58 protein-coding genes and 10 pseudogenes (2 of these 68 only partly in view) are annotated in these 55987 nt (G+C 51.4%); 33 read left to right on the forward strand and 35 right to left on the reverse strand.

From position 1 onward, the window contains the following. Both pcoS and ACQUTI_RS22240 read left to right on the forward strand, forming a co-directional pair. A protein-coding gene (gene pcoS, locus ACQUTI_RS22235) for a copper resistance membrane spanning protein PcoS (RefSeq protein WP_002436614.1) crosses the window boundary here: on the forward strand, window positions 1-307 show its 3' portion. It extends 1094 nt beyond the left edge of the window; only the last 307 of its 1401 coding nucleotides appear in the window; its start codon lies beyond the left edge, outside the window; the stop codon is at window positions 305-307. 215 nt (window positions 308-522) lie between these two features. Then, on the forward strand, window positions 523-957 hold the full coding sequence (locus tag ACQUTI_RS22240) for a hypothetical protein (RefSeq protein ID WP_004118347.1): 435 nt from the start codon (window positions 523-525) through the stop codon (window positions 955-957). Window positions 958-1136: 179 nt separating this feature from the next. Here the strand turns inward: ACQUTI_RS22240 and ACQUTI_RS22245 are convergent. From ACQUTI_RS22245 to ACQUTI_RS22255, 3 genes and pseudogenes are all read right to left on the reverse strand, one after another. Next, window positions 1137-1299: pseudogene (locus ACQUTI_RS22245) on the reverse strand (type II toxin-antitoxin system RelE/ParE family toxin). A 36-nt stretch (window positions 1300-1335) separates the two neighbouring features. Next, window positions 1336-1455, reverse strand: coding sequence for a type II toxin-antitoxin system RelE/ParE family toxin (locus ACQUTI_RS22250; RefSeq protein WP_325913338.1), 120 nt, complete (start codon window positions 1453-1455; stop codon window positions 1336-1338). Continuing rightward, complete coding sequence (locus tag ACQUTI_RS22255; protein ID WP_004118349.1) at window positions 1421-1600, reverse strand: type II toxin-antitoxin system ParD family antitoxin; 180 nt, start codon at window positions 1598-1600, stop codon at window positions 1421-1423. The genes ACQUTI_RS22250 and ACQUTI_RS22255 overlap by 35 nt, the downstream gene beginning before the upstream one ends. 313 nt (window positions 1601-1913) lie before the next feature. On the opposite strand from ACQUTI_RS22255, the gene ACQUTI_RS22260 reads away from it, so the two are divergent. The 11 genes and pseudogenes from ACQUTI_RS22260 to ACQUTI_RS22310 all read left to right on the forward strand — a co-directional run bounded on the left by ACQUTI_RS22260 (window position 1914) and on the right by ACQUTI_RS22310 (window position 7460). Further along, the gene (locus ACQUTI_RS22260; protein WP_009310051.1) at window positions 1914-2177 is read left to right on the forward strand and encodes a hypothetical protein; all 264 of its coding nucleotides are present in this window, start codon (window positions 1914-1916) and stop codon (window positions 2175-2177) included. After that, entirely contained in the window at window positions 2174-2740 is a 567-nt protein-coding gene (locus ACQUTI_RS22265; protein ID WP_009310052.1) for a hypothetical protein, read from the forward strand. The genes ACQUTI_RS22260 and ACQUTI_RS22265 overlap by 4 nt, the downstream gene beginning before the upstream one ends. A gap of 30 nt (window positions 2741-2770) precedes the next feature. Beyond that, a complete protein-coding gene (locus ACQUTI_RS22270; RefSeq protein ID WP_275368972.1) occupies window positions 2771-3265 on the forward strand; it encodes a DNA-binding protein in 495 nt (164 codons plus the stop codon). Between the two features lie 43 nt (window positions 3266-3308). Then, window positions 3309-3677: a hypothetical protein gene (locus ACQUTI_RS22275; protein ID WP_080861682.1), complete on the forward strand. Its 369-nt coding sequence runs from the start codon at window positions 3309-3311 to the stop codon at window positions 3675-3677. A 30-nt stretch (window positions 3678-3707) separates the two neighbouring features. Further along, the gene (locus tag ACQUTI_RS22280; RefSeq protein WP_004098931.1) at window positions 3708-3911 is read left to right on the forward strand and encodes an HHA domain-containing protein; all 204 of its coding nucleotides are present in this window, start codon (window positions 3708-3710) and stop codon (window positions 3909-3911) included. A 48-nt stretch (window positions 3912-3959) separates the two neighbouring features. Next, complete coding sequence (locus ACQUTI_RS22285) at window positions 3960-4217, forward strand: hypothetical protein (protein ID WP_004098928.1); 258 nt, start codon at window positions 3960-3962, stop codon at window positions 4215-4217. A gap of 75 nt (window positions 4218-4292) precedes the next feature. Next, window positions 4293-4547: a hypothetical protein gene (locus ACQUTI_RS22290; RefSeq protein ID WP_004118702.1), complete on the forward strand. Its 255-nt coding sequence runs from the start codon at window positions 4293-4295 to the stop codon at window positions 4545-4547. Window positions 4548-4722: 175 nt separating this feature from the next. Continuing rightward, complete coding sequence (locus ACQUTI_RS22295) at window positions 4723-4989, forward strand: DUF1778 domain-containing protein (RefSeq protein ID WP_004098921.1); 267 nt, start codon at window positions 4723-4725, stop codon at window positions 4987-4989. Next, on the forward strand, window positions 4977-5459 hold the full coding sequence (locus tag ACQUTI_RS22300; protein ID WP_004098919.1) for a GNAT family N-acetyltransferase: 483 nt from the start codon (window positions 4977-4979) through the stop codon (window positions 5457-5459). Before ACQUTI_RS22295 ends, ACQUTI_RS22300 begins: the two co-directional genes overlap by 13 nt. Before the next feature lie 207 nt (window positions 5460-5666). Next, window positions 5667-7013: pseudogene (locus ACQUTI_RS22305) on the forward strand (ISNCY family transposase). A 48-nt stretch (window positions 7014-7061) separates the two neighbouring features. Further along, window positions 7062-7460, forward strand: a complete 399-nt coding sequence (locus tag ACQUTI_RS22310; RefSeq protein WP_049084174.1) for a helix-turn-helix domain-containing protein — start codon at window positions 7062-7064, stop codon at window positions 7458-7460. A 142-nt stretch (window positions 7461-7602) separates the two neighbouring features. On the opposite strand, the gene ACQUTI_RS22315 is transcribed toward ACQUTI_RS22310, so the two are convergent. Beyond that, window positions 7603-9135: an IS3-like element ISKpn38 family transposase gene (locus ACQUTI_RS22315; RefSeq protein ID WP_428923371.1), complete on the reverse strand. Its 1533-nt coding sequence runs from the start codon at window positions 9133-9135 to the stop codon at window positions 7603-7605. A gap of 511 nt (window positions 9136-9646) precedes the next feature. On the opposite strand from ACQUTI_RS22315, the gene hxsD reads away from it, so the two are divergent. From hxsD to ACQUTI_RS22355, 8 genes and pseudogenes are all read left to right on the forward strand, one after another. Continuing rightward, the gene (hxsD, locus tag ACQUTI_RS22320) at window positions 9647-9919 is read left to right on the forward strand and encodes a His-Xaa-Ser system protein HxsD (protein ID WP_000333416.1); all 273 of its coding nucleotides are present in this window, start codon (window positions 9647-9649) and stop codon (window positions 9917-9919) included. Then, window positions 9919-11307, forward strand: coding sequence for a His-Xaa-Ser system radical SAM maturase HxsB (gene hxsB, locus ACQUTI_RS22325; protein ID WP_428923372.1), 1389 nt, complete (start codon window positions 9919-9921; stop codon window positions 11305-11307). The genes hxsD and hxsB overlap by 1 nt, the downstream gene beginning before the upstream one ends. Continuing rightward, entirely contained in the window at window positions 11300-12412 is a 1113-nt protein-coding gene (gene hxsC, locus ACQUTI_RS22330) for a His-Xaa-Ser system radical SAM maturase HxsC (RefSeq protein ID WP_000005560.1), read from the forward strand. The genes hxsB and hxsC overlap by 8 nt, the downstream gene beginning before the upstream one ends. Then, window positions 12409-13044, forward strand: coding sequence for a His-Xaa-Ser repeat protein HxsA (gene hxsA / locus ACQUTI_RS22335; protein ID WP_004118217.1), 636 nt, complete (start codon window positions 12409-12411; stop codon window positions 13042-13044). Before hxsC ends, hxsA begins: the two co-directional genes overlap by 4 nt. Window positions 13045-13600: 556 nt before the next feature. Beyond that, complete coding sequence (tnpA, locus tag ACQUTI_RS22340) at window positions 13601-13978, forward strand: IS66-like element accessory protein TnpA (protein WP_004114613.1); 378 nt, start codon at window positions 13601-13603, stop codon at window positions 13976-13978. Window positions 13979-13988: 10 nt separating this feature from the next. Next, a complete protein-coding gene (gene tnpB, locus ACQUTI_RS22345) occupies window positions 13989-14333 on the forward strand; it encodes an IS66 family insertion sequence element accessory protein TnpB (protein ID WP_225545459.1) in 345 nt (114 codons plus the stop codon). A 49-nt stretch (window positions 14334-14382) separates the two neighbouring features. Beyond that, window positions 14383-15921: an IS66 family transposase gene (gene tnpC, locus ACQUTI_RS22350; RefSeq protein ID WP_225545453.1), complete on the forward strand. Its 1539-nt coding sequence runs from the start codon at window positions 14383-14385 to the stop codon at window positions 15919-15921. 37 nt (window positions 15922-15958) lie between these two features. After that, a pseudogene (locus ACQUTI_RS22355) lies at window positions 15959-16336 on the forward strand (IS66 family transposase); the annotation flags it as partial. 1822 nt (window positions 16337-18158) lie between these two features. Here ACQUTI_RS22355 and ACQUTI_RS22360 read toward each other — a convergent pair. The 8 genes and pseudogenes from ACQUTI_RS22360 to ACQUTI_RS22395 form a co-directional block, all read right to left on the reverse strand. After that, complete coding sequence (locus ACQUTI_RS22360; RefSeq protein ID WP_224994986.1) at window positions 18159-19892, reverse strand: ABC transporter ATP-binding protein; 1734 nt, start codon at window positions 19890-19892, stop codon at window positions 18159-18161. Between the two features lie 7 nt (window positions 19893-19899). Further along, on the reverse strand, window positions 19900-20847 hold the full coding sequence (locus ACQUTI_RS22365) for an acetamidase/formamidase family protein (protein ID WP_004118225.1): 948 nt from the start codon (window positions 20845-20847) through the stop codon (window positions 19900-19902). 44 nt (window positions 20848-20891) lie between these two features. Further along, window positions 20892-22496 (reverse strand): ABC transporter substrate-binding protein, encoded by a 1605-nt coding sequence (locus ACQUTI_RS22370; protein ID WP_004152278.1) that lies wholly within the window; start codon window positions 22494-22496, stop codon window positions 20892-20894. Window positions 22497-22508: 12 nt separating this feature from the next. Then, complete coding sequence (locus ACQUTI_RS22375) at window positions 22509-23429, reverse strand: ABC transporter permease (RefSeq protein WP_225545452.1); 921 nt, start codon at window positions 23427-23429, stop codon at window positions 22509-22511. Beyond that, window positions 23429-24277, reverse strand: a complete 849-nt coding sequence (locus tag ACQUTI_RS22380) for an ABC transporter permease (RefSeq protein ID WP_004118228.1) — start codon at window positions 24275-24277, stop codon at window positions 23429-23431. Before ACQUTI_RS22380 ends, ACQUTI_RS22375 begins: the two co-directional genes overlap by 1 nt. Further along, on the reverse strand, window positions 24274-24867 hold the full coding sequence (locus ACQUTI_RS22385) for an ANTAR domain-containing response regulator (RefSeq protein ID WP_004118229.1): 594 nt from the start codon (window positions 24865-24867) through the stop codon (window positions 24274-24276). Before ACQUTI_RS22385 ends, ACQUTI_RS22380 begins: the two co-directional genes overlap by 4 nt. Beyond that, on the reverse strand, window positions 24864-25991 hold the full coding sequence (locus tag ACQUTI_RS22390; RefSeq protein WP_004118840.1) for a transporter substrate-binding protein: 1128 nt from the start codon (window positions 25989-25991) through the stop codon (window positions 24864-24866). Before ACQUTI_RS22390 ends, ACQUTI_RS22385 begins: the two co-directional genes overlap by 4 nt. A gap of 284 nt (window positions 25992-26275) precedes the next feature. Further along, window positions 26276-26377 (reverse strand): annotated as a pseudogene (locus tag ACQUTI_RS22395) (integrase); the annotation flags it as partial. Here ACQUTI_RS22395 and ACQUTI_RS22400 point away from each other — a divergent pair. The 7 genes from ACQUTI_RS22400 to ACQUTI_RS22430 all read left to right on the forward strand — a co-directional run bounded on the left by ACQUTI_RS22400 (window position 26372) and on the right by ACQUTI_RS22430 (window position 34802). After that, complete coding sequence (locus ACQUTI_RS22400; protein WP_161989521.1) at window positions 26372-26584, forward strand: hypothetical protein; 213 nt, start codon at window positions 26372-26374, stop codon at window positions 26582-26584. The pseudogene ACQUTI_RS22395 and the gene ACQUTI_RS22400 overlap by 6 nt on opposite strands. A gap of 874 nt (window positions 26585-27458) precedes the next feature. After that, window positions 27459-28145 (forward strand): histidine ABC transporter permease HisQ, encoded by a 687-nt coding sequence (gene hisQ / locus ACQUTI_RS22405; RefSeq protein WP_114261249.1) that lies wholly within the window; start codon window positions 27459-27461, stop codon window positions 28143-28145. Continuing rightward, window positions 28142-28843, forward strand: coding sequence for an ABC transporter permease (locus ACQUTI_RS22410; protein ID WP_275368927.1), 702 nt, complete (start codon window positions 28142-28144; stop codon window positions 28841-28843). The genes hisQ and ACQUTI_RS22410 overlap by 4 nt, the downstream gene beginning before the upstream one ends. Window positions 28844-28858: 15 nt before the next feature. Next, a complete protein-coding gene (gene hisP / locus ACQUTI_RS22415) occupies window positions 28859-29632 on the forward strand; it encodes a histidine ABC transporter ATP-binding protein HisP (RefSeq protein WP_048335646.1) in 774 nt (257 codons plus the stop codon). 142 nt (window positions 29633-29774) lie between these two features. Further along, on the forward strand, window positions 29775-31721 hold the full coding sequence (locus ACQUTI_RS22420; RefSeq protein ID WP_428923373.1) for an autotransporter domain-containing protein: 1947 nt from the start codon (window positions 29775-29777) through the stop codon (window positions 31719-31721). A gap of 1004 nt (window positions 31722-32725) precedes the next feature. Further along, window positions 32726-33511 (forward strand): lysine/arginine/ornithine ABC transporter substrate-binding protein, encoded by a 786-nt coding sequence (locus ACQUTI_RS22425; protein WP_114261252.1) that lies wholly within the window; start codon window positions 32726-32728, stop codon window positions 33509-33511. 46 nt (window positions 33512-33557) lie between these two features. Next, the gene (locus ACQUTI_RS22430; RefSeq protein ID WP_225545450.1) at window positions 33558-34802 is read left to right on the forward strand and encodes an NAD(P)/FAD-dependent oxidoreductase; all 1245 of its coding nucleotides are present in this window, start codon (window positions 33558-33560) and stop codon (window positions 34800-34802) included. On the opposite strand, the gene ACQUTI_RS22435 is transcribed toward ACQUTI_RS22430, so the two are convergent. Continuing rightward, a complete protein-coding gene (locus ACQUTI_RS22435; RefSeq protein ID WP_044784921.1) occupies window positions 34803-35450 on the reverse strand; it encodes a helix-turn-helix transcriptional regulator in 648 nt (215 codons plus the stop codon). 147 nt (window positions 35451-35597) lie between these two features. On the opposite strand from ACQUTI_RS22435, the gene ACQUTI_RS22440 reads away from it, so the two are divergent. Next, window positions 35598-36557, forward strand: coding sequence for an ornithine cyclodeaminase family protein (locus ACQUTI_RS22440; protein WP_077263763.1), 960 nt, complete (start codon window positions 35598-35600; stop codon window positions 36555-36557). Window positions 36558-36592: 35 nt separating this feature from the next. On the opposite strand, the pseudogene ACQUTI_RS22445 reads toward ACQUTI_RS22440, so the two are convergent. Further along, window positions 36593-37240, reverse strand: a pseudogene (locus ACQUTI_RS22445) (Tn3 family transposase); the annotation flags it as partial. On the opposite strand from ACQUTI_RS22445, the pseudogene ACQUTI_RS22450 reads away from it, so the two are divergent. Beyond that, window positions 37238-37540 (forward strand): annotated as a pseudogene (locus ACQUTI_RS22450) (ISNCY family transposase); the annotation flags it as partial. The pseudogenes ACQUTI_RS22445 and ACQUTI_RS22450 overlap by 3 nt on opposite strands. Window positions 37541-37588: 48 nt before the next feature. Further along, on the forward strand, window positions 37589-37984 hold the full coding sequence (locus ACQUTI_RS22455) for a helix-turn-helix domain-containing protein (RefSeq protein ID WP_048268429.1): 396 nt from the start codon (window positions 37589-37591) through the stop codon (window positions 37982-37984). A 361-nt stretch (window positions 37985-38345) separates the two neighbouring features. Here the strand turns inward: ACQUTI_RS22455 and ACQUTI_RS22460 are convergent, their stop codons facing one another. The 7 genes from ACQUTI_RS22460 to ACQUTI_RS22490 form a co-directional block, all read right to left on the reverse strand. Then, a complete protein-coding gene (locus tag ACQUTI_RS22460) occupies window positions 38346-39308 on the reverse strand; it encodes a zinc metalloprotease HtpX (protein WP_080861685.1) in 963 nt (320 codons plus the stop codon). Continuing rightward, window positions 39295-39783 (reverse strand): phosphate-starvation-inducible PsiE family protein, encoded by a 489-nt coding sequence (locus tag ACQUTI_RS22465; RefSeq protein WP_004152114.1) that lies wholly within the window; start codon window positions 39781-39783, stop codon window positions 39295-39297. Before ACQUTI_RS22465 ends, ACQUTI_RS22460 begins: the two co-directional genes overlap by 14 nt. A gap of 498 nt (window positions 39784-40281) precedes the next feature. Then, a complete protein-coding gene (locus tag ACQUTI_RS22470; protein ID WP_035896695.1) occupies window positions 40282-40479 on the reverse strand; it encodes a hypothetical protein in 198 nt (65 codons plus the stop codon). Further along, window positions 40479-43274: a heat shock survival AAA family ATPase ClpK gene (gene clpK / locus ACQUTI_RS22475; protein ID WP_080861688.1), complete on the reverse strand. Its 2796-nt coding sequence runs from the start codon at window positions 43272-43274 to the stop codon at window positions 40479-40481. The genes ACQUTI_RS22470 and clpK overlap by 1 nt, the downstream gene beginning before the upstream one ends. A gap of 105 nt (window positions 43275-43379) precedes the next feature. Beyond that, complete coding sequence (hsp20, locus tag ACQUTI_RS22480; RefSeq protein WP_058837170.1) at window positions 43380-43949, reverse strand: small heat shock protein sHSP20; 570 nt, start codon at window positions 43947-43949, stop codon at window positions 43380-43382. Between the two features lie 32 nt (window positions 43950-43981). Further along, window positions 43982-44263: a helix-turn-helix domain-containing protein gene (locus tag ACQUTI_RS22485; protein ID WP_049015292.1), complete on the reverse strand. Its 282-nt coding sequence runs from the start codon at window positions 44261-44263 to the stop codon at window positions 43982-43984. A 306-nt stretch (window positions 44264-44569) separates the two neighbouring features. Continuing rightward, window positions 44570-44833, reverse strand: coding sequence for a hypothetical protein (locus tag ACQUTI_RS22490; protein ID WP_049015287.1), 264 nt, complete (start codon window positions 44831-44833; stop codon window positions 44570-44572). 14 nt (window positions 44834-44847) lie between these two features. Here ACQUTI_RS22490 and ACQUTI_RS22495 point away from each other — a divergent pair, with 14 nt between their 5' ends. Together ACQUTI_RS22495 and ACQUTI_RS22500 are read left to right on the forward strand one after the other, a co-directional pair. Beyond that, window positions 44848-45111, forward strand: a complete 264-nt coding sequence (locus tag ACQUTI_RS22495) for a transposase (RefSeq protein ID WP_162556057.1) — start codon at window positions 44848-44850, stop codon at window positions 45109-45111. Further along, a pseudogene (locus ACQUTI_RS22500) lies at window positions 45056-45220 on the forward strand (transposase domain-containing protein); the annotation flags it as partial. The gene ACQUTI_RS22495 and the pseudogene ACQUTI_RS22500, both read left to right, overlap by 56 nt. Window positions 45221-45510: 290 nt before the next feature. Here ACQUTI_RS22500 and ACQUTI_RS22505 read toward each other — a convergent pair. From ACQUTI_RS22505 to ACQUTI_RS22570, 14 genes and pseudogenes are all read right to left on the reverse strand, one after another. Beyond that, window positions 45511-45611, reverse strand: a pseudogene (locus ACQUTI_RS22505) (ATP-binding protein); the annotation flags it as partial. After that, window positions 45608-46099, reverse strand: coding sequence for a Tn7-like element transposition protein TnsE (locus ACQUTI_RS22510; RefSeq protein WP_058837171.1), 492 nt, complete (start codon window positions 46097-46099; stop codon window positions 45608-45610). The gene ACQUTI_RS22510 and the pseudogene ACQUTI_RS22505, both read right to left, overlap by 4 nt. Next, complete coding sequence (locus ACQUTI_RS22515; protein ID WP_080861691.1) at window positions 46096-46413, reverse strand: hypothetical protein; 318 nt, start codon at window positions 46411-46413, stop codon at window positions 46096-46098. The genes ACQUTI_RS22510 and ACQUTI_RS22515 overlap by 4 nt, the downstream gene beginning before the upstream one ends. Next, window positions 46365-46714, reverse strand: a pseudogene (locus tag ACQUTI_RS22520) (HNH endonuclease). Before ACQUTI_RS22520 ends, ACQUTI_RS22515 begins: the two are co-directional and overlap by 49 nt. Window positions 46715-46867: 153 nt before the next feature. Then, window positions 46868-47092: a DNA gyrase subunit B gene (locus ACQUTI_RS22525; RefSeq protein WP_223790111.1), complete on the reverse strand. Its 225-nt coding sequence runs from the start codon at window positions 47090-47092 to the stop codon at window positions 46868-46870. Between the two features lie 801 nt (window positions 47093-47893). Continuing rightward, window positions 47894-48256 (reverse strand): hypothetical protein, encoded by a 363-nt coding sequence (locus ACQUTI_RS22530; RefSeq protein ID WP_428923374.1) that lies wholly within the window; start codon window positions 48254-48256, stop codon window positions 47894-47896. A gap of 208 nt (window positions 48257-48464) precedes the next feature. Then, entirely contained in the window at window positions 48465-48815 is a 351-nt protein-coding gene (locus ACQUTI_RS22535) for a hypothetical protein (protein ID WP_085395243.1), read from the reverse strand. Beyond that, a complete protein-coding gene (locus tag ACQUTI_RS22540) occupies window positions 48812-49309 on the reverse strand; it encodes a lysozyme (protein ID WP_023279523.1) in 498 nt (165 codons plus the stop codon). Before ACQUTI_RS22540 ends, ACQUTI_RS22535 begins: the two co-directional genes overlap by 4 nt. Next, window positions 49309-49524, reverse strand: a complete 216-nt coding sequence (locus tag ACQUTI_RS22545) for a class II holin family protein (RefSeq protein ID WP_017880269.1) — start codon at window positions 49522-49524, stop codon at window positions 49309-49311. Before ACQUTI_RS22545 ends, ACQUTI_RS22540 begins: the two co-directional genes overlap by 1 nt. Window positions 49525-50877: 1353 nt before the next feature. Next, window positions 50878-52209 (reverse strand): group II intron reverse transcriptase/maturase, encoded by a 1332-nt coding sequence (gene ltrA / locus ACQUTI_RS22550; RefSeq protein WP_225545498.1) that lies wholly within the window; start codon window positions 52207-52209, stop codon window positions 50878-50880. A gap of 551 nt (window positions 52210-52760) precedes the next feature. After that, window positions 52761-53443, reverse strand: a pseudogene (locus ACQUTI_RS22555) (IS1 family transposase). Window positions 53444-53493: 50 nt separating this feature from the next. Beyond that, window positions 53494-54369, reverse strand: a complete 876-nt coding sequence (locus ACQUTI_RS22560) for a LysR family transcriptional regulator (RefSeq protein ID WP_225545494.1) — start codon at window positions 54367-54369, stop codon at window positions 53494-53496. 112 nt (window positions 54370-54481) lie between these two features. Continuing rightward, complete coding sequence (locus ACQUTI_RS22565) at window positions 54482-55186, reverse strand: gamma-glutamylcyclotransferase (protein WP_225545493.1); 705 nt, start codon at window positions 55184-55186, stop codon at window positions 54482-54484. Window positions 55187-55202: 16 nt separating this feature from the next. Further along, a protein-coding gene (locus ACQUTI_RS22570) for an MFS transporter (RefSeq protein WP_049013159.1) crosses the window boundary here: on the reverse strand, window positions 55203-55987 show its 3' portion. It continues 388 nt past the right edge of the window; the window shows 785 of its 1173 coding nt (coding positions 389-1173); the start codon falls outside the window, past its right edge; its stop codon occupies window positions 55203-55205.

Here is a 55987-nt window from a genome sequence, read left to right on the forward strand (position 1 = left end):
CAGTAACCTGCTTTCCAATGCAATCAAGTATTCTCCCGATAACACCTGTACAGCGATACACCTTGAGCGTGACAGTGACTGTGTGAACGTGATGATTACGAATACGATGTCCGGCCAGGTTCCCGCTAATCTGGAACGTTTGTTTGACCGGTTCTATCGCGCAGACTCATCAAGGTTCTACAACACGGAAGGCGCGGGGCTGGGATTATCAATTACAAGGTCGATCATTCATGCTCACGGCGGCGAGCTGTCAGCAGAACAGCAGGGGCGGGAAATTGTGTTCAGTGTGCGTCTGTTAATGGATTAATACCGTTATTCAGGAGAAACCCGGAAGGTGACAAAAATGTCATCGTTCAGTCACGCGATAAACAGAGGCGGTTTTTTATAATCAGCCATAAATCAGGACAGCGTGATAATTCAATCGCCCGGTTCCTGGCGTGATGATCAACCAGCCCTGAGATCAAATGCTTTCTCTGTTATAAGCATTGATTGTTCGGGTATGAAAACACCGGAGACCCAACCATGAAAAAGATCCTTGTATCCTTTATTGCCATGATGGCTGTCGCTTCATCTGCCTGGGCTGCAGAGACAATGAACATGCATGACCAGGTAAATAATGCCCAGGCGCCTGCCCATCAGATGCAATCATCCGCTGAAAAAAGTGCAGTTCAGGGGGAGAGCATGAAAATGATGGATATGAGCGGTCACGATCAGGCCGCAATGTCCCATGAAATGATGCAAAACGGCAATTCTGCCGCCCATCAGGACATGGCTGAAATGCATAAAAAAATGATGAAAGCCAAACCTGAGAACACCCAAGAAACTGCTAAGCCATTTTCCGAAATGAGCGAGCATGAGAAAGCCGCTGTTGTGCATGAGAAGGCGAATAATGGCCAGTCTTCCGTTATTCATCAGCAACAGGCGGAAAAGCATCGCAGCCAGATCACCCAGAATTAACCCGCAACTCCACTTGTCAGACCCTCATTTGACGCCGAAGTCACTGGCTTACGCTCCCGTCCGGGAGCGTTTTTTTTATAAGCGAAATGAATAATAATGAAAGGGTCCATACACAATGTTTTTTTTGGTCATGTCGACCTCACAATTAACTTATATTGTTTGAGAATCCTGTTCCCCGGTCATCTCCAGGGGGCATGTCGCGCCGTATCCTGAGACTGGCTGAGAATACGAATGACCGTAACCATAGAATGTGATGATACAAAATAGATCGTATGCCGGTTCTACCGGCAGTGTGCAGATATCGTCTCCCAGCTCTGCACAATGCGTGCCGATATCATGCATGGCCAGCACATCAAATACTGCAGCTATACGACCGATCTATGCATCCGCCTGAACAACCCCGATCTGTCTGAAGCTGAAGTCCCAGATGGCCTCCAGATCCTCTTCTGCTTTGGGTGTCAGATCAATCTCTTTCATTTGCCACCCTGGCCCTGACATTCCTCAGGAATGCATTCTTGTTCCATGGTTTCGCCTCGCCGCTGCTGATCCCTTCGGCCAGCAGATCGCGCAGTTCCTGAAGTCTGGATTCAGCCTGCTTTTCATGCAGCTCATCACCCACGTCCACCGTCATCGTACGAGCCATAACCCCTCCATATCTTAATGTAAGATTTATTCTTACATCATTAAATCAGCTTACTACGCTGCTTCCATCTCCGGCATTTTTTCAAAACAGCCCTGCTGCAGTCTGGAGATCCGACTTAGCCAGAAACCGGATCTGCGCGGCGGGAAACGCGCAAAGGATATGATAATTAAACCAAAAACATAAAATCATACTGAATGTGATATTTAGCATTAAACACATAACAATATCTGATATGATATTTGAATTATTAGTAAGAAATCATACATGATATGATTTTTAACCTAACCGGACATGTTCAGACGGAGCGAGCAGGATGGATGAGAAAGAAGTGAATTTTTCACTCAGCTATGAGCAGCTGACCCGGATAGCGGAAGAGCGTATCCGTGAATGCAATCTGGACAGCCAGGGCGCGATTTACATCAGCGAGTCAGCCAAGGCCGGTGCCGTGCTGAGCTATTGGTATGAACTGGCCATAAATGGCTATGCCTCAGTGAATGCCATAAAGAGACAAGAGCTCATAGACGCCGATCACCTGCGCCTCAGACAACTCATCTGGCCGGAGGCGGACAAGCAATGACTCAGGCGCGCCGACCATCGCCGCTGCAGCGGCGGGTGCTGATTGTGCTGGCCGCCCTCGATGCGAAACGGCCGGGCCCGGTGGCGACGCGGGATATCGAGCGGGTGCTGGAGCAGGGCGGGGACGCCCCGGTGTACGGGCCGAACCTGCGCGCCTCCTGCCGGCGCATGGAAGCCGCGGGCTGGCTGCGCACCCTGCGCGCCCCGAACCTGCAGCTGGCCGTCGAGCTGACGGAGGCCGGTCGCGGCATTGCAGAACCGCTCTTCCAGGCAGAACGCGAGGCTGAAACGGCACGACAACGACTGACAGACGTCCGGCGTCTGCCGTTACGCCAGACGGCTGCCGGTGACGCGGTGGAGCTGCAGCTGGATGACGGCCATTACACCATCAGGGAAGCGGCCTACGTGATCCGTCTGGACGGTACCACCTGTCTGCAGCTGACGGATGCCGGCGGCATACGCCGGATAAAAGAGGGCGATCCCCTGCAGGTGGCCAGCTGGTATCAGACCTGTTTTGATGCAGGCCTGCCGGTCACCGTCCAGGTGAATGAGAGCCGGGACTGATCGCCACCACACAAGGAACATGAGCATAAAATGAAAGTCACTGAACCCGGGCTGAATAAGCTGATCGATAACCTGAACACCCTGATTTGCGAGGACAGCCTGCTCACGCGCCAGGAGCGTGAAACGCTGGTACTGGCCGTCGCCGCTATCGGCGCCATGAAAGCGCGCGTCGGCTTGAAAAAAGGCGATGCGCCGACCGTTGCCAGACGGGAAAAAAGGGAGAAAAAAGACCGCCAGCCTGATCCGCGTTTTCCGCGAGCCGGTCATCCCTGGCAGGAAGACGAAAAAACCTTACTGAGTGATGCGCTCGATTCGGTACCGGACGAAGAGATTGGCAAGCATCTGTTCTGGCTTTCCGAGAAACTGGGCAGAACGCCTTTCAGTGTTGCTTTCCAGATCGCGGCAATCAGGGAGCTGCAGGACGGGTGGGAGGAGCAGTTCAAGGAGATTTCGGATAACATACGCTTGTCCGGCCTGAGCATCAGTGATTATCTGAAGCAGAACGGCACGGACCTGAACGCCTGAATGCCATTTTCGTTACAGACAAATTATATAACTGAGGGCAGTGATGAAAACAGCGGTATGGGTGGTGGTGTATTTCGCGATGTGTTTTCTGCTTTTCACAGGATGGATGTTCGCCTTTGCGCAGTATACGCCCTATAACGGGCAGGAACACGCGTTTTCTCTGACGTATCTGCTTAATTTATTTTTTCTTCATGTTGTGATGGTACCTTACTACGAGTTTATTCAGACTGAAACATACAGCAATGCATTAATGAGTATGGCAGATGAATCCGGTCAGATGATACGTTTTCATCACGTAGTGCCTGTTCTCTGGATATATAGTCTGTCCGCACTCTTAACTTTTGCGGTTTACATTACATATGCAAAATGGTTCACTCATAACCGACTGAAAGAAAAGCATCTTCCAGAATGATATTACCGGGACACCTCAGGATATAAATTAATGACGAAACAGGAATGGATTTTACGACTACGCCGCTGTACATCACAGGAAACTCTGGAAAGGATAATAGAAAAAAATAAATATTCCCTGACGGATGACGAACTTGAGCACTTTAATGCCGCAGTGGATCACCGGCTGGCGGAAATGGCAATGGGGAAGTTTTATGATAAAATACCTGCAGGCGTCTGGAAATATGTTAAATAATACAGCCAGCATCAGTCTGTTCGCAGTTATCTCACCTGGAGCGCAATCATGAATATGATATTTGAACTGATTGGATTGTTACTGGTAGTCGGATGCGCATTCTTCACCACTTTTTTCTTAGCCGCAGTAGCAGGCACTATGGTAGTTATTCTTGGATGGGGAATTTCTATTGTCACCCCGAAGGTGGTTACCTGTACTAATGATTGCATCACTACTGTTTTTGATGCCAAACCCTTTGGCTGGCTTCTGATTGTGTTTTCATTAACCATGATGTTCTTTATTATCAGGGGTATGATTAAACGTTAGATTGCCTTTAGTGTGTAGTTAAATCATCATCACAACAGCGTTAATCTGAAACTGATATTGCCGGAGGGGATCATCATGACGGGAAGAGGCATTAACACAGTACGTATCGGTGATGAAGTGAAGCACATCGCCGAGCTCGATGCACTAACACTCATGCATGAATGGTCAAAGCTTAAAAAAGAAAATGCAGACCTGTATGACTATAACCGTCAGGTTAACCGGGGGTGGCGCGGTTTTATTCTTCGCCTGATGGGTATCCATTTGCCTGAAAAAAAACGTGTTTGTCTTTATGGCATTAATGCCAGAAAAGAATCCATCTATCCCGACTGAAGCCGTGCTGGCAGTGATAGTGAGCAGGCCATTGCAGAAGAATAGCTGTAATTTGACGCTAAGTTGCTGATATTTAACATAAAACGCATTATCGACACTTTGAGATGTGTAGCATTTGCTATACGTTCGTGTTGTGTTATTCTTGTATACCAATTGCTATACAGGAGAGGTGTGTATGAAATCAGATGTTCAACTCAACCTAAGAGCTAAAGAGTCTCAGAGAGCACTCATCGATGCCGCTGCAGAGATCCTTCATAAATCGCGAACCGACTTTATCCTAGAGATTGCCTGCAAGGCTGCGGAGAATGTGATCCTTGATCGCCGTGTTTTCAATTTTAACGACGAACAGTATGCAGAGTTCATCGATATGCTCGATGCACCAGTCGAGGATGATTCCGCCATTAATAAACTACTGGCAAGGAAACCTCAGTGGGACGTATAACCGCGCCCGAGCCGTTATCCAGCGCTCATCAGCTGGCTGAGTTCGTCAGTGGAGAGACAGTCCTCGATGAATGGCTAAAACAGAGAGGTTTAAAAAATCAAGCTCTTGGCGCTGCCCGAACGTTCGTTGTTTGCAAGAAGGGTACGAAGAAAGTAGCTGGTTTTTACTCTTTGGCCACCGGTAGCGTTAACCATACGGAAGCTACAGGCAGTCTTCGGCGTAACATGCCAGATCCTATACCTGTGATTATACTCGCTCGCCTGGCGGTAGATGTCTCATTGCACGGAAAAGGGGTTGGTGCCGATTTACTCCACGATGCAGTTCTACGGTGTTATCGCGTAGCTGAGAACATTGGCGTTCGTGCGATAATGGTTCATGCGCTTACTGAAGAAGCCAAAGGTTTCTATGCTCACCATGGATTTAAGGCATCACAAACTCATGAGAGGACTCTGTTTCTAAAGCTTCCATGACTGGTTGCTGGAGTGGGAAAGTAGCAGGCCACTGCCTCAACATATTGATTTTTATTTCGTTTATTATTGAATTTAACATAATCTTTGTTATGCGAACCGGCTTTGTCAGCACAAAGCGTTATTGTCGTCTCAGCACAATTCACACGCGTCGTGTACGCTAAGCCTTCATTTTGCTCAGCACAGGACCGCGATCTTATGTTGGTGACTATGACAGACAAAGAACTTTACCGGCTTGGCATCATTCAGCGAGTATTTGACCGGGCTTTGCTTCAGCGCGACGCTGCAGATATTCTTGAACTCAGTGTTCGTCAGGTGCAGCGTCTTGTGCGCCTGTACCGGACAGATGGCGCAACCGCGTTTGCATCTTCCCGCCGTGGACGTCCTGCAAACAACCGGATCGATGAAGAAACACGCTGTAAAGCCCTGGATTTGATCCGGTGCCACTATTCAGATTTTGGCCCAACGCTCGCAACCGAAAAACTGGCTGAACGCCATCATATTCATCTCTCTGTTGAAACCGTCCGTAACTGGATGACAGCCGACGGTCTCTGGCGTCCTCATTCCCGCCGGCGAACCCGGGTTTACCAGCCACGCTATCGTCGCGACTGTCTCGGCGAACTGGTTCAGATCGATGGCTCTCACCATGACTGGTTCGAAGGCAGAGCCCCAAAATGCTGTCTTCTGGTCTTCATGGATGATGCCACCGGTCGCCTGATGCACCTGCGATTCTGTGATTCAGAAAACGCGTTTGACTACATGATGGCTACCCGGCAATACATTGATAAACATGGTAAACCTGTCGCATTTTACAGCGACAAGCATGCGGTGTTCAGGGTCAGCGGACCGGAAAGCCGACGTACCGGCACAACCCAGTTCGGACGGGCTCTCCGGGAACTGGCGATCGAATTGATTTGTGCCAACAGCAGCCAGGCAAAAGGTCGCGTGGAACGGGTAAATAAAACGCTCCAGGATCGCCTGATTAAAGAGATGCGCCTGCAGAACATCAGCTCGGTTGCTGAAGCCAATCAGTGGATTGAACATTTCATGTCCGATTTTAACCGTCGTTTCTCCCGGCCGGCAAAATACCCTAAAGATCTGCACCGTCCGGTCACACAGAGTCCACTGGAGCTGAATGATATCTTCGCCTAGCAGGAGCTGCGGACCTTATCGAAAGCACTGACTTTTCAGTATGATAAAGTGATGTATATCATTGAACCCACTGAACAAAATTCGCGCATAGCAGGTGAAAAAATTACCGTTTATGATTACCCTGACGGAAGCATTGCTTTCCGGCATCTGCACCGGCCACTGGGCTATAAGATTTTCGATAAACTGGCCTGCGTTGATCAGGGTGCGGTTGTTGACAACAAACGACTGGGTGCCGTTTTGAAACTGGCGCAGCAGAAACAGGACGAGCTGGAGGCTGAAGGAAAGCGAATGCGCAGCAAAAAAATGCCCCGCAGGCGTGCCTAGGAGCGCGTACTGGAAGAGCTAAGGGCGATCAATCCGGTGCTGGCCAGCCCGCAGGATTTTGTCCCCAGCCTGAAGCGCTGAGCCCTTCCCTCACCTGCAGATCTGACACGGCTGAATGATGAGAGAAAAATGGACGACAAAAAACCAGTGCTTCTGACATTACATGAAGCGTTGCGCCTGGATTTGATTGAGGCCTATGTGGCGCGGGAAATTACGCTGGCAGAAGTGGCGGAATCCATGGAGCTCACCCGTCGTCAGTGCTCCCGCCTGATTAAACGCTATCGTGAGCTGGGGCCAGCTGGTCTGGTCAGCCGGCGCCGTGGAAAGCCCGGCAACCATCAGTTAAACACCACCATCAGAGACCAGGCCCTGCAGCTTATTCGCTCACGCGGCCGGGGTATGAATCCGACAGCAATCTGGCGAATACTGACCACAGAATACAGTGTCCGGATTTCAAAAGAGACCGTTCGGAAACTGATGATTACTGAGAAAGCCTGGCATCCGCGACCATCCTTCAGGCCTGACTAAGACTAAAGAAGGAATTTTCCAGACTCTCCCAGACGTCATCTCTGACTTGTTTTGAGCACGACATTTCAACATTGGCTAGACAGGCTTTGTAGAGGCTCAATGCTAATGTCTATTTGGGGGCTGCGGATGTTTTCCTGGACTGTTATGTTGTGATCCCAAGATGCTGCCGGTACTTCACAGGACTCATTGCACCTAATGATAGCTTGATACGTTTCTCATTATACCAGCGTATGTACCTGTCCAGGAAGCAGATAAATTTTTCCAGCGTGATACCCGCCCAGTCTCTGCCATAGAACATTTCGTTTTTGATACGCCCGAAGAAGCCTTCACACGCAGCATTATCCGACGAGCATCCTTTGCGCGACATGGACCTTATAAGTCCGGAGGTGTTGATACGCTCAAGCCAGCCCGGCCACCGGTAATGGCCACCACGATCGCTGTGTATCACCGGTTTATCATGTTCGCTGAGCGTATCGAGTGCGTCATCGAGCATCGTATTCACCAGCGTCGCGTCCGGGCGTGTTCCTATCGACCAGCTTACAACCTGGCCATCAAAGCAGTCGATAACCGGCGACAGATAGACTTTTCCAGCCGGAAGCTGGAACTCCGTAATATCGGTCAGCCACTTCTCATTTGGCCTGCAGGAACTAAAATCCCGGGCGAGTAAATTTTCCGGTGCCGGACCGATTTCGCCACAGTAAGAGTTATATCGTCGTCGCCTGGTGCGCTTAACAACGAGCTGCTCTTCTGCCATCAGTCTGCGGACAACCTTTTCAGAAATAACTCTGTTGTTACTGCGAAGCATCGCGTGAAGGCGCCGGTAGCCGTAACAGCGGTAATTCTCCTCAAAGATATCGGCCATGATCACGCGTATTTCCGCATACTTATCGTACAGACGTTTGCTGGCTTTGTGGTAAAAATAACAGCTGCGGGCAAGTTGCAGAACGCTTAGCAACTCAGCAACGGGGTACTTTTTCTTAAGGGCATCAACTATCAGGGTTTTCTCCCTGTTTTTCAGTTTCAGAAAGCTGACGCCCAGATCTTTTTTTATCAGTTCATTCGCCTTTGTCAGTATGTCAAGTTCGAGCTGCAGCTGATGAACCTGCTTCCTGAGACGCTGGATTTCACCGAGTAAAGCATCCTGATTTTTATCCTGAGGGGCTGCCTTTCGTTTGCGCCTGGATTGATAAGCCTCGTCACTGATAAGGTCTTTCTTCCATTTGTACAGGACCGGGACGCTGACGCCTATGCTTTGTGCAACTTTACGCGCGGTTCCACGTCGGTTACAGAGCTCCCGGACGGCCTGAGACCTCTCTTCCGGGCTGAAGCATTTGCTTGTGCCTGAGCGAATGACCAGGGGACGCGCATTTGGGTAAAACTCTTCAATCCAGCGCTTTAGAATTTCGTTACTGGGGTAGCCGATGGCTCGGCGAGTGTACGACAGGCAACCACCGTGAGTAAGATAATGCTCAACAGCAGCAATTTTCTGTCTACGTGAATAGCGTTCTCTTGGTTTTAATTCCCTGGGTAAATCGCCCTTCTCTTCATAAATCCGAACCCAACGGCCCAGCTGTTTTGTGGAAGGATATCCCAGCTCCATGACGACAACGGAGGCTTTCTTTCCGTACCGGTAATAGAGTTCGACGGCCCGAATCCGGTCCTCGTATGAATGCATAAATTAACTCCTGAAGGTCCAGGAATTTGTCCGCACTTCCCTCCAACGACTAGTCTAAAACTAGTATTAAGACTATCACTAATTTAAGTGATACCAACTGTCTGGAGATTCATAGGGCCAGTCTATGGCGTCCTGAAGACCGGAACCGTTTTTAATGACGAAGACCTGAAACCGGTACTGTCAACCTGACTATACCAGGCTGGCATTAGACACAAGGTAATGCTCACTGCAATAAGTGAGCGCAGTCCGTTATGAGCGAACAGCGGAAGTTCGGAATGCATACTTACTACGATGCATGTTAAGCAATGGGGAGCAGGTCAGACGGGCAGCTATGAACGAGAAGCAGAGGTTCACAATTGGTGATGGCATTACGAACGTTGCGATATATTGATCAACGGCACGCTAGTCACCTGTAACATACCGATAGATATGTTGTATCATTGTTTCTATAGGAAAAATCTGCTTTGAAGAAGTTGCTGGGCGTGATTATTTGCATTGAAAGGTGATGGCAATGTGCGAAAGGACGTTTGAAAAAGAACTTTATTCTGAGTGGGTTATACGCAATAGCCTATACTGGATGACTCCACTTACTCGATGGAAACTCCTTGAGGAGTTGTCCTCTTGGACGATCTCTTTTGAAAACGATAGTCCCGAATGCCTCTATGAATTCGAGAGACTGCTGAATGATTACGCTTTGCGAGAAAAGCTACAGCATAAAACAGGGGCGTTGAGAGATTCTATTGTCCATAAAGTGCTTCGCAGCGTAGATGAAAGGCTTTCGTAATGGAATTGATGCCATTCAATTTTGACAGATTGCCTAATGGACGGGTTTTTATAAGCAACCTCGCAGGCTTTCATCACTTCATTAATGAGCAAGAGCTGCTTGATCTTTCTGATGAGCAAATCAGTGCGGAGCAATCAAACCCACTAGAAAGCAAGCTGTTCATAACCAACGAAAGCTCATCAGCTATTGCTCCCTATGCTTTAAGTTCTGCTTTTGCAAAAAGATTGATGAATGAACTGGCGATCAGGCCAATTTTCATGATTGTGCCCACATTGCGTTGCGACCATACCTGCAAGTATTGTCAGGTCAGTAGAGCTTCAGTGAACGCCTCTGGTTATGATCTAGATCCCGATCTCATCCCTCATATCATTTCGACTATCAAAAAACTATCGATACCACCTTACAAGATAGAGATACAGGGTGGAGAGCCACTCTTGCGGTTCGATTTAATTCAGTCTATCTATGAGCAATGTACTGAAACGTTGGGAAGCTCCGATTTTGAGATGGTGATAGCATCAAGCCTGTCTGTCTTGAATGAGGATATGCTTCAATGGTCGAGAGGCAGGAACATAACGTTCTCTGTTTCGCTTGATGGTGAGGAGGTTGTTCACAACAGTAATCGAATTCTTGGTCATGGGCTTGCTTACAGTAGAACAGTATCAGGAGTAGAGGCTATCAAACGGTCTTTAGGCGCTGGTCGCGTTGCAACGGTTACTACAGTTACTAAAGATCTTATCAGGCATCCTGAATCGATTGTCCAGGCTCACTTGTCTCTTGGCCTCAAGGACATGTTTATCCGACCTGTTAGTCCCTATGGGTTTGCACAAAAAGCATCGTTCAAATTTTCTATGGAGGAATACTTCAGTTTCTATGCCTCGTTGATAGATGAAATCCTTAAGATGAATAATGAAGGGATAAGGGTTGTGGAACATTCGGCCTCCATTCATCTGAAAAGGATCTTCAATCCCGGCTTTAGTGGTTATGCGGATTTAAAGTCGCCAAGCGGGGTCGTGCTTAACAGTATTCTTTTCAATTATGACGGTCGAGTATATGGTAGCGATGAGAGCCGTATGTTGCAGAAGGTGAACCCTGAAACGGAGTTCAGTGCGGGTGAGGTTAAAACGCTATCATTTTCTAAGAGTCCTTACTATAACGCAGTGTTGAGTTCATCGTTCAATTTTGCTCTGCCGGGTTGTGATACATGTGCATATCAACCATTTTGCGGTGCAGATCCATGCCAGAACATAAGTGTACAGGGTGAGCCTGTCGGTGATAGGAGTCGTTCAACGTTTTGTCAGTATCACAAGGGGATGTTCAGGTATCTGATGAACTGCATCTCAGAAGGTGGTCCGAAGGCTGAGATGCTAAAAGGATGGGCATATGTCTGAGGTTATTAGGAACGATATCTTTCATTTTGCTTCAAAAAAGAATGTGCCCACGGGGTTCTATCGGTTATGCAAACAAAAACCAATGAACCCTTTATTCTTTTTACCCAATTTACTGGTAGTTGCTGAAGGCAATAATGATGCCATTCAACCATGCTTTGATTTCTCTGTTATTAGCACTGAATTATATGAGTCAATTGAAGATGGAGATATTGGGATAATCAACAATGGCAATATGATACGCGTAATTCTGTCCCGCAGAGCCAATCATAATACTGTCTTAGTAACGGAACGCTGCAATAACTTGTGTCTGTTTTGTTCGCAGCCACCAAAGAAATCAAATGATGACTGGCTACTTACCCAATCAGCTCTTGCTATAGCTTCATTTGGTTTGGATGGAGTTGTTGGGGTCAGCGGTGGAGAACCTTTGCTGTATGGAGATGATTTCCTTCACTTCATTGATTTTATCATCGAGAATTCACCAGATACTGCTTTGCATGTTTTAACAAACGGACGCAAATTTTCTGATATCAACTTTACTCAGGAAATGGCAAAGCGAAGCAAAAAGATAAAAATCACCTTTGGTATCCCGCTCTACTCATCAAGACCACTTGTGCATGATCATCTGGTAGGGAATGATGGCGCATTTAATGAAACGGTTAAGGGATTAATTAATGCAGGAAACTCAGGGATTAATATCGAACTTAGAGTTATTCCGACACTGGCTAACTATACAGAATTGGATGATATTGTAGAGTTCGTTGGCCGTGTGTTCTCCAACATCAATCAGATTTCCCTTATGGGGCTGGAATCTATCGGTTGGGCACGAAAGAACTGGTCAACAATCTTCATTGAGCACAGCAGTTATAGTGAGAAAATAATCTCCGCCATAGACGCTGCGCACAGGTCAGGTATACCTCTAACAATTTTTAATTATCCTTTGTGTCATCTTCCCGAAAGAGCTTGGGAGCTTGCTGCTCAGTCGATCTCTGATTGGAAAAATTACTATCCTAAAGAATGTGATGAATGCACTCAGAAGTCTTCCTGTACTGGTTATTTCAGTTCCTCAACAGGCCGTTTTCATCAACCACCGAGACCAATTTTATGAAAAAATTTAATTTTGCTGCTCTACTTCCGGGATTTTTGGCGCTCAATAATTCTGTATGGGCAAGTGATTCATCCACCGGAGCAAGTGATTTGCCTGGTATGACCCTTAATGAACATGATTTAGTGATAGCCCCACTTAACACCGAAGTTCCATTCTACATTGCAGGGCATCGCAGTCATAGCTCCCATCGAAGCCATAGTTCTCACCGATCATCATCAGGTGGCGGGTACTATGGTGGCAGCACTCCTTATTATCCAAAAACATACAGCTCACCAAGCTCATCTGAGTCTTCAAGTTCAGGAACAAGTTCCTCATCGTCCTCTTCCTCTGTGCGTTCGCTTCGTTCTAACGACAATAACAACTCTACTACTACGAATTCTGTTGGAACTACAGAAGCTAACCGTGCAAGTAATGGGCTGACTTCTGGTACAGAGAAGCGTAAGCGCTTAATCATGCGGGTTCAATTCGCTTTGCTGGACAAAGGTTATTACAACGGGAATATTGACGGCATAATGGGGCCTTCCACAAGGCAGTCCATAAAAAATTATCGCATTGCGAACGGACTACCAACACCTGCAACTGAAACGCTGGATACTCAATTATTGAACTCGTTAAATATTTTGGCTCGTTAAATCTCAGTGGGGCATAAAATGAAAAGTAATAAATTGCATTAGTCGCGTGCACACTATTGGTCACTAAGAGCAAGCAACGTCCGTGAACCACTCCCCATAAATTAAGATATTGCGATGTTATCAATGTCCGCTTCTGGCACAAAGCAGACGTTAAGACTTACAGCATCGGGAAACTTCTGGATGCCGCGTCAGCGGCATGGAGGCGCCAGATGAGGTTACATGTGTCTGTGGCGTCAAATGGCGCCGAAAGCCCGGCGTAGCCGGTTACCGGGCTATAAATTCTGCCACCCTACCCCCTGCCCTGATTAGCCTTAACCATCTAACAGCAATGAAGAAGTCAAAGTAATCCCTTTTAACCCCGGTGAGCGGGCTTTACGGCGTTTACGACGTAAAGGGCGTGATTTCCGGGGCCTTAGCGGCGGCAGCTTGCTGCTGACGCTTAGGGGGATGTTCTTCAGTTATTTGTAAGCGTACAGCGTGAACCGTCTGGTCATAATCTGAAGCATCCGACAAAGTGGTGTCCACCAAATAAGTAGTGGGAACCAAAGTGTCAGATATGCAGAAAAATATGACTCCCGGCAGGCGTAAAGGCTGCCCTAATTATTCTCCTGAGTTTAAACAGCAACTCGTTGCTGCCTCCTGCGAACCCGGGATATCCATCTCAAAACTGGCGCTTGAAAATGGCATTAATGCCAATCTGCTCTTTAAATGGCGCCAGCAGTGGCGCGAGGGAAAGCTGCTATTACCTTCCTCTGAGAGTCCTCAGTTACTTCCTGTGACTCTCGATGCCACCGCCGTACAACCAGAACCGCCCGCTGAGGACTCAGAGCTCAGCATCTGCTGTGAGGTAACGTTCCGGCACGGGACACTCCGCCTCAACGGCACTGTCAGCGAAAAGCTTCTGACTCTGCTGATACAGGAACTGAAGCGATGATCCTGTAAGCATCCCGCTACCAACAGGCACCAAAATCTGGCTGGTTGCCGGTATTACCGATATGAGAAACGGCTTCAACGGGCTGGCTGCAAAAGTGCAGACGGCGCTGAAAGACGAACCGATGTCCGGCCATGTCTTCATCTTCCGGGGCCGCAGCGGCAGTCAGGTTAAACTTCTGTGGTCCACCGGCGACGGGCTGTGCCTGCTGACCAAACGGCTGGAGCGCGGGCGCTTCGCCTGGCCGTCAGCTGGCGATGGCAAAGTGTTCCTGACCCCGGCGCAGCTGGCAATGCTGCTGGAAGGCATCGACTGGCGACAGCCGAAGCGGTTGCTGACCTCCCTGACCATGCTGTAGGCTTCTTTATCCTGGTTGTCGCAGAATAAGCCTGGTAAAATGCTGGCTTATGAATGACATCTCTTCTGACGACATCCTTCTGCTGAAACAGCGCCTTGCCGAACAGGAAGCGCTGAACCGTGCCCTGCAGGAAAAGCTGGCAGACCGGGAGCGCGAAATAGACCATCTGCAGGCGCAGCTGGATAAACTTCGCCGGATGAACTTCGGCAGCCGTTCCGAAAAAGTCTCCCGCCGTATCGCACAAATGGAAGCCGATCTGAACCGGCTTCAGAAAGAGAGCGATACGCTGACCGGTCGGGTGGATGACCCGGCAGTACAGCGCACTCTGCGTCAGACCCGCACCCGCACACCGTTCCCCGAATCACTCCCCCGCGATGAAAAACGCCTGCGGCCAGCGGGTTCCTGCTGCCCGGAGTGTGGTGGTGCGCTGAGTTACCTGGGTGAGGATGCCGCTGAACAGCTGGAGCTGATGCGCAGCGCCTTCCGGGTGATCCGGACCGTACGGGAAAAACATGCCTGCACAAAATGTGATGCCATCGTGCAGGCCCCCGCGCCTTCGCGCCCCATTGAGCGGGGTATCGCCGGACCGGGGCTGATGGCCCGCGTGCTGACCTCAAAGTATGCAGAGCACACACCGCTGTATCGTCAGTCTGAAATATACGGTCGCCAGGGCGTGGAACTGAGCCGTTCACTGCTGTCGGGCTGGGTGGATGCATGCTGCCGGCTGCTGTCCCCGCTGGAGGAGGCGCTTCAGGACTATGTCCTGACTGACGGTAAACTCCATGCCGATGATACCCCGGTCCAGGTGCTGTTGCCGGGCAATAAGAAGACGAAGACCGGGCGGTTGTGGACGTATGTTCGTGATGACCGCAACGCCGGGTCAGCGCTGGCACCGGCGGTGTGGTTCGCCTACAGCCCCGACAGAAAAGGCATCCATCCGCAGACCCATCTTGCGGGGTTCAGCGGTGTGCTACAGGCGGATGCGTACGCCGGGTTCAACGAGCTGTACCGCGATGGCCGGATAACGGAAGCCGCCTGCTGGGCTTACGCCCGCCGTAAAATCCACGATGTGCACGTTCGCACGCCGTCAGCCCTGACGGAGGAAGCCCTGAAGCGTATCGGCGAACTGTATGCCGTGGAGGCGGAAATAAGAGGAATGCTGGCGGAACAACGGCTTGCTGAACGTCAGCGGAAAACGAAACCGCTGCTTAGTACCCTGGAAAGCTGGTTGCGTGAAAAAATGAAAACGCTGTCGCGACACTCGGAGCTGGCAAAGGCGTTCACGTACACCCTGAACCAGTGGCCGGCCCTGACGTACTATGCAGAAAACGGCTGGGCCGAAGCCGATAATAACATCGCTGAAAATGCGCTGCGGATGGTCAGTCTGGGTCGTAAAAACTGGTTGTTCTTCGGCTCAGACCACGGTGGTGAGCGGGGAGCGTTGCTGTACAGTCTGATCGGGACGTGCAAACTGAACGGCGTGGATCCAGAAAGCTACCTTCGCCATGTCCTTGACGTCATAGCTGACTGGCCGGTCAACCGGGTCAGCGAGCTGCTACCCTGGCGCATCACACTGCCAACTGAATAACACATCCCCGTCAATACGGTTCTCGCTGTACGCTTACAAATCCCTGGAAAGCTGGCTGCGTGAAAAGATGAAAACCCTGTCGCGACACTCAGAACTGGCGAAAGCGATCGCATACGCCCTGAACCAGTGGCCGGCGCTGACGTACTATGCAGATGATGGCTGGGCTGAGGCGGACAATAACATCGCTGAAAATGCGCTGCGGATGGTCAGTCTGGGCCGCAAAAACTACCTGTTCTTCGGTTCGGATCATGGAGGAGAGCGGGGAGCGCTGCTGTACAACCTGATCGGGACGTGCAAACTGAACGGAGTGGAGCCAGAAAGCTACCTCCGCTATGTCCTTGACGTCATAGCCGACTGGCCGATAAACCGGGTCGGCGAACTGCTCCCCTGGCGCGTAGCACTGCCGACTGAATAACACATCCCCGTCAATACGGTTCTTGCTGCACGCTTACTTAAATTCTTTGATGTAAACAATATCATACTCAGGAAATAACAACGCCCAGTTCACCTTACGTTCAGAAAGCCGTTTTCTTCTGACCCCTTCGGCTGCACCGAGGGGGACAGTCGCTCAGGCATCCCCGGTAACTCTACCGGGCGTATTGCCATTCCTGAATGAGGATCGCTTTTTAACCCCCGCGATCCGATGGCCAGTATTTCACTATCCCGACAAACATGGCGGGTATCTCAGACGGCCGTCAGACCGCTAACTCACGTACCACCGGTGCCGCCATGGCCAACAGACTCCGAACATGCGTAAGAGTGGAGACACTGGAAAGCTGTGTTCATCCCATTTGCCTTGCCTGGAAATGAAGAAAACTACTTTACTTATTAAAATGTACGTTTGAAAAGTAGACTTCTGCGGTACACTCTGACGGTATCATTTACACGCATCGTGCCGGATGATTTCGGTCCGGACACAGCCTTGGACTAGAGTTCTCCTGGTCTCTAGCACAACCATAATCAGTGCTGGTACGTCAGCCTACTCAGAAAACCATGTTAGCCGGAAAACCGCCTTCTTTCCTCCCCGGCCTGAAGGACGAGGTTTCCCCAAGGCATCACGGTATCTGGTTGCATTATTTTCCACGGCCCCGGGTTGCTGTCTGTGCTGCGATGTTGCCGCCTTTCGCACTAAAAACTTTCACTATCACCTACTGACTGCCTATTCTGCCGAACAATACATTGCACAGCAATTTACGGTTAGTAGCGTCAAACCCGGGTCAGGATCTTAGGCGAAGGTGGGAAAAATACAGCTCAGCATTTCAGACGTTTTCCGCAGCGAGCCGTACCGTCCGCAGTGGGACTACCCTGTGTTCATTGCTGTACCTGACCAACTCGGCCATGTAATCCCTTCCGGCTTTTTCAGCGAGATAAGACCTGCCGCATATAAAAAAGTTGGCTACATGCTACTGGTGAGCGTTCATTACAAACCCAGCTGGTTGAGTACAAAAAACAGACAGCTAAATTTACATTTCTTGCCATGGCCTGCCGTCTGTGCTCCCACCTTTTTACCTTGTTCTGGGTCAATAAAAAAGAAAACATCTATGATGCAAATCACTACATTTACAAATTAGAATGCATCTTGTAAACAAAGACATACATAACTCTATTATGTGTCATCCAGCCTCTGTTCGGTGATACTGCCAGATCACTTTGCGTTAAAACAGAGTCTTTTTTTTGGTGGCAAGACTTCGCTCAACTAGTCGTTCCGTCACAGAAGCGCATATAGTGTCGGAGGCCGCCCTGATTCCCGGAGGCGATATGAACAGAGTGTGTCTATGCATTCTTGTTCTAACTCTCTTTGGCTACCCTGTTGGTAGTCAAAGTGGTTGGTCTATATATGTCAGCCATATCAATGTAAATATTTCTTTATAAATCAGATGGTAATAAACAAAAAAAAACCACCTGCCAGGGTGGTTTTTTTGCGTTTCCTCTTTCACATTAAAGAACTGGCAAGACTTCGCTCACGGCAAATTATGCTTTGTCCATCATAGACCCGCAACGGATTTATTAGCCAAAATGGCGTATTTTCTATGACAGGAATCAACAAAATCACTCACCTGACTGTGCTAATCACCGACAGTGATCAGATGAAATAAAGGCTATTTGCATTTAGGGCATTTTAGACCGGCTCTATGTCCTGCTATGTGCTAACTTTTCCAGTTTAATGGCCTCTCGTCGAGTTGTGTGGCAACAGTGTTGCCACCGGCGGAAATCCGCCGGTTTGAATGCTTTTTTGTTCAGCAGGCGACGAGGTGCCCGTCGCCAAAATCGGTAAAGCGCTGCGGTACTCTCTGATAGCCGATGGGTTTGATCGGTTCTGGTCTTATCGGCATTGCGCTGGTGGCTCGGGGTTGCCGTATTTGCTGAACGTCAGGTATAGGAACGGCGCTGAGCAAGTGCTGAGTATAAGGATGCTGCGGATGGTGCAACACTCGATCTCGTGGGCCGATCTCCACGAGCTGGCCGCCAAACATCACCGCTACCCGGTGGCAGATGCGCTCCACCACCGCCATATCATGGGAAATAAACAGATAGCTGAGCCGATAGCGCTGACGCAAATCTTCCAGCAGCGTCAGCACCTGCGCCTGTACTGAAACATCCAGCGCGGAAACCGATTCATCGGCGATGATCACTTTCGGGTTCAGCGCCAGCGCGCGGGCAATGCAAATGCGCTGGCGCTGGCCGCCGGAAAACTGGTGCGGATAACGCCGCATCGCTTCCGCTGGCAGGCCGACCTGCTGCAATAGCTGCGCCACCCGCTCCGTGCGCTGTACTGCGGGCATCTGCTCATGAATCAGCAGCGGCTCCCCAACCAGGTCGAAAATAGTTTTGCGCGGATTGAGCGCCGCCCAGGGATCCTGAAACACCATCTGCAAATCGCGGCGTACCGCTCTTAACGCCTCGTCCTTCAGGCCGTGCAGCTCCTGTCCGTTAAGCTGCGCGCTGCCGCTAAATGGCACCATATTCATCAGCGCTTTTGCCGTCGTCGATTTACCGCAGCCGCTTTCACCGACGATGCCCAACGTCTCGCCGGGGAAAAGATCGAAGCTGACGCCATCGACGGCATGGACTTCGCGACGCACGCGCAGGCCGTCGCCGCGCACCGGAAAGCGCACGCTGAGGTCGCGGACGCTGAGCAACGGTCGCGTCGCCTCGACCGGCGCCAGCGCGGGCGCCTGGCCCAGCACCGGTACCGCCTGCAACAGCTGGCGGGTATAAGCCGCCTGCGGCGAGGTAAACAGCGTTTTTGCCGGAGCCTGCTCCATGATTTTGCCGTGACTCATGACCAGCACATCATCGGCCATTTCTGCCACCACTCCCATATCGTGGGTGATCAACAGCAGGCTGGTGGAAAACGCCTGCTGCAGTTCGCGCATCAACTCGAGGATCTGCGCCTGAATAGTGACGTCGAGGGCCGTGGTCGGCTCATCGGCAATCAGCACCTGTGGCTGGCACAGCATTGCCATGGCGATCATCACCCGCTGGCGCATACCGCCGGAAAGCTCGTGCGGATACTGTTGCAGGCGCTTCTCCACATGACTGATTTTGACCGCGTCCAGCATCGTGCTGACCCGGCTGCGCCGTTCACGGCGGCCCAGCACTTCGTGGCGTTGCAGCGTCTCTTCCAGCTGCTGGCCCACCGTCATCAGCGGATTGAGCGAGGTCATCGGTTCCTGAAAAATCATGGCAACCGACTTGCCGCGCAGCAACTGCATTTGCCGCTCCGGCAGGCTGAGCAAATCCTGGTTATCAAAAATAATCGCGCCGCCTGGAATCTGTGCCTCCTCCGGAAGCAAACCCATGATCGCCAGCGAAGTCAGCGATTTACCGCTGCCCGACTCGCCGGCAATGCACAGAGTTTTTCCCGGCCAGAGCGCAAAGCTGACGTCATCCACCACCCGCTGTGTACCAAACTGGATCGACAGGCGCTCGACCGAGAGCAGCGGCGCCGGAAATAGGACTGCTGACATAACGCTCCTAATTAAACACGCTGTTGGGAAAATAGAACGACACCACCCAGTTAGGCCGATCGACGATTTCGCTGATGCGCAGATCGCCGCACACGGAGCAGAGCATATAGGCCTCTTCCGCCGACATCCCTTGTTCGCGGCACAGCGCATCGATGGTATAGCTTACCGCGTCGCGGGCGGCGGTCATCAGGTCAGGGCCAATGCCGGTGAAGGCGCTGTAGCCGTGCCGATCCAGATGTTGGGTCACTGGGCCAGGGGTGGCGAAACGCGGCGTTTTCAGCGGCATATCTTTAACCACTTCCAGCTTCACCACCACGTCCATCGCGCTTTCAATCGCCGTGCCGCAGACTTCACCATCGCCCTGCGCGGCGTGGGTGTCACCAATAGAAAACAACGCGCCTTCTACTTCCACCGGTAGCCATAATGTGCAGCCAGCGGCCAGATCGCGAATATCCAGATTGCCGCCCACGCGGCGCGGCGGCACCACCGAATGATGGCCCGCGGCGGCGGGAGCGACGCCGAGGGTACCGGCGAAGGGTTTCAGCGGTACGCGGCCATATCGGCCAAAGGCGCAGGGGGTTAAGCCCTGGCGGTCATATTGCCACAGCGTCAGCGCCGGATCAGAAAACTGATCGGCCAGCAGGCCGAAGCCCGGGATATTCGCAGTCCAGCCAAAGCCGCTGGGACGAAAGGATTCCAGCGTCACCTTTAGCGCATCGCCCGGCTGAGCGCCTTCCACATAGACCGGGCCACTGACCGGGTTGAGCTTATCAAACGGCAGCGTTGGGATATCCGCTGCGGTAGAACCGGCGTTGAACCAGCCGTTAGCCGCATCCAGGCAGTGAAACTCCAGTTGGCTGCCGGAAGCTACGTGCAGGACCGGGCTTAGGCTGTTATCCCAGCCGAAATGATGTTGAGCATGATGAATGGTCTTCACCAGACAATTTTGGCACATCCTGACTCTCCTTTAAGCAGCGGCGCCGTCCCGGCGCCATCAAATTATTTCAGTCCGATATAGTCGTAGTTGACTGGTACATGCACTGGATCGACATACAGCGCGTCCTCGCCCCCCATGCGTGCGGAATGTACGGTGTAGCGCTTCTCGTTGAATACCGGCACCCAGGGCGCGTCATCCATTGCAGTGATGAAGATTTTGCGCCAGGCTTCAATGCGCGCGTCCTGCTGGTCGGGTTTCACCATGCTGTCCGCCGCGGCCGCCTGCGCGTCCAGCGCTTTGTTGCAGTAGCGCGCCCAGTTCCAGCCGCCCTCTACCGCCCCGGCGCAGCCGAGGATCGGGCCATAGAAGTTGGAGGGATCCGGGAAATCGGCGATCCACGCCATGCCGCCGGACCAGACCATCGGCGCTTGGCTGGCGGAGCCGCCCGCCGCAATCACATTCGCCTGCGCCAGGGATTTGATGCTGGCGTGGATGCCCACTTTGGCCAGATCCTGCTGGATAGACTGAGCGATACGCGGCTGCGGATCGGTATTCATCACGTACAGTTCGGTAGCAAAACCGTTGGGGAAACCCGCTTCGCTGAGCAGTTGCTTCGCTTTTGCCGGGTCGTAGCTGAAACCCTGATATGCCTTGTCATAACCGGGCATGGCGGGTGGCAGTGGCTGGTTGGCCGGCGCCGCGCGTCCATTAATGATGCGCACGATGCGATCTTTGTTGACCGCCATGTTCACCGCCTGGCGGACTTTGAGATTATCGAAAGGCGGCAGCGTGGTTTTCATCGTCACGTAGCCGGTCTGCAACTGGTCGCCGGTGACCATCAGGCCCTTATAGGCCGGGTTGTTTTTAAACGACAGAAACTGTGCGGGCGGTACGCCGTCGCCGGCAATATCCACTTCGCCTTTTTCCAGCCGCAGCAGAGCGACCGAGGGATCCTGTCCCATTTCGAACTTTATGTGATCCAGCCGCGGCACGCCGGCTTTAAAGTAGTTCGGGTTTTTGCGGAAGATCAGCTCCTGGCCCAGCTTCCACTCCTGGAGCTCAAACGCGCCGCTGCCGACCGGATGCTTGCCGAAGTCGGCACCCCATTTCTCCACCTCCTCACGGGGAACCACCGAGGCAAAGTTCAGCGCCAGCACATGCAGGAAGGTGGCGTTGGGCTCTTTCAGAGTGATTTTTACCGTATGATCGTCGACGACCTCGATACCGCTCAGGGTCGTGCTTTTACCGCTGGCCTCCTCGTCATAGCCCGCGATGGGACTGAAGAACCCGGCGCCCGGACTTTGGGTTTTCGGGTTGACTGTGCGTTCCAGAGAATATTTCACGTCCGCCGCCGTGACCTCGCGGCCGTTGTGGAATTTCACCCCTTTGCGTAGCACAAAGGTGTAGACCTTGCCGTCCTCGGAAATGGCGTAGCTCTCCGCCAGGTCGTTCACCAACTCGGTGGTGCCGGGACGATAGTCCATCAGGCCGTCGAACAGGCTTTTGATCATCGACCAGTTTTGCCAGTCATAGCCAATGGCCGGATCGAGGGTCGCCACGTCGTTCTGGTAGGTCACCACGATATCGCCGCCGGTCTTCTCGTCAGCCTGCGCGCCATAAGAGAAACAGGCCGCGGCCACCGCCATTGTCAATAACGCATTTTTCATCATCTTCCCCTGCTACTTTTTGACATCAATGCGCGGATCGACCCACGGCAGCACCAGATCCGCAATAAGGTTGCCGCCAACAATGGCAACCGCTGACACGGTGGTTACCCCGACAATCACCGGGATATCCACCTGTTGAATCGCCTGCCAGGCCAGCTGACCGATACCCGGCCAGCCAAAGACCGATTCGACTACCACCAGTCCGCCCATAAAAATGCCGATATCAATGCCTATCATCGGAATTAGCGGCAGCACGGCATTCGGCAGCACGTGACGCAGCAGTACGCGGGTTCGGCCCAGCCCTTTGGCCCGCGCGGTACGGATAAAATCCTGATGCAGCACCTCAATCATCGACGAGCGCAACATGCGTGAATACCAGCCGCTGCCGAGCAGGCCGAGGGTTAGCGCCGGTAGCGCCAGATGGCTGAAGCCGCCATAGCCTCCCATCGGGAACCAGTTGAGTACCACGGCGAAAAGATAGAGAAAAAGCATCGCGGCGATGAACTGCGGCGCCGAAACACCGATAAAGGAGAGCGCCATCAGAAGCCGGTCCGCCAGCCCGCCGCGTTTTAACGCCGCCAGGGTGCCGAGTACGATCCCCAGTACCAACTCGCAGAGAATACCCGCCGCCATCAGCTGCAGTGACGGCCCGATACGGGCGGAAACCAGTTCACTCACTTCGCTGCGCTGAATAAACGAGCGTCCCAGATCGCCGTGCAGCAGCCCCTGCAGATAACGCCAATATTGCTGATAAAACGGCAGATCCAACCCCAACTGATGGCGGATGTTTTCGACTACTTCCGGCGTGGCACTGCGCCCGGCGATTTGGCGCGCTGGATCGGCGGGCAACATAAACAGCAGCAAATAGCAGATCAACGTAACGCCAAGCAGGATCAGCCCGGCATGCAACAGACGTTTTCCCAGAAATAGCATTAGTTTCGTCCTTTTAAGCCGGGATCGAGGGCGTCGCGCAGGGCGTCACCAGCGATATTGAAAGAGAGCGACAGCAGCACAATCGCCGCGCCGGGAAAGAACACCAGCCAGGGAGCCGAAGTAAAATAGCTCTGGCTTTCAAAGATGATGTTGCCCCAACTCGGCGTTGGCGGCTGTACCCCCACCCCGAGGAACGATAGAGTAGCTTCCAGCAGGACTGTGGTGGAGATGCCTAGTGTGGCCCAGACCAGCACCGTTGGCGCCAGATGTGGAATTAAATGCACGCCGAGAATACGCAACGTTCCGGCCCCCAGGGTGCGTTCCACGGCGATAAAGTCGCGGGCGCTAAGCGCGCTAGTTTCGGCGTAGATAACCCTGGCGATCTGCACCCAGTTCACCATGGCGATCACCAGGGACACGATCCAGACACTTGGCTGGAAAATCGCCGCCAGGGCAATCGCCAGCAGCAGTGCGGGAAACGCCATCATCAGATCGGTAAAGCGCATCAGCAGCCCTCCGATACGCCCCTGCAGATAACCTGCGCTAAGCCCTACCAGGACGCCGATCAGTACTGCAGTGCCGTTGGCGACAACACCGATGAGTAACGAAGTACGAGCTCCGTAAATTAAACGCGAGAAGAGATCGCGTCCCAGCAGATCGGTTCCCAGCCAGTAAGTGCTGTTGGGAGAAAGCGGTGCGCCTTCCAGGCTCAGTCCCTCGACAAACTGTTCATCGGGATCGAAGGGGGTGAGCCAGGGGGCAAACAGCGCGCTCATCACCACCAGGAGAATAAACAGCAGCGAGAGCAGCAGGGCTGGCCGGCGCAGAAAATATCCGACTCTATTCATTGTGCTCCCCGCTTGCCGGACGACATTCGTAGCAGCCACTTCTGCGCCACCTGTGCCACCGACTGGTTCGTACACATTGATTCCGAGCGCAGGCGAACCCATGCCTGTTGTTCATCAATACTTTCCGCTTGCATCTGGGCCGCCAGAGCTTGGGTAATCTGCGGCATTGCTGCCAGACGCTGGCGCAGTAGCATCTGTTGCTGTTGAATGTCATGCAACTGCTGACGCAGCCCCACTGCCATCATCAGGGTGGTATAGATGGCTCGCTGTGTAATAGGCTTGGTAAGGAGCGCTGTTGCCCCTAACTCCAGCGCGCGCTGTACCTGGTAAAGTCCCTCATGTGAGGTCAGCGCGATCACCGGTATTCCCGCCAGATTGATCTGGCTCAGGGTTAGCGGGCTGGCGAATGCCTCCAGTTCCACCAGTACTGCACAGGGGGTGAGAGGAGGTAAAGCCTCATCTCCGGTCAGGTGATGCCAGCGGATACCCATCCGCGTCAGGTTTTTTTCCAGCGCTTCGCGACTCCTTGCTTCACAGTCTACCAGCAGGAGCGGCTGAGCATCTAAATCCGGGGACAGCAGCGTTTTCATTTAACAATCCTCAGAGCAGGTCTGGCTGCAACCGTTCGGCTTTCACGTAGCTCGGTCGCGGAGAGATAGGGATCGGGCATAACCGGCAGCGGTTCGCGATGCAGTATCTGAAAGCAAGTTTGTTGCAACTCAGCGATGTAGCAGGGCAAACAGGCGTGGTTGTTTCGAGCCATTACTGAGCGAGCGCCCGGAGAATCAACGTCGTGCTGACGATGCAGTGCCGCCAGCACCGCACCCGGCTCGCTGTTTCCGGCCTCGCGCAGGCTATTGGCAAACAGCCTTACTGCCCGCCAGCCGCCGATATAGTAGTGGGAGATGCGCTGTGCGCCATGTTGCAGGTGCTGCCGCGCGCAAAAATCGAGATCGACGCTCTCAAAAAACGGTCCGCAGGAAAGCAAACGTACCGCCCTTAGTGGCGCGACTTCGGCGACTTCGGCTTCGGTAAAATTACAGCTGAGCACCGCTAACGTCCGCCGATCGCGAAGACAGGCCTCGTCCAGTGCGCGCAGAAACGCATAAGAGGTTTCGCCTACCAGGTTATTGAGTACAAAATCTACCTCTGTGCTGAGAATCGCCTCAATCAACTCGGTCACGTTGCTGTTTCTCAGGTGCAGATATTTTTCGCCCACCACCGTACCGCCGGAACCTTCCACTACCTCACGGGCGATACGATTGCTTTCCCAGCCCCAGACGTAGTTAGAGCCGATCAGCCAGGAGCGATTTCCGAACATATCCAGCGCCAGCCGCAGGAGTGGCAGCAGAGTCTGGTTCGGACAACCGCCCAGATATACGACCTGCTCGCAGCTCTCGAACCCCTCGTAAGGACAGCCATACCACAGCAGCAGGTTATGCTGCTCCAGGTCCGGGATAATCTCCTTCCGACTGGCAGAGGTAATGGTTCCGAAGATATGGCGGATGCCGTGAGCGATAAAGGTGCTCACCGCTTCACTGTAGGCTGCGAGTTCACCCGCAGGGTTGATATGTCGGGCCCGCAGCTGAAAAGGATAAGCAGGATCGGCATTGATTTCCTCTAAGGCATGGCGCGCACCAAGCAGTGTGCTGTTCGCCAGGTGGCTGTAGGTACCTTCTGTGGAAAGCAAAATTCCAATATCAATAGTTTGCACGTATGTTTGCTCTCTGCATTAATAAAAAAGCCTGATTGTCCTTATTAGGACAATCAGGCTTCATTACCTGTCGATATTTAATGGATTCAAGGCTTAAGGGTTGCCCCTGCTTGCATATACCCGACATGAAAAATTCATGCCATTTTTAAAGCACAGTGAAATCAATGGATTATTTATTTTTGGAGACACTTTTGCACCAATGGGATGCGGCTTGCTCAGTTATGGTGCAATTTTCTGATGCAGTCTGGTCTCTTCAACATGAGGTGGAGTAATGCACACCTGTTTTAGTTCCACGCACTTTTTGAGAGTTCCGGTTTTTCAGCCATCAGCAGGTGATCCTCCGGCGTCAGGTTATTCAGGGATTCATGGGGACGCTCTGGATGGAAGATCCTCGTGACGAAGCCGAATTTGCCCCCGGCCACGTGCTTTTTTTCGAGCGTAATGTTGTCCATGCATTACCAACCCTTCTTGAAGAACCCGTAATATTTCTGTCATTGGCCAGCCCTCGTCGTGATCCTGAAGATATTACCTTTGTTGACCCGAAAGATGGCACTGCCAGAACCTTTATGGCCAGAAATAATGAGTCAGCATAAAGGGCCAGAACCAAAGGTAAGGTGGAGCGGATGGTGAAATACCTCAAGGAGAACTTCTTCGTCCGGTACCGCCGGTTCGACAGCTGGTAATGCTGTCAACCTGTTGATGACTATTTTAATCTGTAGTCATTCAATCCTTGTAACATCAGGATGATCCTGGTGTCAGTGAAAATACGAAATCAACACGTTGGTATCATTACCAAAAATCGCGTATTACCTGAAACGGAACTTACTACAAAAGCACTCGGTTGAAATATGTTCTATTCAACAAAGTCCATTTTACGGCAAATATTATGATATTTAAAAAGTGATATTAGTGATGCGTTGATAATTACCCCCCATAAATGAAGACGATTTCAAAAGTAAAAAGATCGATAAGCGGGGTATTCAGCATGGCATGGCGAACATAATTTAGCCAATCATCATGTTCTGTAGATGTATTTGTGGGCACCAATTTGACGCACTCGCACCAATTTGGTGCTTGAGATTGCATGGTTAAAAATAAAACTAATGAACCGCATGCCTAACAAACTGTTAAAAATTTTTTAGTGGTATGCATAAATTTTTTTTTCGCCGATGTAGCAACTGGTTATAAAAGTTAACATGTGTATGCGAATGCATAATTATTGCATAGTTATTCATTTTATCTTATTGATTTTAATGGTTAAATTTTTTCTTATTGCCGATTATTCATTTTTTGGCATAGTGTATGCAGAGTGTAAGCGTAATATTTAGTCTGGATAGGTTGGGAGGGAAGTAGCCTGAGCTTGTAAACAACGTGCGCCAGATTCTCAAGCTTAACGAACGATAAAATTTGAAATTATTTTCCGAATCTCTGCAAGATACGATTCGTAATTACAACGGGATATATGACATGTTGTATGGATTTACTATGGTCATTTTTAATGGCTCTATCGTTACACTTGAACTCGCGTTGAGTTCATTGGTCATGGCAATCTTCATTGGCCTCATAGGGGCAAGTGCTAAACTAAGTGGGAGTAGATTTTTTGTCACAACTTCAGATGCTTATACAACATTAATACGAGGGGTTCCTGACCTCGTATTAATGTTGTTGATTTTTTACGGGCTACAAATCCTCATCAACGATGTTACAGATATGTTTGGTTTTGAACAGATTGACCTTAACCCACTGGTTGCGGGAATTTTAACTCTGGGGTTTATATATGGCGCATATTTCACGGAAACGTTCCGCGGCGCCTGGCAATCTGTGCCGAAGGGACAAATAGAAGCAGGTATTGCATTTGGATTCAGCAAATCCAAAACATTTCGGCGCATCATATTCCCTGTCATGATGCGCTATGCAATTCCTGGTATTGGCAATAACTGGCAGGTTCTTCTCAAAGCGACGGCTTTGGTTTCTTTGTTGGGGTTAGAGGATATTGTCAAAGCAACCCAACTGGCAGGTAAAAGCACATGGCAACCATTCTATTTTGCGATAGTATGTGGTGCAATATATTTGTTTTTTTCCACTATTTCAACAGTAGTGCTTTTCCTCCTGGAACGTCGTTTTTCCGTGGGTGTTAAGAAGGTTACTTTATGATGGAAATTATACAGGAATACTGGGAGTCTCTGTTATGGAGTGACGGTTATCATTTTACTGGTGTTGCTGTCACTCTATGGCTGTTGATTTTATCGGTTTTGGCAGGTGGTTTTCTGGCGGTTTTTTTTGCTATCGCCAGAGTATCGGACAATAAATTAATTAAATCCCCGATTTGGTTATTTACTTATGTCTTTCGTGGTACACCATTGTATGTTCAGTTGCTTGTATTTTATTCCGGAGTATACACTCTCGAAATCGTAAAGGGCAGTGAGTTGTTGAATGCCTTTTTTCGTAGTGGTTTAAATTGTACAATTTTGGCATTAACATTGAATACCTGTGCTTATACCACGGAAATATTTGCTGGAGCAATTCGGTCAATACCAAATGGAGATGTTGAGGCAGCACATGCATACGGATTTACAACGTTCAAACTTTATACTCGAATCATTTTGCCATCAGCACTTCGTACGGCGTTACCAGCCTATAGTAATGAAGTTATTCTGATGCTGCACTCCACTGCACTAGCATTTACCGCCACAGTGCCAGATCTGTTGAAAATTTGTAGAGATATAAATGCAGCGACCTATCAACCATTTACTGCTTTTGGTATTGCTGCGATTCTTTATTTAGCAATATCGTATTTATTGATACGTTTATTTAGACTGGCAGAAAATAAATTTCTAAAGCCTACTCATTAATAATCTGGAGATACTATGGCAGAGCAAAAACTGAAAATTGTTGAACTTCATAAGAGTTATGGTTCTCACGAAGTACTCAAGGGAGTGTCACTACAGGCAAATAAAGGTGATGTGATATCCATTATCGGTTCTTCAGGGTCAGGGAAAAGCACTTTTTTACGTTGCATTAATTTTCTTGAAAAACCAAGTGAAGGATCTATTATTATTAATAATAAAAACATATCCCTGGTGCGTGATAAAGACGGGCAACTCAAGGTAGCAGATAAACATCAACTTCGGTTACTACGGACACGTCTTACAATGGTCTTTCAGCACTTTAACCTTTGGAGTCATATGACAGTCCTGGAAAATGTCATTGAAGCACCGGTGCAGGTTTTAGGTTTAAATAAGAGAGAAGCGAAAGAGAGAGCGGTAAAGTACCTTGCAAAAGTAGGGATAGATGAAAGACAGCTTTTAAAATACCCAGTACAACTATCCGGTGGACAGCAACAGCGCGTCTCTATCGCCAGGGCCCTTGCAATGGAACCTGATGTTTTACTATTTGATGAGCCAACTTCAGCACTCGACCCTGAACTTGTTGGCGAAGTTTTACGTATTATGCGGCAACTTGCAGATGATGGTAAAACAATGGTAGTGGTAACACATGAAATGGACTTTGCACGTCATGTATCTTCACATGTTATTTTTCTTCATCAGGGAAAAATTGAGGAAGAAGGACATCCTGATGATATTTTTAACAATCCTAAAAGCGTAAGGCTAAAACAATTTGTCGGAGGTGCTATAGCGTAAACAGATAAACTAAAAGGTTAAGCCATACAAAATCATTAATTACAAAGTTTGTATGTTAACCACACATCCATTTAATAAATGATAAATAAAATTTCAGCATCAATCAATTTTCTCATTAAGCTTTAACTCAAAGGGTTTTGGTATGCTAAAAAAAACAGCAGTCGCACTATCTTTTATTGCTTTTCAGCAAGTTGCCACCGCTGCTGAATATGGTGATTATGCAAAGAACACTCTGGATTCATTAATTCATGAATACCCCGGAAGATATCGTGGCACCGAACATTTTATCGGTGCAGCAAACTTAATGGAGGACAGGATGTCCCCAGGGTATAAAATAAACCGTCAGGATTTCTCGTGGTCCGGGGCACAAACCCGCACATCGCAAAATGTTATCGCCTCTAATCGTGGATTACGTAATGATTATATTATTACTGGGGCTCATTTCGATTCTTATTACGGCAGGCCAACCCTGGAGGCGTTAGATGATAATGCTTCAGGCGCATCTTTGCTTACAGAAGTGGCACATAATCTGAGTGGAATACAGACAGAACGGACTTTGGTATTTGCAGCGTTTGGTGCGGAAGAGGAAGGCTTGCGTGGTTCTAAAGCCCTGGCCGAAGAACTTGAGCAGAAGGGATTAACGGGAAACCTAAAAGGCATGATTAATATGGATAGCATGATCACCGGAGACATGCTTTATGCCCACGCAGGGAGTAACAGTATTGATAATCCAGCGCTATCGAGTTTACGTGAGCATGTTTTTCGCATTGCTAAAGAATTAGGCATTGAACTGCATACGAACCCAGGTTTAGATCCGCAGTACCCCGCAGGAACCGGGTGCTGTAGCGATGGGGACAGTTTTAACCGTTTTGATATCCCTGTATTGTATCTTGAAGCCACAAACTGGGATATTGGCGACAAAGATGGATATACACAAACAACGAATCCTGCAGTCCCTGGGGGGGCGACATGGCATAGTCCCTCTAAGGATAACGAGAAGTTTTTAACCAGTGCGCTGGGGAAAAAAAGAATTGATGAGCGCTTACACGATATCTCATTATTACTAACGAGATTATTACTGGAATGGTCAAATACTGATCTGTTGTATTCTGCAACATCTGCTGCGCATCTTCAATATACGATTGAAAATAGTTTGCAGCGCCAGCACCAGGTACAAAATACATTGCTGGGAAAACGCCGTCAGTCACTTTATTTGCAACCTCGCGAATCTGGAACCTGGGGAGGAAATGTTGGCATAGAAGGCCAGTCCACTGCTGCCGATGGCTTTAATACTGTACCCCAGGGACGTTCTCAAAATAGCACAGCTTATGCGATGCTTGATTATCAGTTCAATGATAAATTCATTGCAGGTTCAAACCTTAGTTTTCAGCATGATTACAATAAGACTGACCGAGGAGGATATGTCAAGAATGATACATGGCAGTTTGGTATGTATGGGTTAATTAAATTTGAAAACCCATTCTGGTTATCTAGCGATGTGTCAGTGGGCCGGTCCAGTATAGATTCTAAACGTTCTGTTTATATAGAATCCAAAGATAACCTGGTGCTTTTAGATAACCAACTTAACAGTAACACAAACGCTTTATTCTATAGCGGAAGAGTTAATGGGGGGTATGATTTTGAATTCTCTAAGCTGCAGACAGGACCAATATTTGGATTTGATTTCACGCACTACCGAGTTAATGCCTTTAACGATCATGAAGATTTACGTACAGCAGTATATTATCAGGAGCAGAATGTTAACTCATTCGAAGTTTCTTTAGGGTGGAAAGTCACATCCTCATTATCTTTGGGGGGAAACCACACGATTCTACCCTATGCTTCCCTTACCTGGGTTCGGGAACTGAGTGATGGAATCGACAATAAGTTCAATATTCGCGATACAACGGATAACTCAGTTCGGGAAATTACCGTTAGTTCACCTGATAAGAGTTATGGACGGGGGGAGGCTGGTATTCAATGGAACGTCGGAAATAGTCTTTCAGTCTATACTGGCGTGAATAGCCGCTTACTTAACTCTGACGGTTCTGAAACACAGTACACTGTTGGTGGTGCTTATTCTTTTTAAGCACCACGCAATTTAATTGTAACATTGTACTTTAAATATTGATTTTTTTTGGCCTCATCTAAAACACCACCATTTTTGGATGGTGGTGTTTTAAGGCTCAATAATTTTGAACCAATACTTCCGAACAAAAACAAGTATGATTTCCAGTGCGAAAACGGTGTCTTCTTTCGCTGTCTGATTCACACTATTACTTCACTGGCGCGTCCGTGATGCCCTCTGTATTGTTATAGTGGCACCACACACCAGTCCAGTATTCACAATAGCCTGTTCATTTCACCCGGATACAACTTCCCATAATAAGAACTCCATCTGCACAGTTGCGGCTTAATTATATCCACTGATTTCTTCTGCCAACAGACTTTTCAGTCGATGAATATTCCATTCCCGGGATGTCCGATGGATAGTTTCTGGGCCTTATCGCTGGTAGAAATCCTGTGCACAGACCGCCTGCAATCCTCATTACCGCATGGCGGCGGAAGGTAAATCAGAGAAAATCTAAGAAGTCGTGACTATCATTTTTACGTCTGGTCAACGGATAGCAATTCACTATTCGGACTGCAGGGATGCTTACAAGATGATGTTGCACTGACACACCAAGGGAACGCTTCGTACGCCAGAAAAAGTGGTAAATGATGACAGGCAGCATCTGCTCAATCAGAACCTCATTTTTCTCTGCCCCTTCAGGAGAAGAACACCATAATGGTGCATCGTAATGCACTGTTTTGATTCATTTGGTGTTTCTCTGCTCCTTTCAATTTTTAACATTCCTGGCACACAAATCGTGTGTATTTTTTTCTATAAAATATTTTTTTCCATTTAATGATTACATTCTTAGTTTACACAACCGATTTCGGCTATACATGCATGATTTAAGCATATTAATTCATTGCAATATTTTGTTTTTAAAAGCGAATTTTAGTAACTGACTTACATTTGGCATGATGGCTGCTATTGGATACAAGCGTGAGGACAAATACGGCTTTCAATCTAATGAGAGGAATACTATGAGCTGGAAAATGACACTGTTATCGGGAATGATGGTTTACTGCAGTTTTTCAACGCTGACGTTTGCTACTGAACAGAACACGTTGCGCATAGGTGTCAATAGCGGGTATGCCCCCTTTGAAGTAAAAACGAATGACGGAAAACTGTCGGGACTCGATATTGATATTGGCAATGAAGTATGTAAACGACTCAATGTTCGTTGTCAGTGGATTGAACTTAACTTCGACAGCTTGATCCCTGCGCTTCAGGCTAAAAAAATAGACGTGATCAATTCCGCAATGAACATCACTGAAAAACGAAAACAAGCAATTGCATTCACTGCACCAATTTATGTCGTTCCTATCCAGATGGTGGCGAAAAAAGACAGCGCTTTACAACCGAATGCGGCGAGTCTGAAAGGGAAGCGCCTCGGCGTTCAGCAGGGAACATCTCAGGAAGATTATGCTAAGAAATACTGGGCTACAACAGGCGTTAACATTATCTCCTATCCGGAACAGAACGAAGTGTTTATGGATCTGGCCGCAGGACGTCTCGATGCTGCGTTGCAAGAGACACAGACTGCACAGGATGACTTCCTTAAACAGCCACAGGGTGCAGATTTCACCTTTGTCGGGCAACCGTTAAAAGATGATGAAACATTGGGGAAAGGTACCGGTTTTGGGCTAAGGAAAAGTGATACAACATTGACGAAACAGGTTGATCAGACACTGACTGGAATGAAAGTTGACGGGACTCTCAGGCAGCTTTCCATGAAATATTTCCAGCAGGATATTACGGCGCAATAATATTATTTCTGGCGCTAATCATCAAGAAATTGAGAAGATATAGACTATGGACTTTGATGTGATCGTCTTAGGCGCTGGGATCGTGGGCGTGAGTTGCGCCCTCTATCTTACTGAGCGGGGGAAAAAGGTCGTGCTGATCGACCGGCGGGAACCGGGCGAAGAGACCAGCTATGGTAATGCAGGATTGATTGAACGAGCGGCTGTCATCCCGTACGGTTTCCCCCGCGATTTCACTTCATTACTGCAATATGCCAGCAACCATTCAAACGCGGCACATTACGATATGATTTCACTGCCATCTTATTTGCCCTGGTTGCTCCGCTACTGGCATGAATCTTCACCTGTACGATTAGCAAAGGCTTCGGCGGATATGTTGCCATTAATTAGCCGTAGCGTCGATGAACATCAGGCGTTGATACAAAGAATCGGCACTGAGGCACAGCAGTTGGTTTGCGAAACGGGTCTGCTGGAGGCCTGGCGTGATACACGACGATTCTCACAGGAAGCCAGTCAGGCTGAGAGACTGGCGCGGCGTTTCGGTCTCTCGTTGACGGTACTGGACGGAAAGTCCCTTGGTATACTGGAACCATCGCTGAACACGGGCTTTGCTGGCGCACTTCACTGGCACAATCCGAAGGCAGTGAATAGTCCCGGAGCTCTGACTAAGAGCTACGCACGTTTGTTCATACGTGAAGGTGGCAGTCTGCTATTGGGGGATGCGAAAAGCTTACAGCAGGTCGATGGCGGCTGGACGGTTCGAACGATGAACGGTGACATTAGCGCATCAAGTGCCGTACTGGCACTCGGCCCCTGGTCGGATGAGGTATTCCGACCACTAGGATATCGAATTCCCTTGACGGTTAAACGTGGTTATCACCGTCATTATCGGGCTACGCAACCACTGAATCGCCCGGTGGTCGACGTAGAACATGGCTACGTCGTCGCACCAATGAAACATGGTCTGAGATTGACTACCGGGGTGGAACTCGCACGACGGGATCGCCCCCCGTCCTGGAAACAACTGATAAACTCTGAATATGCTGCGCGGCAGATTTTTCCGCTAGGTGAAGCCCTCGAAGATCAGCCCTGGATGGGAATGAGACCCTGTCTGCCAGATATGCGGCCTGTGATTGGTCCTGCACCCAACCACGACGGGTTATGGTTTTGTTTTGGCCATAACCACCATGGCCTGACGTTAGGACCCGTGTCCGGCCGTTTACTGGCTGAGATGGTAACAGGAGTGGAACCATTCACTGACCCGATGCCATACAGCGCTTCTCGTTTTGCTTAATCAGGAGGCCGCGGTGGATACATCGTTATTTTTTACCTCCCGAAGGTACTTATACACAGTTGCGCGGCCCATCACTAACACACTGGCGATATAGTCCACTGCATTTTTTGCTTTGAATGCGCCTTCATGATACAGGTCGACGACTATCCGCTTTTTCTGTTCCCGATTTAACGAGGTCAGCGAAGCATTCTCTTTCTTGATCCACTCGTGCAGGAAGGTATTGATGTTTTCCTGCCAGTCGTCCTTAAATAACTGCTGTGGCTGAGGCTGCAAACGTGTAACAGACAAAAACATATCCAGCGCATTTCGTGCGTCTTCGAATATAGTCGTGTTCAGATTCACACACATGATGTAGCTGGGACGACCATCGATACTGGTGTAGATACTGACTGAACGCATTTTCCTGCCATCCCAGTTGAGTTTCTCATATGGGCCGCTGATTTCATTGGCACAACTCATCCTGATATCGTCGATCCCCGCCTCATCACCGGATTTGCGCTTCGAGAGATTATTCGCGATATAAGCAATCTTTCTGGTCGACGCATTATGAATGACAACTTCAACACCAGGAAAGAATAGAGCAACAATGCCTTCTGCAATCGATTTCAGTAGTTCAAGTTGTTGTTCGGGGTGACTTGTCTTCAGCATATTATTAACTCCAGGCAAAGTGGTGGGGCTGTAAAGGGCCGAATCATACCCTACCGATTCGTTCCGAACATCCAGAGCATCGCTACTGGATAGCAATAAGCAGACATAAATGGTACTGTGTATTTTTAGTCTACGCGGTATCAAGTAATGATGAAAAGTATTAATGTTCCGGTTTATAGTGCGGAAGACATCGATATTATCCTTAGCCAAATTGATGTTGTGGAGACGATGCGTCAGGCGTTTCTCAATCTGGCTCATGGTCAGGCAGCGCAGCCTGACCAGAAAGTTATAATGTTCCCCAACCAGGGAGGGGATTGTATTGGTTATTTCGGAATCGATACTTCCTCGAAAGTTCTCGGTGTTAAGATGTCTCCATACATCATAACCAATGAAAAACCCCTGGTCACAGCATGGACGTTGTTACTGTCTACCGAAAACGGTCAGCCGCTAATGTTGTGTGATTCGCAGCGTTTAACCATCGAGCGTACAGCTGCTACTACCGTTCTGGCCGTCGATGAGCTAGCTCGCAAGGACGCCCGTGTTTTGACGGTGATCGGAACCGGGGAGATCGGGTTGGCACATGTTCGCCATGCGTTGGATATCCGTCAGTGGGAGCATATCCGGATTTACAGCAGAAAAGCGGGGGTTGCGCGGGATTTGATTCGTGCACTTCCAGCGGATGATCGAATTAGCATCGTTTCCTCGCTGGAAATCGCTACAGCCGATACCGATGTGCTAATGCTGTGTACTTCATCAGCCACTCCGGTTATTGAGCCAGATATGCTGAAAAAAAACTGCCTGATTACTTCTATCACTAGCAATGTAGAGCAGGCGCATGAAGTTCCACCGTCTTTTCTGTCGCAGATGGATGTCTATTGCGATTACCGCCATACTACTCCACAACATGCAGCAGAGATGTGTCTCGCCAGACAGCATCACGGATGGACAGACGACGCGATCAAGGGTGATTTGCCAGAACTGGTCGTCAGGCGTTGCAAAAAACCCGACTACCAACGGCATGTATTTTTCCGTTCACTTGGATTAGGTATAGAGGATATAGCCATCGCCAGCCAACTGTTTTCACTTATGAATGCACTAACGCCGTAATAGGGGCCTGACGCTCAGTGGAACGAAAACTCACGTTAAGCAAAGTTTTCCTCTTCCGACGCTTCTTTTAATGGTCGCAGGTGTCCTTTCGTCACGAGTTCCGCCAGCGTGAAGGAATAATGGCCGAGCATATTGATATGTCCGTGGCAAAGCGGTGAGAGTCGTGCAACATCTTCATCATTCAGGGTTTCCCCCTGTGCCCGGAGATGATCCAGGGCTGCCAGCATATAAATAGTGTTCCATAACACGACGGCGTTAGTGACCAGCCCCAGTGCACCCAGTTGATCTTCCTGACCATCGGTATATCGCTTTCTTATCTCACCTTTCTGACCGTGACAGATAGCTCTGGCAACGGCATGGCGGCTTTCTCCCCGGTTTAGTTGGGTCAGAATGCGCCGACGGTAATCTTCATCATCAATATAATTAAGCAGATACAGCGTTTTGTTGATGCGCCCTACTTCAATGATTGCCTGAGTCAGTCCGGAAGGGCGTTCACTCTTCAATAACGAGCGAACCAGCACCGAAGCCTGTACCTTTCCCAACTTCAGGGAGCCTGCAGCCCGGATCATTTCGTCCCACTGAAGGACTATTTTTTGGGGATCTGACTGCCCTCTGGCAATATCATTCAGCACCCCATAATCGGCATCATTGTCCATACGCCAGAAAACCGAAGCACCGACATTACCGTTTATGATTACCCTGACGGAAGCATTACTTTCCGGCATCAGCACCGGCCACTGGGTTATAAGATTTTCGATAAACTGACCTGCGTTGATCAGGGGGCGGTTGTTGATAACAAACGACTGGGTGCCGTTCTGAGGCTGGCACAGCAGAAACAGGAAGAGCTGGAGGCTGAAGGAAAGCGAATGCGCAGTACAAAAATGCCCCGCAGGCGCGCTCAGGAACGTGCACTGGAAGAGCTCAGGGCGATCAACCCGGTGCTGGCCAGTCCGCAGGATTTTATCCCCAGCCTGAAGCGATAAGCCCTTCCCTCACCTGCGGATCTGATATGGCCGACAGATGAGAGAAAAATGGACGACAACAAACCAGTGCTCCTGACACTTCACGAAGCGCTACGCCTGGATTTGATTGAAGCCTATATGGCGGGGGAAATTACGCTGGCAGAAGTGGCTGAGTCCATGGAGCTCACCCGTCGTCAGTGCTCCCGCCTGATTAAACGCTACCGCGAGCTGGGGTCAGCCGGTCTGGTCAGCCGGCGTCGTGGAAAGCCAGGCAATCATCAGTTAAACACCACCATCAGAGATCAGGCACTGCAGCTTATTCGCTCACGCGGCCGGGATATGAATCCGTCAGCCATCTGGCGAATTCTGACCACAGAATACGGTGTCCGGATTTCAAAAGAGACCGTACGTAAACTGATGATAGCCGAGAAAACCTGGCAACCACGTTCTTCCTCCAAAGCCTGACTCAACCTTAAAAAGGCATTGTCCAGACTCTCCACTGACGTCAGGTCAGCTTTGTTTTCAGCACGACATTTCAACATTGGCTAGACAGGTAATGTAACTGCAACATTCTAGTCACTTTTGGGGCTGCGGATGTTTTCCTGGACTGTTATGTTGTGATCCCAAGATGCTGCCGGTACTTCACAGGACTCATTGCACCTAATGTTTCGTGGGGACTGAACCAGGCTTCGATGGCGGGCAGGAACTGCCACAGCAGCATGAGTGCAGCGATGCAGCCAGTGATGACGAGCCAGCGCCGGATGAATCGATCCGGCGCCGGGCGGCTGTAGGGGTCGGGTAGGTCACGTCATTCTCCATGTTGAAATCAGCGCCAAAGGCCGCCAGTGCGCCAGCGTGGCGGACGTGGTGATACGGTCACTTCGGGGTCGAAACGGGCCGATGGAAACGGCGGCATCGCGGGCGGCGGAGCAAGTTCCAGCAAGCGCTCAATGCGTTCAGCCGTCGCTGGATGCGTGCGCAACCAGGAGGGTTCCGGATTGCCCCATCCGGGCAGCAGCCAGGCGCGCCAGGAGCGGCTCACCTGCTCGATCTTGGCGAGCGCTGAGGCCAGCCCGTGCGGGTCGCCGGTCAATTCGGCAGCGAGCCGGTCGGCGTCGAATTCGCGCACCCTGGACAAGCCCAACTGAGCCAGCAAGGCCAGCTGTGGCGCGACCGCAAGTAGAAGCAATGCGGGCCAATTGACTTCCGTGACTCCAAGCAATAGCGTTGGCAAGCTGAGCACGATCGCAAGCTGCCCCAACAAGGCCAGAAGATGGGTGAGCCGGCTGATGGAATCGGCCAAGCCCATGACACGCAAATCCTCGTTCGCAATATGCGCGATTTCGTGGCCGAGCACGCCGGTCAACTCGCGGGGCGTGAGGCTATGCAGCAGGCCGTCGGTCAGCGCGATGGCCGCGTGATGCTTCGAACCGGTGGCGAAGGCGTTGACGACCCCGCTGGGCACGTAGTGCGGTACCGGCACGGTAGGCAGCCCGGCCCGCGCCGCTAGTTCGCGCAACACAGCCCAAAGATCGGGCGCTTCATCCGGGTGCAGGGGGCGTGCGCCATACAGCCGCAAGGTCAGCCCGGAGGCGGCCGCCGGTTCAAGCAGCAGGGTGAACCCCGCAGCCGCAAGCGCCAGCCAAAGCCCGCCGTCACCCAACAGCAGGCTGCCAGCGACGGCGGCAATTCCGAGCAGGGTCAGCACCAACAGCACGGTTTGCAGGCGATTGTGCCAGCGATGCCGCGCGCCGACATTCTGCGCGTGGCGCAGATCACGACTGATCATCTGAGCTTTCCCCGGCTGTCCGGTCATCGCGCTCGCGCAGCAGCCAGTAAGTCGCCCCGAGGGCCAAGGTCGCGCCTGCAAGCGCCGCGACCTTGGCGGGGCCGGTCTCCGGGTCGAGGATCACGAATTTACGCGCCAGGGCGATCAGCCCGATCAGGATCACCGTCTTGACCTGGATGATGCTGTCGCGCCGCAAGGCCACCCTCACGATGGAATGCTTGAACTCCATGGCAATGAGCAGCGTCATGATCATGCCGAACACGGTCTGGAAGACCTTGTGATCGAGCGGATTGAATGCATCAATGATCAGCAGGCTGAAGACGATCGAGATCAGCTGCAGCAGCGAGACCACGATGATAACGGCAATGATTGCGGACAGCGCGAGCGCGATCACCTGTTCAAAGCGCTCGTAGAACGTCATCACTGCCCATTGGGCGCGAAATGTTTTGATCGGGTCTGCTTGCTTTTCCTTCATCGCCACTCCTCTCAATTCTGAAATACTTGTGCGCCCACAACTTGGTTGCACCCTTGTCTTTTTGCCTGGTAGAGCGCGCTGTCCGCCTGCAGCATCACCTGCTCGGCAGAGTGCAAACGGGGGGGCAAGGAGAGCCACCCCCATGCTGGCGCTATAGCTGATCGACACCTCTCCACACACCACCGCTGTCGCCGCAGTGTCCTGACGAAATCGCTCCGCCCATACTTGGGCGCCTTCTATCGATGCCGCTTCCAACAACACAGCGAATTCCTCCCCCCAATCCGGGCAGCCATGTCGGTTGCGCGAACATGTTCCCTCAACCGTGAAGCAAAGGGGTCGGTGATCACCATACGCAGCAACTGCTGCTCTATTTCCTTGCGAGAAGAAATGTCGAACAGAGTACCGACTATCAGTTGCCTGCCCGCGTCACCCAGCCATGGGCCTTGTTCCTCGAAAGTCGAGTTGCCAGAGGATCAGGTGAACAGATGGGCCGCGCCGTCACGCGAACGGATGGCCAGCGAGCGGGAGGGCAGTGCCGCCGCTGATGAGCAGTCCCCACGGCGTGGCCGACTGCGGATCACGCTTGTAGACGCCCGCGTGACCTGCGGCCACGACCGCCACCGCGATCGAGGCCAGGGAGGCTGCCCATGCCAGTGCCAGGCCGATGGGGTCGGACACGGCAGCCTCGCCCGCCATCAAGATGCGTCGCTCGCCTTCGCGGCATCCGGCTGCTCCGGCTCGGCCGGGGTCTGCGGTGGCTCTTTGCGTTCGAACACCACGCGTTCGGCCTTGTCGTCCCAGCGTGCGCTGGCGTGATCGCCCTTGCCGATGCCGCCGCCGAGCATCTCGCGCGCCAGCGCAGTTTCCAGCTCGCTGCGGATCAGGCGCTTGAGTTCACGCGCACCGAACTCGGGCTTGTAGCCTTCTTCCGCGAAATGGTCGATCAGCGTCTGATCGAAAGTGAGCGTCACGCCCTGGCTGGCGGCGCTGCGCGCCACGCGATCGAGCTGCAGGCCGACGATGTGGCGGATCTCCTCCTTGCCCAGCGCATGGAAGACGATGATCTCGTCGATGCGGTTGAGGAACTCGGGCCGGAAATGGCCACGCAGCACGTCCATGACTCCGGCCTTGGTCTTTTCGTACTCCTCGCCGGCCGCCCCGCGCGCCTTCAGCCGTCGCTGGATGATGTCCGAACCCAGGTTGGACGTGGCGATGATGATGGTGTTGGTGAAATCCACCACCCGGCCCTTGCCGTCGGTGAGGCGACCGTCGTCGAACACTTGCAGCAGGATGTTGTATACGTCAGGGTGTGCCTTCTCGATCTCGTCGAGCAGCAGCACGCTGTAGGGCTTGCGCCGCACCTTCTCGGTGAGCTGACCGCCTTCGTCGTAACCGACATAGCCCGGAGGCGCGCCCACCAATCGCGCCACGGTATGGCGTTCGCCATATTCCGACATGTCGATGCGCAACAGGGCGTGCTCATCGCCGTAGATCGATTCGGCCAATGCCTTGGCGAGCTCGGTCTTGCCCACCCCGGTCGGGCCCAGAAACAGGAAGGTAGCCACCGGTTTGCTGCCTTCACGCAGGCCGGCGCGGGACAGCCGCACGGCATCGGCCACGGCACGGACCGCCTCGTCTTGTCCCACCAGGCGCTCGTGCAGCCGTTGTTCCAAGTGCAGCAGCTTTTCGCGCTCTTCCACCGTCAACTCGTTGACCGGGATGCCGGTCAGGCGCGAGACGATCTGCGCCACGTGTTCCGCCTTGACCTCGGCACTGCCGGAGGCCCGCTCCCGCTCCCAGTCCTCGACGAGCTTCTTGAGCTCGGCCTCCTTGGCTTCGATACGCTTCCCGAGCTCGGCGGCCTGGTCGTACTGCTTGCGCGCGGCCACGTAATCCTGTTCACGCCGCAGCTGGTGCAGTTCGGACTCCAGCTCCTGCACGGCCACCGGCCGGGCCGTGGCCGACAGCTTCACGCGCGCGGCCGCCTGGTCGAGCAGGTCGATCGCCTTGTCCGGCAGGAAGCGCGCTGTGATGTAGCGGTCGGACAACTCGGCCGCCGCGATGATCGCGTCCTCGGAGATGCTGACCTTGTGGTGCGCCTCGAAGGTGTCGCGCAGGCCGCGCAGAATCATGATAGCCTGGGCCACCGTCGGCTCGGGCACTGTCACCGGCTGGAAGCGCCGCTCCAGTGCGGCATCCTTCTCGATGTATTTCTGGTACTCGTTCAGCGTCGTGGCGCCGATCAGGTTGAGTTCACCGCGCGCCATCATCGGTTTGAACACGTTGGCCACGTCCAGCCCGCCTTCGCCACCGCCCTGGCCGGCACCGACGATGGTGTGCACCTCGTCGATGAATAAAATCAGCTCGCCCTGGTGCTCGGTCACCTCCTTCAGCACCTTCTGCACGCGCTCCTCGAACTCGCCGCGATATTTGGCGCCGGCCACCATGGCGTTGATGTTGAGTTCCACCAGTCGCTTGTCGCGCAAGGTCTCGGGCACTTCGCCCGCCACCATGCGCTGCGCCAGCCCTTCGACGATGGCGGTCTTGCCCACACCCGGCTCGCCGATCAGCACCGGGTTGTTCTTCTTGCGCCGGGCCAGCACCTCGATGGTGGTTTCGATCTCCTGTGCGCGGCCGATCACCGGATCGAGCTTGCCGTCGCGCGCCATCTTGGTCAGGTCGCGCGAGTACTTGTCGAGTTCTGGCGTGTTGGTCGGCGTCTGAGCGCGGCCATCCTCGGCGCCCTTGCCCACCACCTTGCTGACCTGTTGGCGCAGCGCCTGCGGCGTCAGGCCGTAGCGGCGTAGCAGGTTGGCGGCCAGCCCTTCGCCTTCCTCAGCCAGACCGATCAGGAAATGCTCTGGACCGACATAAGAATGGCCGAGTTCATTGGAGGCCACAAAGGCGCGGCTGAGCGCATCCTTCACGCGTGGCGACACGCCGATCTCGCCCTCGAAGGGCTTGTCCCCGCGCTTGGCCTCAGACTCGATCTGCCGCTTGAGGTCATCGACCTTGATCTTGAACTGACCCAGGATGGTCTTGACCACGTCGCTGTCGGCCAGTGCCAGCAGCAGATGTTCGGTATCCACCTCGGAGCGGCCAAATTCGGCAGCGTGTTTGGCGGCCTCCTGCAGCAAGGTTTCCGACTGTTCGCTGATGCGGCTGGCCAGCCCACTGCCGCGACGGCGCGGCACACCTGAACCTGCGGCGGCGGGCTCACTTAACGAGGCATCGACCACATCATCGGTATCGGCGGCAACGGGCGTCGTGTCGTCGCCGATGCGGAAGAAGTCACTGCCGAGGAAGTCCTCGAACAGGCCGCTGCGCGAGCTGAACAAGGCTTCCAGCGGCGAAACGGTGCGTTTTTGCTGGCGCACTAATTGGCGGTAATGGTCGTCGCACAACAGCATGGTGCTGTGACGCCCGTTGAGACTGGCTTCCACCCGCACGGTGGCGGGTTGGCCGCAGACCTGGCATTGTTTTCTGGGCATGCTGATGCTCCTGAGAAGGTTGACAAGGTTGAGGCGACGAGGCATCGCAAGCCGCGACACCTCGTCTCGAGCCGGGTTTTTCTTGTGACGAACGAGCCGGCGACGTCAGCCGTTGATCGGGATCGAGCGCCCCTGCTTCGGCGAGCTGACCTCGCGCTTGTCAATCGTGACCGTGAGCACCCCGTTCTTGAACGATGCCTTGATCGAATCCTGGTTGGCGTCGTCAGGCAGGTTCAAGGCACGCTGAAAGCTGCCGTAGGCTCGCTCCACACGGTGGAAGCCACCTTCCTTCTTCTCCTGTTCCTGGCGCTTCTCGCCACGCACCATCAGCACGTCGTTGTCGAGGGTGATCTGGATGTCCTTCTCCTCGACACCGGGCACTTCCAGGGCAATCTTGTACTGCTTGTCGGTTTCCTGGATGTCCAGGGCCGGCTTCAGCATGCCCGACCAATCGGATGGCCACTGCGGCATGTTCAACGCCGGAAAACCGAAGCCCCGGAATGCGTCATCGAACAGCCGGTCGATTTCCCGATGCAGTTGCAGGATCGGGCTGACTGGCCCACTCGCCGCTGGCAGGTCATTGCGCTGCACCGGCAGGGAAGAGGCGCTCTGCTGCTCTTGCTGCTCGTTCTTGAACCAGTTCCAGGGAGCCAACTTCTTGAAATCGATGTCCATGTCATACCTCCAGAAAAATTGGAACGAGTTACTCAAGCCCTTTGCCTGCTGCGACGGGCAGTGCGCCCAGGCAACACGGGCTGCTCGGATGACTTCTGCTGTTCACGCTTGCGCATCACCTCCTTCTTTGCTCCGGCTCGGGTCTGATCATTGATCCACTGAGCGATTTCACTTTGACGAAACCGCCACGTCCCGCCCACCTTGAAAGCCGTAGTTTCCCCATGCGCGGCGAGCCGATAAAGCGTCCGTTTGCCGACTTTCAAGTACGCAGCCAATTCATCGAGCGCGAAAATCACCTGTAGGTGCGCTTTCATCTCACCCTCTCTAATCGCGTCGCTTTGCGGTTCCGGCCTAGGAAATCCTTGCAAAACTTTGTAAGATATCACGCTTACCATGACAAACTTCAAGAGTCAAGAGTCAAGAGTCAAGAGTCAAGAGTCAAGAGTCAAGAGTCAAGAGTCAAGAGTCAAGAGTCAAGAGTCAAGAGTCAAGAGTCAATGTACAGCGTTCTCCCGCCCCATTGATGCAGGTCAACTGCTCAGGCAAGGCGCAGGGGGTGGCCTGAGCAGGCAATGGACAGCGCCTGGTTCGTCAGCCTGCGTGTGCCACAGGCGCCTCGATCAAACACCGATCCTCACGTTGTAGCCGAGTGCCCGCAGCCCCTTGCTCGTCTGCATGTGCCTTGGCGGAAACTCGTCTGGGCGCGTCCAGACGACGATTTCCCCGAGGCTGCTCAGGCCAACGTGCGGAATTGCCCAGTCGTCGCTGCGGATCGCGTTCCAGAGTCGGGCCGAAACACTTCCGTTGCCCCAGGCAACGTAGTTCAACAGTATCCGTCCGGCCAACACACCTTCCCGACACCGCCGCCGAAGGCCATGGCCCATCAAGCGGATTTTCCATGCGCCCTCAGCGCTGTACCTACAGCAAACCTTTCAAGGCCCAGGTCATTCAGGAGTGTTCTGAACCCGGGGCCTCCATCGCAAACATCGCCTTGGGCTACAGCCTCAATGCCAACCTCGTCCACAAATGGATTCGCCTGCTTACCCAGAAAACCACGGCTATCCAGCCAGCGTTCATCCCCTTGCCTTCTCAAATGCTCGGCGCGGGTTCGTATGCTCAAGCGCGCTGCTGCGATCATGAGTTTGATCCAGTCGGCCCGTAATAATGGGCACGATCCGTATGCCTATCTCAAGGATGTGCTGACACGGTTGCCGGCTCAGCGGGCGAGTGAGATTGCAGAGCTGCTGCCGCATAGGTGGCATCCGGCATAGTCGCGCAAGACGGTTTGCCCGCACGCTTACGTTCAACAGCTCAAGCACCGTCCGCCCTTCGCGGGATCGTTGCCGCCAGAGCCACACGCCGAACTTTTCCATCTTGTCGTCGCCGGCCAGCTGTCAGTCAGACAAGCCCAGGTGCTCGTTTTCCTGCTTGATCGCGTGGTCTCGGATCGCGTGCACCCGGGAAACGGCATCCACGAACTGCCACCATCTCTTAGCTTGGCGGGGTCAAGCCAGCCGGGATGCTCGGACGGTTACGCTGGTCCGCGCCCAGTTGCAGCACCAAGGTCGGCCGCAGTGATGAAGCGGGTCTTGATGCCGCACTGCCCGCCCGATAGCGCAGTGCGATGGCCAGATGCGTCTTGCCGACTCCCAAGGGGCCTATATCGCCTTGGCATGGCTCCGGGCAGTTTCGGGGAGGCTGCACGCAGTGCGCGACAAGATGTATCGCAGCCGAACTGCGGTGTATTCTGCAATCAGCCTAGGGCCGCGTGTATCCGCTGCTTCCGGTCGAACACCCGGGCATGGTTGGCCCGCCCCAGATGAGCTTTCTTTCGGGTAATGCGCAGAGTGCAAAGGCTCACAGTACTTCGCCATGGTGCCTGGCCAACGCAACGAGCTTTTCACTGTCTCCCTTAAGATCCTGTCTATGCATTTTCCTGCCTCAACACCTGCTTTGAAGCCCATGATCCGCGTTGACATGGTCTTCCGGTTGTCTGAGGTATCGGTTATACATCGCAGCTGGCTGGTCTGGACGGCTCCAACCTCAGCTGCAATTACCTCCATCGTCAACGTAGCCACTTTGTTCCCGTCTGCATCAGCGCTGGATGCATAGAACATGGAGAGCGTCAGATCCGTGCGTTTATACATCATTGCTTACCTCCCCTACGATGGCGGGAACGATGACCGCCGGGAAACGGAGATTGTTGATCCTGTACCAGCTCACCCACTAAAGGTTCCTGAGCCGACTCAGCAGCCGGTGCCGGTGCAATATCATGCGCAATCGTCAGTTTCAGCAGTGGGCGGCCGCCCTGAACATGCTCAAAATGGATGCCATGCACGGCTTCATTCATTCGTGACTGACCATCAGTCTCCAGAACGGTCAAAACGCCATCAACGTATTCAATTTTGAAACTCTTCATCGGGTTCTCTCTGTTGCTGTTTTCTTGCTGTGGCAGGTCCAGCACAATGACTCCAGATTAAAGTCATCATCGGTACCGCCATGAGCTTTAGGAATGATGTGGTCGACACTTGAGGCTTTCGTGGCAATACCGTCTCGCCTGCAGTTCTGACAAAGGTATTTATCCCTCTTCATGATACGGGCCCGTTTAATTTCCCACGGACGACCATAACCACGTGCATGCCGAGTTTTTCCGGGCTGATAGTTACGCCAGCCATCACCGGCGTGTTGCTGCCGATGGATCTGACATCATTCGTTACTGCCGTGCATCCTTTGTGCCGGCAAGGTCGTTTAGCGCGTGGAGGCATAACTTTTTCCGAAGTTAGTGATAACGCAGTCGTTAACACCGTTTTGTGTTACAGGGATGATGCCAGGGTGAACTTGGGTGAACTTGATGCCATATTCACCCCAATAAAAAGCCCCGCATAAGCGGGGCTGTAGATTCAGAAATATGGTTTTGGCTACTGGTAGGTATCTGCGAAATGCCCTTCGATCTGAGATCTGACATCAACAGTTTCGTCTAACTTTAAGGAATCATAGCCCTTAATATGGAAATGAGGCTCATATGCATAAATCGTAATAAATGCATATGACCCTTCATCTCCCGTGAAAATCTCATATTTGACGCGAGAAAGACCGGCACCAACTAACATGTATGTATCCAGAAGCTTCTGGGTATTCATCATCCATTCCTTTTCCTTTAAAAATCCTTATCAGCATACATGAATTCGATGGATGACGACAGCAATGAATTCTTGCATACTTCGAAAAAAAACCTCAATATCAGTAAATTAATACCCATACAGACCCCCAAATATGCCAAAAAATAAAGCAGAAAGCAGCCAGGCAAGTGCAGTCTTCTTCATTAAGACTCCGTAAAATGCTATAGACATTGCTAGACACAGCGTTATAAAAACTGGCCACATAGTCAATAAAAAAAGCAAATAACCAAAAACCCCACTATTAATAGTTATATTCACCGCTAACTTAACCCTGACGTTCTAAATATGAGCTGTATCGCATGACACCATGCAATCTGTTCTTTCTGGCGAACTATAGCATTATCAAAGCCACTTAGTGAATGCTTGATGCCTTAGCCGCTGAGCTCCGTTAACTGATTTACACCCGCTACGCTTGTTATATCCGGAGTGTTGTCTAAACTATCTAATGACTTTGCTCTGCCACGACAAAGTCCGTCGTTCTACCTGTGAGCTCATGGATGAGCCACTTCCTGTAGTATCTGGCCTTCCATTTTTTCTCAAAACCAGTAGAAAAACATCCCGCAATCTGACTACACTCCTACATTGGCTGCCCCTGCAGCACCCCGTCAATTTGTCGGATTTACTCCACGGGGTTTTTTATAACCTGAAACTGCTGGACAAAAGGCTCCAAGAACTAAGCCCACCAGCAGCACATTTCCAGGATATCCAGAAACAGGATACCTAAGAGTTGTTATGTCCTTCGAACATATAAGGCGCGTATGATGATTAGTTATATTCAAACCTGAGCTCATCAAGCCTTAATGGTTTTCTTATAAAATTATTTTTGCATTCGATAATGAGTATCTGCCCCTCGCGCAATGCGCAAAGCATAGGAGAGGATTTATCGGGATCACCATTTCCACCGGTGTAATCATTAACCACCAAAAGAGTGTAATCAATCGTGTTATCTCTGACAAGATTGATATTCCCAGCATTCTGCTCACCTCGTAAAATATACTTACCCTGCTTATCTTTTATACCATGAGAGAGAGCCCCTCCTTTATTAAAATAATAGATAAAAATCTTAAGTCCACCATCTGATACAAGTACTGCCAATGACAGTTTGTCACCTGAAGCTGGATCAGACATTCTTGCATAACATTTTTTAATCACAATCCACCCACTCATTTTTGGGTAGGATATAAGCAAGGCAGGGACTGAACTCAACAAGAAAATAACCTATCCGGCTATAGCTTTATAATAAGCCTGCCAGCGGTACTTATCCAATCTCAGTTGCCGCAAGCACTGAGTGCTTTCAATATCAGCCTGCAGATCTTCGTCGCTGTCCTTCGCGGCGTCACTTGCTTTGCACGGCGGGCTCATCAAATCCGGGGATGGAGTTGGCAGCATCGATGGCCCGCTGACGCAGCTGCACAGCATCATCATCAAACCTGCATACAATACGATTCGGAGACTGAACATATTTCACCACGTCACGTGTTATTGTTTTGTAGATGACCTTACCCGCTTCGTTAGCAGTAGCGGCCTTTTCCTCTACAGGCTTAATGGTACTCTCGGCCTTCTCTCTCTTCTTTGAAGCTTGAGCATTGATGTGATCAGCGTGAGAACTCCAGCCTGAGCGCCACGAAATCACGTTAGAGGCCAGCAGGATTGTTATAGTGATGATAACGGCGGTTAAGCGACTCATCTTTGCTCCCATAAACAAACTTCACGCTCAACTTCCCTCCGGGTAATAAGTCCTTTCCACTGCTTACCTTTGGCATAGGTCCAGCGGAGCAGTTGATCGCACGCTCCTTTAGGGTCACCCTGGTTGATTTTGCGAAGCAGTGTGGAGGTCTGGAAGTTACCAGTTCCGACGTTATAGGCGAACGAGTACAAAGCCCCACGCATAGTTTCTGGGATCGGTTTTTTGATGTAAGGGTTGATCTGCCTGGCGACGGTATTCAGGTCTTTATTTAGTAGCGCCCGACACTCTGCCTCGGTATAGGTTTTGCCGAGCATGATGTCTTTACCTGTGTGGCCGTAGCAAACCGTCCAGACACCTACCACATCCTGATAAGGGTCGTATCGCACTCCCTCAAGCCCATCATTACCCGTCGGGCCAGTAATGAGTGCAGAGGCAATCGCAAAGGCTCCACCGCCGACTGCAGCAAGAACGCTTTTACGTAGTGTCGGAGACATTATTCACCTCGCACAGCTTTTCGCCGGTCTTCTTTAATTTTGAAATACAGATTCGTCAGGTATGTCAGCAAGCCAAATACCAGACTTCCCAGAACACCAATAGCGGCCCACTGGGATGGGGATACTTTGTCAAGCAATTGCAACATCCAGAACCCCGCGTTACCTGCGGACGTTCCGTAGGCAATACCTGTTGTTAGCTTGTCCATTCGATACATACTCCACCTCCGGATTAACGGGGTGCTTTGTGCGTGTAGGGGGTCAGGCCCACCGGGCTGATTTAACAACGAGCCGTATCGATGATGATTCCCGTGAGCCTGAAATGAAAAAGGCCACGCAAATGCGCAGCCTTTGAATAGATCCGCTGGAAAAGAACAGCCCACGCGTTAACGTGGGCTTGAGGTGAAGTTGTGGTGCCGGGTGCCTCCCGGTAAGCCTTTGGTCAGCCACCATGACTCGCGCATTCGGTTTAGCAATAAAACAATACTGTTTACGCCCCTCCGCTCAGGGGGATTCACCACCCATAAAACTTAACATCTCAATAACGTCTCTTCAATGCCAAACGTCGCCATGACCTATTTTTTCGGCGTAAAGCATCCTTCTGTTCCGCTTCTTATTGCTTTGAGCCTCACTCCGTTGAAGGGGAAAGGAGTTCCTGCAAATGAATCCATCGCCTTCCTTGTTTTGATGATTTATTTGGGCAGATTACGAGCAAAAAAAAACCGCCAGAGAAGCGGGAAGAAAATTGGCAGCCAAGGCTGTAACGAAAGGAAGGTGCACCTAATAGTCCGAGCTACCGATTTACCAGGAAGCATTCACTTTTGCCGTTACGTTCTATAAACATAGAAGGGCAACCGCAAAAGTAAACCCACTATGAAATATTCAATATGCTTAGTGACAGTGTGGTGCCGGGTGCCTCCCGGTGAGCATGCCCCAGTCGGCATGGCCCGCGCTGCATTTACAGGTTTCTGTAACTGACTGGTCGCCCCTCCGCATAGGGGGATTCACCACCTTAATAATTTATGATGCAAACATTCAAAGTGTCAATATCTGACCATACCGCCAGCCCCTCTGCCATAATATAAGCCAACAACGCCCACTTAAATTGTATGCATTCTAATGCTTAAAGCTATTGCGAAACCCTGACTCAATGTAGCACTCACTGATATCAGGTAAATACGATGTAAGTAAAATACTTTCTACTGATAACCAAAGAATTTCAGAGATTTTTGAACGTTTGGCAGAAATAGCAGCTAAAACTGCTGAATTAACAAGCAACCCTAATCTATCCCCTGCTCAAAAGCAGGTAGCATGTGACAGTTACTTTATCGAACATGATCAGTTAACAACCGAAGCCCTAGAGATCTTCAAAAAAATCACTAAAAATCCTCGGTGAATGCTGAAGCATGTGAGATTGCGTATGCAACACGACGATATGACAGGAGTATTGATGCAGCGCATCTCGCGAATACCCCTGTCGTATCGCCGGAATCGGGATAGGGGCTGATCTCACGATCAGCCTCCTCCCACACCACCGTACGTACGGGTCCGTATACGGCGGTTCGGTTATGTTAATCGTCGCCCGCCTGTAACTCTGGCAGGCCCAGTCCGGTGAACAGGCGATTCGGGAGCGCTATATTCAGTGCCGGGCTACAGCTTATCCGCCACTGCTTGTGACAACTCCCCACCGTCTGCGCTGCAAGGGCTTTGCTGATACCACGACTGCGCAGTTCTTTGTAGCGTTTGCTACCCGTTTTCCACTGTTTCCAGAGGATACTGCGCAGCCTGCGCCTTATCCATCTGCTCAGTCCGCGCATCAGCGATGACCACTGGTTCAGCCTATAGTAGCTTTTCCACCCCGTCAGGTATCGCTTTAATGGCTGGATTAGCTGTTCAAGGCTTCTCCCTGTGGTGCGCCTTGTTAGTTCCTTTATCCGCGTTTTGAAGCGTTTCACCGACTCCGGCGACACCACGCACCACACCTGTTGCCCCCTTCTGAAGCTGTAACCCAGGAGCTTACGCGTCTCCGGATGCGCTACCGCGCTCTTGTCCGCGTTGACCTTCAGCTTCAGTTTGCGGCTCAGCCAGTGCGTCAGCCCCGCCATCACCCGGTTGCCTGCCCGTTCGCTTTTCACATACACATTACAGTCGTCTGCATAACGGGCGAACTTCAGACCCCGCTTCTCCAGTTCCTTGTCGAAGTCGTCCAGCAGTAAATTTGATAACAGCGGCGACAGCGGACCGCCCTGCGGCGTCCCTTCTGTCACTGGCCTTACCAGACCTGCTTCCATGACCCCTGCATTCAGGAACCTGCGGATAAGTGACAGCACCCGTTTGTCCGATACCCGTTTCGCTATCCGGTTCATCAGCACATCGTGATTCACCCGATCGAAGAACTTCTCCAGATCGAGATCGACCACCCAGTGATACCCGGCCCTGATGTATTCATGAGCCTGTTTCACTGCCTGATGGGCGGAGCGTCCGGGCCGGAACCCGTAGCTGCTGTCGCTGAACGACGCATCCCACCGCGCCTGCAACACCTGCATCATCGCCTGCTGGATAAAGCGATCCACCACCGTCGGGATGGTCACTCTTATTACAGGGGATGGTTGGTAGCTGCCGGACAGCAGTTGCGCTTTCAGTTCCGGCCAGTTGTGTCTCAGGTGCTCCGGCAGTTCGCTTACGCTCATGCCGTCGGCTCCCGCCGCACCTTTATTGGCCTTCACTCTTTTCAGGGCTTGCCTGAGATTGACTGGTTCACAGATGGCTTCCATCAGCCACGCTGTTGACGACGGACTTTCTCTGTTCGTCGGTGCCTGCACGGTTTCAGCCCCCTGAGAACCGGCATCAGGGGCTTCACCCCGTCCTCGGGCTTCAGGGCCGCGATGCGTTTTCTGCTGCATGACCGTTCAGAACCTCCGTTGGTACTCGTCACTCATTACCGTTCGGGCCTTCGGACGTCACGCCCTACTATGCCCTCTGCTGACTCCTGTACGCCGGTCAGCGCACCTTACGGTACGCTCAGTTCTGAATACAGAACGACAGACAGGTCTTCCGGGGTAAACCCAGCCGCTTTCACCACACACCTGCCCAATTTACCACCCCGCCTCTTGATGGTTATGGCCTTCGCAATCACTTGCTTGCTCCGCCAGGCAGGTAGGCCTCATATCGGGTTTCTGTTCGTCAGGTCATGGTTTTGCTGCACGCTTCCTTCAGACCCCGCCTCACGACGACGCCCTTGCGCTTCACTAGTCCTTCGCCACCATCAGGCTGGACAGGGGACTCTCACCCCCGAGCTGCTGAGCATGCCCGGCACACAAGATAAAGGGGGCAGACGCCCCCTTATTCCTGCCTCAGAGCATAAGATCTGAATCTTCTGGCAGAGTACTAATCCCTTCACCAAGTTTCAGTTGCAGCAAAACCTTTTCAAGCCAGCGGCGGTAATGACTCAAAATTATTGATAGTGTTTTATGTTCAGATAATGCACGATGACTTTGTCATGCAGCTCCACCGATTTTGAGAACGACAGCGACTTCCGTCCCAGCCTTGCCAGATGTTGTCTCAGATTCAGGTTATGTCGCTCAATGCGCTGAGTGTAACGCTTGCTGATAACGTGCAGCTTTCCCTTCAGGCGGGATTCATACAGCGACCAGCCATCCGTCATCCATATCACCACGTCAAGGGTGACAGCAGGCTCATAAGACGCCCCAGCGTCGCCATAGTGCGTTCACCGAATACGTGCGCAACAACCGTCTTCCGGAGCCAACAGCCAGCGCTGGCGCGATTTAGCCCCGACATAGCCCCACTGTTCGTCCATTTCCGCGCAGACGATGACGTCACTGCCCGGCTGTATGCGCGAGGTTACCGACTGCGGCCTGAGTTTTTTAAGTGACGTAAAATCGTGTTGAGGCCAACGCCCATAATGCGGGCGGTTGCCCGGCATCCAGCACCATTCATGGCCATATCAATGATTTTCTGGTGCGTACCGGGTTGAGAAGCGGTGTAAGTGAACTGCAGTTGCCATGTTTTACGGCAGTGAGAGCAGAGATAGCGCTGATGTCCGGCAGTGCTTTTGCCGTTACGCACCACCCCGTCAGTAGCTGAACAGGAGGGACAGCTGATAAAAACAGAAGCCACTGGAGCACCTCAAAAAAACCATCATACACTAAATCTGTAAGTTGGCAGCATCACCGAAAGAGAGTAAGAATATAATCGCGAATATAACCAATTGCCTGACTCTTCAGCCCCCTCTTATTCCAGACAAGATACAGGTTATTAGTAGGAGCATCTGTAACAGCATTGGCGGCAAGCAACCTGCCGTCAGACAAGGCATCCTGACAGTGATAATCGGGCAGAACGCTCCAGCCATGGCCTTCGATTACCATGTTTTTAATAATGCGCAAATCGGGGATAGTAAATGCTGCTTTAATATCCGGTGATATCTGAAAAAACGATAACCAGATGCTTCTGATTAGGGGTAAATCTTCATCGTAGGCTATCAGCGGAGTCTGGCTTAATGATTCTTTCGTCGGTTTGCCTACTGCTCTGGCTAGCGCTGGCGCAAATACAAGCATCATTCGTTCAGTCAATAAATGAGCGAACGCGTACTGATGCTCATCTGGCATTGATGCCGTAACCGCGAGGTCAATGGCGCCTGAATCCAGTAAACTATAAATCAACTGCTTATTACCAGTATGTAACCGAAAATTGAAACCATCCGGTATCAGAGTTGCCAGAGAAGAAGCCAGTCGGTTATGTATAAAATCAGATGGACCGACAATATGAACCGTGCCGCCCTCAGTTTGCCCTAGCCGATAGGCGGCCAGTTTCATCTCAAGGCTATCAAGATGCGGCGCGACAGAACGAGCCAGCTCATCAGCTGCAACTGTTGATGCAACCCCTCTTGGCTGGCGAATAAAAAGAGGTTTACCGACAAACATCTCGATAGCCTGAATGTGTAAGGATGCCGTTGGTTGCGTGATCCCTAAATTAACCGCAGCCTGAGAGATGGAGCGAACACGATAGACTTCCAGAAATGTTCTCAAGTGCGTCAAATGGCTCATTTGGCAGTTTCCCTTACAGAAGATAACGCAATGATTATTCCAGAAGCCACGTTAGATTCTAAGAGCGGCAGGTAAATTTCGGCCTAAAGACTCACGGCAACGCTGAATCCCTTCAAATTTCCCCCGGATGTCCCCCCTTCTGGTAAGAACCATCCCAGCTCTGAGTAATGGCGCGTAGAGATTTAGACACATCAGAAACATAGCTGTCCAGGATATTCCAGGAATCGAGGGTTTGCTCAAGCTGATAGACGTAATCTGCATTACTGCCGATGGTTCCATGAGCCTGGAGAATAGCCGGAGAAACATCTTCTACCGAGCTGTTACTGATGTACAGTGAGTGGTGTCTGTCGCTGACAAATGTAATGGCATCGACTTGCTCCCCGGAATCCAGAACCACCTGCAGCCAGCAGGGCTGATACAAGCCCGTTATCATTTCGCGGATCCAGACCAGCAAAAGCTCTTTCTCAAGTCCGCTGTCAGACAGTCTGAATGCAATCCCCACGGCATCTCCGTTTTTATCCAGAGATAACATGCGGCCAGGTTTTTCCGGGACAGCTCTGCCGGAGATGAGACGGATACAAAAACGGCGCTGCCAGCCAGAAAGAGTTGCTTTACGCATCTCCTCCACTGCAAGTAATGGATTCCACATCAATGAACCATAAGCAAAAATCCAGACTGGAGCGCCAGAAGGGCGCTCCTTCAATGTTGTCAGCATAGACTCTGTGATTTTTTCACGATCCCAGATCATATGACCAGGGAGTGTTAATTCATGTGCCCGGTGGAATTCTCCACTCAGAATGTAATCACGAGTTAACATTAGTCCCCCTCATTGATTAATGGTGTGCTTTACTCTTGGCAATTTGTGAAAGCAGCAGCAGAAGTCCCAAAAGAGACAGAACAGCACCTGCAAGACTGGTATATACAATCCCCATGCTACTGATTGTAAAAGCACCGGTTACGGAACCAAGAGCTATCCCCGAGTTAAACCCAGCAATATTCAGCCCAGATGCAACACCTGCAGCATGAGGAGCTTTCTCGGATGCAACTCTGATCAATCTTGCCTGCAAGGCAGGTACAGCGCCGAAAGTAAACATACCGAGGAGTGCCACAAGAATGCCCATCATGACCGCCGAACCTGAGAAGACCCACATCCCAAGAGCAATAATAATGATGCCACCGACGATAAGAATGTTAGCCCGGTTCACGCCGAGTGAATCTGTGATTTTGCCACCCAAAATGTTACCGATAGCAGCAAATACACCGTATACGAGCATGAAAATGCCCACACTCGCCGCAGCGACGCCTGTCAGTTGTGTCAGCATTGGTGCAATATACGTGTAGGCCGTGAACGACCCGGCATAAGACAGTACGGTAACGAGTGCTGCACTGAGTAATGTTGGGTTCAGCAATGCTGCGATACTTTTCATTGCAGAGGCACTGTGTTCGCCATGTAATGCGCGGACCGGATCTTTCATACCAAACAGCAAACCAGCGAAGCCGATTGCACCAAATACGCCTATAACAGCAAGGACGGGCCGCCATGCCATGACACCACCAAGCCAGGTACTCAGTGGTACACCAATAGCCATTGCCAGAGTAAACCCACCGAAGACAACTG

Origin of the sequence: Klebsiella sp. 7-CIP_Kleb., assembly GCF_050378655.1 — a bacterium.
In the GTDB taxonomy this organism is placed as follows: domain Bacteria; phylum Pseudomonadota; class Gammaproteobacteria; order Enterobacterales; family Enterobacteriaceae; genus Klebsiella; species Klebsiella quasipneumoniae.

Coding starts and splice junctions, on each gene's coding strand:
- ACQUTI_RS22280 (WP_004098931.1), top strand. CDS start 3,708: ATGACGAAACAGGAATGGATTTTACGACTACGCCGCTGTACATCACAG.
- ACQUTI_RS22420 (WP_428923373.1), top strand. CDS start 29,775: ATGCTAAAAAAAACAGCAGTCGCACTATCTTTTATTGCTTTTCAGCAA.
- hxsB (WP_428923372.1), top strand. CDS start 9,919: ATGGAATTGATGCCATTCAATTTTGACAGATTGCCTAATGGACGGGTT.
- ltrA (WP_225545498.1), bottom strand. CDS start 52,209: ATGCAGCAGAAAACGCATCGCGGCCCTGAAGCCCGAGGACGGGGTGAA.
- ACQUTI_RS22485 (WP_049015292.1), bottom strand. CDS start 44,263: ATGAAAGCGCACCTACAGGTGATTTTCGCGCTCGATGAATTGGCTGCG.
- hxsA (WP_004118217.1), top strand. CDS start 12,409: ATGAAAAAATTTAATTTTGCTGCTCTACTTCCGGGATTTTTGGCGCTC.
- hxsC (WP_000005560.1), top strand. CDS start 11,300: ATGTCTGAGGTTATTAGGAACGATATCTTTCATTTTGCTTCAAAAAAG.
- ACQUTI_RS22400 (WP_161989521.1), top strand. CDS start 26,372: ATGGAAGATCCTCGTGACGAAGCCGAATTTGCCCCCGGCCACGTGCTT.
- ACQUTI_RS22540 (WP_023279523.1), bottom strand. CDS start 49,309: ATGTCTCCGACACTACGTAAAAGCGTTCTTGCTGCAGTCGGCGGTGGA.
- ACQUTI_RS22240 (WP_004118347.1), top strand. CDS start 523: ATGAAAAAGATCCTTGTATCCTTTATTGCCATGATGGCTGTCGCTTCA.
- ACQUTI_RS22315 (WP_428923371.1), bottom strand. CDS start 9,135: ATGCATTCATACGAGGACCGGATTCGGGCCGTCGAACTCTATTACCGG.
- hxsD (WP_000333416.1), top strand. CDS start 9,647: ATGTGCGAAAGGACGTTTGAAAAAGAACTTTATTCTGAGTGGGTTATA.
- ACQUTI_RS22360 (WP_224994986.1), bottom strand. CDS start 19,892: ATGTCAGCAGTCCTATTTCCGGCGCCGCTGCTCTCGGTCGAGCGCCTG.
- hisP (WP_048335646.1), top strand. CDS start 28,859: ATGGCAGAGCAAAAACTGAAAATTGTTGAACTTCATAAGAGTTATGGT.
- ACQUTI_RS22560 (WP_225545494.1), bottom strand. CDS start 54,369: ATGAGCCATTTGACGCACTTGAGAACATTTCTGGAAGTCTATCGTGTT.
- ACQUTI_RS22255 (WP_004118349.1), bottom strand. CDS start 1,600: ATGGCTCGTACGATGACGGTGGACGTGGGTGATGAGCTGCATGAAAAG.
- ACQUTI_RS22565 (WP_225545493.1), bottom strand. CDS start 55,186: ATGTTAACTCGTGATTACATTCTGAGTGGAGAATTCCACCGGGCACAT.
- ACQUTI_RS22410 (WP_275368927.1), top strand. CDS start 28,142: ATGATGGAAATTATACAGGAATACTGGGAGTCTCTGTTATGGAGTGAC.
- tnpC (WP_225545453.1), top strand. CDS start 14,383: ATGAATGACATCTCTTCTGACGACATCCTTCTGCTGAAACAGCGCCTT.
- ACQUTI_RS22535 (WP_085395243.1), bottom strand. CDS start 48,815: ATGAGTCGCTTAACCGCCGTTATCATCACTATAACAATCCTGCTGGCC.
- ACQUTI_RS22425 (WP_114261252.1), top strand. CDS start 32,726: ATGAGCTGGAAAATGACACTGTTATCGGGAATGATGGTTTACTGCAGT.
- hsp20 (WP_058837170.1), bottom strand. CDS start 43,949: ATGGACATCGATTTCAAGAAGTTGGCTCCCTGGAACTGGTTCAAGAAC.
- ACQUTI_RS22250 (WP_325913338.1), bottom strand. CDS start 1,455: ATGTCAGGGCCAGGGTGGCAAATGAAAGAGATTGATCTGACACCCAAA.
- ACQUTI_RS22460 (WP_080861685.1), bottom strand. CDS start 39,308: ATGATCAGTCGTGATCTGCGCCACGCGCAGAATGTCGGCGCGCGGCAT.
- ACQUTI_RS22310 (WP_049084174.1), top strand. CDS start 7,062: ATGGACGACAAAAAACCAGTGCTTCTGACATTACATGAAGCGTTGCGC.
- ACQUTI_RS22510 (WP_058837171.1), bottom strand. CDS start 46,099: ATGATGTATAAACGCACGGATCTGACGCTCTCCATGTTCTATGCATCC.
- ACQUTI_RS22465 (WP_004152114.1), bottom strand. CDS start 39,783: ATGAAGGAAAAGCAAGCAGACCCGATCAAAACATTTCGCGCCCAATGG.
- ACQUTI_RS22430 (WP_225545450.1), top strand. CDS start 33,558: ATGGACTTTGATGTGATCGTCTTAGGCGCTGGGATCGTGGGCGTGAGT.
- ACQUTI_RS22495 (WP_162556057.1), top strand. CDS start 44,848: ATGCGCCCTCAGCGCTGTACCTACAGCAAACCTTTCAAGGCCCAGGTC.
- ACQUTI_RS22545 (WP_017880269.1), bottom strand. CDS start 49,524: ATGTATCGAATGGACAAGCTAACAACAGGTATTGCCTACGGAACGTCC.
- ACQUTI_RS22440 (WP_077263763.1), top strand. CDS start 35,598: ATGATGAAAAGTATTAATGTTCCGGTTTATAGTGCGGAAGACATCGAT.
- clpK (WP_080861688.1), bottom strand. CDS start 43,274: ATGCCCAGAAAACAATGCCAGGTCTGCGGCCAACCCGCCACCGTGCGG.
- ACQUTI_RS22530 (WP_428923374.1), bottom strand. CDS start 48,256: ATGTCTGATCCAGCTTCAGGTGACAAACTGTCATTGGCAGTACTTGTA.
- ACQUTI_RS22470 (WP_035896695.1), bottom strand. CDS start 40,479: ATGGCGGGCGAGGCTGCCGTGTCCGACCCCATCGGCCTGGCACTGGCA.
- ACQUTI_RS22490 (WP_049015287.1), bottom strand. CDS start 44,833: ATGGGCCATGGCCTTCGGCGGCGGTGTCGGGAAGGTGTGTTGGCCGGA.
- ACQUTI_RS22365 (WP_004118225.1), bottom strand. CDS start 20,847: ATGTGCCAAAATTGTCTGGTGAAGACCATTCATCATGCTCAACATCAT.
- ACQUTI_RS22290 (WP_004118702.1), top strand. CDS start 4,293: ATGACGGGAAGAGGCATTAACACAGTACGTATCGGTGATGAAGTGAAG.
- ACQUTI_RS22265 (WP_009310052.1), top strand. CDS start 2,174: ATGACTCAGGCGCGCCGACCATCGCCGCTGCAGCGGCGGGTGCTGATT.
- ACQUTI_RS22385 (WP_004118229.1), bottom strand. CDS start 24,867: ATGAAAACGCTGCTGTCCCCGGATTTAGATGCTCAGCCGCTCCTGCTG.
- ACQUTI_RS22370 (WP_004152278.1), bottom strand. CDS start 22,496: ATGAAAAATGCGTTATTGACAATGGCGGTGGCCGCGGCCTGTTTCTCT.
- tnpA (WP_004114613.1), top strand. CDS start 13,601: ATGCAGAAAAATATGACTCCCGGCAGGCGTAAAGGCTGCCCTAATTAT.
- ACQUTI_RS22285 (WP_004098928.1), top strand. CDS start 3,960: ATGAATATGATATTTGAACTGATTGGATTGTTACTGGTAGTCGGATGC.
- ACQUTI_RS22275 (WP_080861682.1), top strand. CDS start 3,309: ATGAAAACAGCGGTATGGGTGGTGGTGTATTTCGCGATGTGTTTTCTG.
- ACQUTI_RS22525 (WP_223790111.1), bottom strand. CDS start 47,092: ATGATGAATACCCAGAAGCTTCTGGATACATACATGTTAGTTGGTGCC.
- ACQUTI_RS22270 (WP_275368972.1), top strand. CDS start 2,771: ATGAAAGTCACTGAACCCGGGCTGAATAAGCTGATCGATAACCTGAAC.
- ACQUTI_RS22260 (WP_009310051.1), top strand. CDS start 1,914: ATGGATGAGAAAGAAGTGAATTTTTCACTCAGCTATGAGCAGCTGACC.
- ACQUTI_RS22455 (WP_048268429.1), top strand. CDS start 37,589: ATGGACGACAACAAACCAGTGCTCCTGACACTTCACGAAGCGCTACGC.
- ACQUTI_RS22375 (WP_225545452.1), bottom strand. CDS start 23,429: ATGCTATTTCTGGGAAAACGTCTGTTGCATGCCGGGCTGATCCTGCTT.
- ACQUTI_RS22295 (WP_004098921.1), top strand. CDS start 4,723: ATGAAATCAGATGTTCAACTCAACCTAAGAGCTAAAGAGTCTCAGAGA.
- ACQUTI_RS22435 (WP_044784921.1), bottom strand. CDS start 35,450: ATGCTGAAGACAAGTCACCCCGAACAACAACTTGAACTACTGAAATCG.
- hisQ (WP_114261249.1), top strand. CDS start 27,459: ATGTTGTATGGATTTACTATGGTCATTTTTAATGGCTCTATCGTTACA.
- ACQUTI_RS22380 (WP_004118228.1), bottom strand. CDS start 24,277: ATGAATAGAGTCGGATATTTTCTGCGCCGGCCAGCCCTGCTGCTCTCG.